Annotated in this window: 41 protein-coding genes, 1 tRNA gene and 1 riboswitch; of the genes, 13 read left to right on the top strand and 29 right to left on the bottom strand. The window is 61.8% G+C overall.

Features of this window, described 5'->3' with window-relative positions; genetic code table 11:
• The 5 genes from H6B31_RS09645 to H6B31_RS09625 form a co-directional block, all read right to left on the bottom strand.
• Window positions 1–402: thiamine phosphate synthase (locus H6B31_RS09645; RefSeq protein WP_204898318.1), on the bottom strand; the 402-nt coding region annotated here is incomplete at its 3' end.
• A complete protein-coding gene (gene thiM / locus H6B31_RS09640) occupies window positions 389–1,210 on the bottom strand; it encodes a hydroxyethylthiazole kinase (protein ID WP_204898317.1) in 822 nt (273 codons plus the stop codon). The genes H6B31_RS09645 and thiM, both read right to left, overlap by 14 nt.
• Before the next feature lie 71 nt (window positions 1,211–1,281).
• Window positions 1,282–1,387, bottom strand: a riboswitch (TPP riboswitch).
• A 1,117-nt stretch (window positions 1,388–2,504) separates the two neighbouring features.
• Entirely contained in the window at window positions 2,505–5,213 is a 2,709-nt protein-coding gene (pheT, locus tag H6B31_RS09635; protein ID WP_204898316.1) for a phenylalanine--tRNA ligase subunit beta, read from the bottom strand.
• Window positions 5,214–5,336: 123 nt separating this feature from the next.
• Window positions 5,337–6,362, bottom strand: a complete 1,026-nt coding sequence (gene pheS, locus H6B31_RS09630; RefSeq protein ID WP_204898315.1) for a phenylalanine--tRNA ligase subunit alpha — start codon at window positions 6,360–6,362, stop codon at window positions 5,337–5,339.
• A 47-nt stretch (window positions 6,363–6,409) separates the two neighbouring features.
• The gene (locus tag H6B31_RS09625) at window positions 6,410–6,730 is read right to left on the bottom strand and encodes a putative heavy metal-binding protein (RefSeq protein ID WP_204898314.1); all 321 of its coding nucleotides are present in this window, start codon (window positions 6,728–6,730) and stop codon (window positions 6,410–6,412) included.
• Window positions 6,731–7,410: 680 nt separating this feature from the next.
• On the opposite strand from H6B31_RS09625, the gene H6B31_RS09620 reads away from it, so the two are divergent.
• Both H6B31_RS09620 and H6B31_RS09615 read left to right on the top strand, forming a co-directional pair.
• Window positions 7,411–8,139 carry an ABC transporter ATP-binding protein gene (locus H6B31_RS09620; RefSeq protein WP_204898313.1) on the top strand — a complete coding sequence of 243 codons (729 nt, stop codon included), beginning with the start codon at window positions 7,411–7,413 and terminating at the stop codon, window positions 8,137–8,139.
• Between the two features lie 144 nt (window positions 8,140–8,283).
• Entirely contained in the window at window positions 8,284–9,201 is a 918-nt protein-coding gene (locus H6B31_RS09615; protein WP_204898312.1) for a SufB/SufD family protein, read from the top strand.
• A 231-nt stretch (window positions 9,202–9,432) separates the two neighbouring features.
• Here H6B31_RS09615 and H6B31_RS09610 read toward each other — a convergent pair whose 3' ends face one another.
• A complete protein-coding gene (locus tag H6B31_RS09610; RefSeq protein WP_204898311.1) occupies window positions 9,433–10,119 on the bottom strand; it encodes a hypothetical protein in 687 nt (228 codons plus the stop codon).
• A gap of 122 nt (window positions 10,120–10,241) precedes the next feature.
• Between H6B31_RS09610 and H6B31_RS09605 the strand changes: the two genes are divergently transcribed.
• Complete coding sequence (locus tag H6B31_RS09605) at window positions 10,242–10,487, top strand: helix-turn-helix domain-containing protein (RefSeq protein WP_243418965.1); 246 nt, start codon at window positions 10,242–10,244, stop codon at window positions 10,485–10,487.
• 668 nt (window positions 10,488–11,155) lie between these two features.
• Here the strand turns inward: H6B31_RS09605 and H6B31_RS09600 are convergent.
• Window positions 11,156–12,664 (bottom strand): YifB family Mg chelatase-like AAA ATPase, encoded by a 1,509-nt coding sequence (locus H6B31_RS09600; protein WP_204898310.1) that lies wholly within the window; start codon window positions 12,662–12,664, stop codon window positions 11,156–11,158.
• A 453-nt stretch (window positions 12,665–13,117) separates the two neighbouring features.
• Between H6B31_RS09600 and nifJ the strand changes: the two genes are divergently transcribed.
• The gene (nifJ, locus tag H6B31_RS09595; RefSeq protein WP_204898309.1) at window positions 13,118–16,753 is read left to right on the top strand and encodes a pyruvate:ferredoxin (flavodoxin) oxidoreductase; all 3,636 of its coding nucleotides are present in this window, start codon (window positions 13,118–13,120) and stop codon (window positions 16,751–16,753) included.
• A gap of 108 nt (window positions 16,754–16,861) precedes the next feature.
• Here the strand turns inward: nifJ and H6B31_RS09590 are convergent, their stop codons facing one another.
• From H6B31_RS09590 to H6B31_RS09565, 6 genes are all read right to left on the bottom strand, one after another.
• Entirely contained in the window at window positions 16,862–17,362 is a 501-nt protein-coding gene (locus H6B31_RS09590) for a hypothetical protein (protein WP_204898308.1), read from the bottom strand.
• Window positions 17,363–17,392: 30 nt separating this feature from the next.
• Window positions 17,393–19,390 carry a YgiQ family radical SAM protein gene (locus H6B31_RS09585; protein WP_204898307.1) on the bottom strand — a complete coding sequence of 666 codons (1,998 nt, stop codon included), beginning with the start codon at window positions 19,388–19,390 and terminating at the stop codon, window positions 17,393–17,395.
• Between the two features lie 91 nt (window positions 19,391–19,481).
• Window positions 19,482–20,060, bottom strand: a complete 579-nt coding sequence (locus H6B31_RS09580; RefSeq protein ID WP_204898306.1) for a rhomboid family intramembrane serine protease — start codon at window positions 20,058–20,060, stop codon at window positions 19,482–19,484.
• Between the two features lie 4 nt (window positions 20,061–20,064).
• Window positions 20,065–21,237 (bottom strand): phosphoglycerate dehydrogenase, encoded by a 1,173-nt coding sequence (locus H6B31_RS09575; protein ID WP_087289963.1) that lies wholly within the window; start codon window positions 21,235–21,237, stop codon window positions 20,065–20,067.
• A gap of 1,017 nt (window positions 21,238–22,254) precedes the next feature.
• A complete protein-coding gene (gene serC, locus H6B31_RS09570; RefSeq protein ID WP_204898305.1) occupies window positions 22,255–23,340 on the bottom strand; it encodes a 3-phosphoserine/phosphohydroxythreonine transaminase in 1,086 nt (361 codons plus the stop codon).
• Between the two features lie 142 nt (window positions 23,341–23,482).
• Window positions 23,483–24,958 (bottom strand): MerR family transcriptional regulator, encoded by a 1,476-nt coding sequence (locus H6B31_RS09565; protein WP_204898304.1) that lies wholly within the window; start codon window positions 24,956–24,958, stop codon window positions 23,483–23,485.
• Window positions 24,959–25,197: 239 nt separating this feature from the next.
• Here H6B31_RS09565 and H6B31_RS09560 point away from each other — a divergent pair, with 239 nt between their 5' ends.
• The 5 genes from H6B31_RS09560 to H6B31_RS09540 all read left to right on the top strand — a co-directional run bounded on the left by H6B31_RS09560 (window position 25,198) and on the right by H6B31_RS09540 (window position 27,511).
• Entirely contained in the window at window positions 25,198–25,578 is a 381-nt protein-coding gene (locus H6B31_RS09560) for a GntR family transcriptional regulator (protein ID WP_204898303.1), read from the top strand.
• Entirely contained in the window at window positions 25,575–26,435 is an 861-nt protein-coding gene (locus H6B31_RS09555; RefSeq protein ID WP_204898302.1) for an ABC transporter ATP-binding protein, read from the top strand. Before H6B31_RS09560 ends, H6B31_RS09555 begins: the two co-directional genes overlap by 4 nt.
• Complete coding sequence (locus H6B31_RS09550) at window positions 26,432–27,088, top strand: ABC-2 transporter permease (RefSeq protein WP_204898301.1); 657 nt, start codon at window positions 26,432–26,434, stop codon at window positions 27,086–27,088. The genes H6B31_RS09555 and H6B31_RS09550 overlap by 4 nt, the downstream gene beginning before the upstream one ends.
• Complete coding sequence (locus H6B31_RS09545) at window positions 27,085–27,243, top strand: hypothetical protein (RefSeq protein ID WP_204898300.1); 159 nt, start codon at window positions 27,085–27,087, stop codon at window positions 27,241–27,243. Before H6B31_RS09550 ends, H6B31_RS09545 begins: the two co-directional genes overlap by 4 nt.
• A gap of 82 nt (window positions 27,244–27,325) precedes the next feature.
• A complete protein-coding gene (locus tag H6B31_RS09540) occupies window positions 27,326–27,511 on the top strand; it encodes a hypothetical protein (RefSeq protein ID WP_087289949.1) in 186 nt (61 codons plus the stop codon).
• Between the two features lie 76 nt (window positions 27,512–27,587).
• On the opposite strand, the gene H6B31_RS09535 is transcribed toward H6B31_RS09540, so the two are convergent.
• The 6 genes from H6B31_RS09535 to H6B31_RS09510 form a co-directional block, all read right to left on the bottom strand.
• Window positions 27,588–27,848 (bottom strand): pro-sigmaK processing inhibitor BofA family protein, encoded by a 261-nt coding sequence (locus tag H6B31_RS09535; protein WP_204898299.1) that lies wholly within the window; start codon window positions 27,846–27,848, stop codon window positions 27,588–27,590.
• The gene (locus H6B31_RS09530; protein WP_087289945.1) at window positions 27,845–28,081 is read right to left on the bottom strand and encodes a DUF2508 family protein; all 237 of its coding nucleotides are present in this window, start codon (window positions 28,079–28,081) and stop codon (window positions 27,845–27,847) included. The genes H6B31_RS09535 and H6B31_RS09530 overlap by 4 nt, the downstream gene beginning before the upstream one ends.
• A gap of 557 nt (window positions 28,082–28,638) precedes the next feature.
• Window positions 28,639–29,493 carry a PdaC/RsiV family protein gene (locus tag H6B31_RS09525; RefSeq protein WP_204898298.1) on the bottom strand — a complete coding sequence of 285 codons (855 nt, stop codon included), beginning with the start codon at window positions 29,491–29,493 and terminating at the stop codon, window positions 28,639–28,641.
• A complete protein-coding gene (locus tag H6B31_RS09520; protein WP_204898297.1) occupies window positions 29,490–29,981 on the bottom strand; it encodes a sigma-70 family RNA polymerase sigma factor in 492 nt (163 codons plus the stop codon). Before H6B31_RS09520 ends, H6B31_RS09525 begins: the two co-directional genes overlap by 4 nt.
• Before the next feature lie 542 nt (window positions 29,982–30,523).
• Window positions 30,524–30,610 (bottom strand) — tRNA-Leu (locus tag H6B31_RS09515).
• A gap of 118 nt (window positions 30,611–30,728) precedes the next feature.
• Window positions 30,729–31,775 (bottom strand): NADH:flavin oxidoreductase, encoded by a 1,047-nt coding sequence (locus H6B31_RS09510; protein WP_204898296.1) that lies wholly within the window; start codon window positions 31,773–31,775, stop codon window positions 30,729–30,731.
• Between the two features lie 157 nt (window positions 31,776–31,932).
• Between H6B31_RS09510 and rsmA the strand changes: the two genes are divergently transcribed.
• Both rsmA and pckA read left to right on the top strand, forming a co-directional pair.
• Entirely contained in the window at window positions 31,933–32,793 is an 861-nt protein-coding gene (rsmA, locus tag H6B31_RS09505; protein ID WP_204898295.1) for a 16S rRNA (adenine(1518)-N(6)/adenine(1519)-N(6))-dimethyltransferase RsmA, read from the top strand.
• Between the two features lie 204 nt (window positions 32,794–32,997).
• Window positions 32,998–34,605: a phosphoenolpyruvate carboxykinase (ATP) gene (pckA, locus tag H6B31_RS09500; protein ID WP_204898294.1), complete on the top strand. Its 1,608-nt coding sequence runs from the start codon at window positions 32,998–33,000 to the stop codon at window positions 34,603–34,605.
• Window positions 34,606–34,710: 105 nt separating this feature from the next.
• On the opposite strand, the gene hslO is transcribed toward pckA, so the two are convergent.
• The 3 genes from hslO to H6B31_RS09485 are packed head-to-tail and all read right to left on the bottom strand — an operon-like array spanning window position 34,711 to window position 36,701.
• Window positions 34,711–35,589, bottom strand: a complete 879-nt coding sequence (gene hslO / locus H6B31_RS09495) for an Hsp33 family molecular chaperone HslO (RefSeq protein ID WP_204898293.1) — start codon at window positions 35,587–35,589, stop codon at window positions 34,711–34,713.
• 49 nt (window positions 35,590–35,638) lie between these two features.
• Window positions 35,639–36,409 (bottom strand): class I SAM-dependent DNA methyltransferase, encoded by a 771-nt coding sequence (locus H6B31_RS09490; RefSeq protein WP_204898292.1) that lies wholly within the window; start codon window positions 36,407–36,409, stop codon window positions 35,639–35,641.
• The gene (locus H6B31_RS09485) at window positions 36,396–36,701 is read right to left on the bottom strand and encodes a YerC/YecD family TrpR-related protein (protein WP_204898291.1); all 306 of its coding nucleotides are present in this window, start codon (window positions 36,699–36,701) and stop codon (window positions 36,396–36,398) included. Before H6B31_RS09485 ends, H6B31_RS09490 begins: the two co-directional genes overlap by 14 nt.
• 792 nt (window positions 36,702–37,493) lie before the next feature.
• Between H6B31_RS09485 and H6B31_RS09480 the strand changes: the two genes are divergently transcribed.
• The gene (locus tag H6B31_RS09480) at window positions 37,494–38,168 is read left to right on the top strand and encodes a polysaccharide deacetylase family protein (RefSeq protein WP_204898290.1); all 675 of its coding nucleotides are present in this window, start codon (window positions 37,494–37,496) and stop codon (window positions 38,166–38,168) included.
• A 36-nt stretch (window positions 38,169–38,204) separates the two neighbouring features.
• Here H6B31_RS09480 and H6B31_RS09475 read toward each other — a convergent pair whose 3' ends face one another.
• From H6B31_RS09475 to rpmG, 7 genes are all read right to left on the bottom strand, one after another.
• Entirely contained in the window at window positions 38,205–38,660 is a 456-nt protein-coding gene (locus H6B31_RS09475; protein ID WP_204898289.1) for a 2-thiouracil desulfurase family protein, read from the bottom strand.
• 57 nt (window positions 38,661–38,717) lie between these two features.
• Window positions 38,718–38,969: an IreB family regulatory phosphoprotein gene (locus H6B31_RS09470; protein ID WP_087287571.1), complete on the bottom strand. Its 252-nt coding sequence runs from the start codon at window positions 38,967–38,969 to the stop codon at window positions 38,718–38,720.
• A 369-nt stretch (window positions 38,970–39,338) separates the two neighbouring features.
• Window positions 39,339–40,031, bottom strand: a complete 693-nt coding sequence (rplA, locus tag H6B31_RS09465; RefSeq protein WP_087287568.1) for a 50S ribosomal protein L1 — start codon at window positions 40,029–40,031, stop codon at window positions 39,339–39,341.
• A 14-nt stretch (window positions 40,032–40,045) separates the two neighbouring features.
• The gene (gene rplK, locus H6B31_RS09460; RefSeq protein WP_087287566.1) at window positions 40,046–40,471 is read right to left on the bottom strand and encodes a 50S ribosomal protein L11; all 426 of its coding nucleotides are present in this window, start codon (window positions 40,469–40,471) and stop codon (window positions 40,046–40,048) included.
• Window positions 40,472–40,597: 126 nt separating this feature from the next.
• On the bottom strand, window positions 40,598–41,122 hold the full coding sequence (gene nusG, locus H6B31_RS09455; RefSeq protein ID WP_204898288.1) for a transcription termination/antitermination protein NusG: 525 nt from the start codon (window positions 41,120–41,122) through the stop codon (window positions 40,598–40,600).
• Window positions 41,123–41,137: 15 nt separating this feature from the next.
• Window positions 41,138–41,428, bottom strand: a complete 291-nt coding sequence (gene secE / locus H6B31_RS09450) for a preprotein translocase subunit SecE (protein WP_087287560.1) — start codon at window positions 41,426–41,428, stop codon at window positions 41,138–41,140.
• Between the two features lie 39 nt (window positions 41,429–41,467).
• A complete protein-coding gene (gene rpmG / locus H6B31_RS09445) occupies window positions 41,468–41,635 on the bottom strand; it encodes a 50S ribosomal protein L33 (RefSeq protein WP_008980220.1) in 168 nt (55 codons plus the stop codon).
• A gap of 406 nt (window positions 41,636–42,041) precedes the next feature.
• On the opposite strand from rpmG, the gene H6B31_RS09440 reads away from it, so the two are divergent.
• A complete protein-coding gene (locus tag H6B31_RS09440; protein WP_204898287.1) occupies window positions 42,042–42,641 on the top strand; it encodes a hypothetical protein in 600 nt (199 codons plus the stop codon).
• Window positions 42,642–43,471 lie beyond the last annotated feature (830 nt).

Here is a 43,471-nt window from a genome sequence, read left to right as displayed (position 1 = left end):
AGATGTGTATAAGAGACAGTAGTCAGCCCCCGCCGCCTGGGCGCGGAGAGCCTGCTCCACCGTCTGGGCGGACACCCCTAAGATCTTGTCCGGGCCGATCTTCTCCCGCACCTGACCGGCCTCCATGTCGTGCTGACCCACGTGGACCCCGTCGGCGTTCACCGCCACGGCCAGCTCCACATCGTCGTTGATGAGGAAGGGGACGCCGTACCGGCGGCACAGGGCCTGGAGTTCCAGGGCCTCCGCCTGGAAGGTGTCCTCGTCCAGGTGCTTCTCCCGCAGCTGGATCATGGTGGCGCCCCCCTTCAGGGACTCCTCTACCTGCCAGGCCAGGGTCTTGTCCCCCAGCCAGGCCCGGTCGGTGACCGCATACAGGAGCAGGTCCCTCTTATCGCACCTCATACTTGGCCCCCTTGTCCAGCGCCGCCCCGTCCATATGGAAGATGGCGTCGATGATCCGGCTGCGGTAGGTGGAGTTGCCGTCGGCGGGCTGCATATTGCTCCAGCCGATCTCACCGGCCAGGCCCATAGAGGCCACGGCGGCGGCCGCCGCCTCCAGGGGGCGGTCCGGGTTGGCAACTACGTAAGCGGCGGTGAGGCCGGAGAGCTGGCAGCCGGTGCCGGTGATCTTCCCCATCTCTGGGCGGCCGTTGCGGATGACGTAGCAGGTCTTCTCATCGGCTACCAGGTCGATAGCTCCGGTGATGGCCACCACGGCGTTCAGACGGGCGGCCATGGACTTGGCGAAGGCCACCGACGCGTCCAGGGTGTCCTCGGTCACCGCGTCGGCCACATCCGCGTCCACCCCCTTGGTGGTGCCGGAGCCGGCGGCCAGGGTCTTGATCTCCGAGATGTTGCCCCGGACCACGGTGAACTTGACCTCCTCCAGCAGCTTGAGGGCGGTCTGGGTGCGCAGAGCGCTGGCTCCCGCTCCTACCGGGTCCAGCACCACCGGGTGGCCCAGCTCATTGGCCTTTTTCCCAGCGGCAAACATGGAGGGGATGGTGTTCTGGTTCAGGGTGCCGATGTTGATGTTCAGCCCCCCGCAGATGGAGGTGATGTCCTCCACGTCCTGGATGTCGTCGGACATGATGGGACTGCCTCCGCAGGCCAGCAGTACGTTGGCCACGTCGTTGACAGTGACATAGTTGGTGATGTTGTGGACCAGGGGAGTGGTCTCCCGCACGCGGTCCAGACAGGTTCCGAGCATAGTTAGGTTCCTCCTTGCAATAAAAATACCGCGGGCCTGCCGTCACGAGGAAAGACAGTCCCGCGGTATGAAAAACCGGTTCTATGATCTCCCTACGTTGGCATTACCCAAATCAGGTCACAGGTCGAAGCGCACAGCTTCCTCTCAGCCCGTTTGCGAGCTCCCTTTTTGTTGATGGCCGCAGCCTGCGGTCAGGTGCATTATAGCGCAAGATTAGTTAAATTGCAAGAACTCTTTCTTCCCTGTAGGGGCGCACACTGGGCCGCCCGCCGTGTCTCTGTTCATTGGGGGGAGATTTCACCGCCTGTTTTTCTCTGGCCTTCCCCCTGGGGGGAAGGTGGCCCGAAGGGCCGGATGAGGGGGCAGTCCAAGGAACAAGCATCGTTAGAAAAACTCTGTAGGGCGGGGGCCTGCCCCGCCGCCTCTGTCCATTCCTTTCCGGGAATGCGGAGAGGATTTCGCCGCTGCTGCGGCGAGTTACTTTGCCCATGGCGGCAAAGTAACCAAAACGCCACCGGGGACGGCTCAGGATGGACACTGCGTGTCCATATTCGCCTTTCCCCGGACCCCGTTTACGAGGGTTACCCCTTTGGGTGGGCAATACCCTTCCGGCGCGCAAAATTTGAGTGGCTTTCCGCGATTCCCGCCGGTCCACTGGGCCCTGGGTTTGCAAAAATTTCCACTGGTGCGGTTCAGCTTCCGCGCCTGGGTTTCCGAACTAATGTGGCTGGGTGAGTATCGCCGTAGGGGCGGCTATCAGCCGCCCGCAACCCCTCCCGCCGGGCCGCTGGGGCCCTGAGTCTGTAAAAACTGCCGCTGGTGCGGTTCCACACCTGCACTTGGGTCGGCCGAGCAGGTGGCGGCTGGTGCTGGGCTGTAGGGCGCGGCCTCCTGGACGCGCCGCGTATATCTGCGGGCCGGCCGGTGTCCGGCCCCTACGATAAAAACGGACGGTTTCCGGATTCGCCGTAGGGGCGGGTCCTAGACCCGCCCGTCCTGGGTTTTAAATATGCCCTCGTTAAACCGTAGAGGCGGCACACTGGGCCGCCCGCCCAATCAGTCTCGTCCGCCACGGTTTCGCCGTGTCCCCTACCACTTTGTCTTTTTCCCCTGACAGGGGAAATCGTCCTTCTCCGAAGGGAAAAGGATTGCGGGCGGTCTATATGACCGCCCGCAGAGCTGTTCTATGGGATTGAGATACGGATGTTTCATGGAGCACCGTAACGCAGGGGAAGAGGCGAAACGCAGTTTCGCACAAAGTTCTTTTGCCTACTTTTCTTTCAAGAAAAGTAGGTCAGCGCAGCACTGCGCCGCAGTCCTGTTCCAGGGTCTCCAGGATAGACTTCACGTCGGCGTCCGCCTCTTCGGCAGTGAGGCTGCGGTCGTCGGCGCGGAGGGTGAGGCTGAAGGCCACCGACTTCTTGCCCTCGGGGATGTTGGCGCCCCGGTAGATGTCGAAGAGCTCCACCTCTTTCAGCAGGCCTCGGGCCCCCTTGCGGATGGCCGCCTCCAGCTGTCCCACGGTGACCGCCTCATCGCACACCACGGCGATGTCACGGGTGACGGCGGGGAACTTGGGCAGGGGCACGTACTGGGGATCGGCCCCCTTGTTGGCGTACAGGGCGGGGAAGGACAGCTCGGCGCAGTAGAGCTCGGCGTCCACGTCGTAGTTCTGAGCCACCAGGGGGTGGATCTGGCCCAGCACGCCCACCTCCTGGCCGTTCACCAGCACCCGGGCGCAGCGGCCGGGGTGGTAGGAGGGGTTGTCCTTCACGGCCTCGAAGGTTACGTTCTCCGCCCGGATGGAGGAGAGCAGGTCCTCCACAGCGCCCTTCAGGATGAAGAAGTCCATGCCGTCCCCGTAGGCGCCCATGGAGAGCACCTTGGGCTCGTCGGCCATGCCGTCCTCACGCTCGAAGTACACCCGGCCCAGCTCGTAGAGCCGCACCGCCTGGTTGCGGTAGTTGTAGTTGCGGGACAGGATCTCCAGCATGGAAGGGAGCACCGTGGTGCGCATGATGGAGGTGTCCTCGCCCAGGGGGTTCATGATCTTCATGGACTTCCGGCGGGGGTCGTCCTTGGCCCAGCGGATCTTGTCGTAGTAGGTGGGGGAGATGAAGGAGTAGGTGATGATCTCGTCATAGCCCAGGGACCGGCAGGTCTGGCCCAGGGTGCGCTCCACCTCCTGCTCGGGAGAGTAGCCGCCCCGGGTGGTCTGCCCCCGCATGAGGGTGACGGGGATGTTGTTGTAGCCGTAGAACCGGGCTACCTCCTCGGCCAGGTCGGCGATGCCCTCCACATCAGCCCGCCAAGAGGGGATGACCACGTGGGCGGGGCCGTCGGGGCAGTCCTGGTTTTCAGTGAAGATACCCACACGGGCCAGGTACTTGTACTGCGCCACAGCGGGGATATCGGTTCCCAAGAGGGCGTTTACCCGGTCCGGGTTCATGGTGATGGTGCGGGGCTGGGGTACATAGTTGAGGATGTCGATGACCCCGTCCAGTACCTCGCCGGCCCCCAGCAGCTCTACCAGCTCACAGGCCCGGTTGACGGCGGGGAGGGTGTTCAGGGGGTCCAGGCCCTTCTCGTACTTGGCGCTGGCCTCGGTGCGCATGCCCAGAGCCAGGGCGGTGCGGCGGATGGTGGTGCCGTCGAAGTTGGCGGACTCGAACACCACGTCGGTGGTGTCGGCGACGATCTCGCTGTTCAGGCCGCCCATGATGCCGGCCAGGCCTACTGCCCGGTCCTCGTCGGCGATGACCAGCATGTTGGAGTTGAGCTTGCGCACATTGCCGTCCAGAGTGGTGAGCTCCTCGCCCTCCTCGGCCCGGCGGACAATGATATGTCCGCCCTGCACATAGCGGTAGTCAAAGGCGTGCATGGGCTGGCCGTACTCCAACATGACATAGTTGGTGATGTCCACGATGTTGTTGATGGGCCGCACCCCCATGGCGCGCAGCCGCTCCCGCATCCACTTGGGGGAGGGGCCGATCTTCACGTTGCGCACCATCCGGGCGGTGTACCGGGGACACAGGTCGCTGGCGGGGGTCTCCACATCCAGCAGCTCCACCAGACTGCCCGCGCCGCCGCCCTTTACTTCGGGCTCGTGGAGGGTGAGAGGGACGTCGTAAGTGGCCGCCGCCTCCCGGGCCAGACCGATGACGGACAGACAGTCGGGGCGGTTGGGAGTGATCTCAAACTCCACCACGTGGTCGTCGGCGCCGATGACGCTCTTGATGTCGTCGCCGGGTTTCACGCCCTCCTCCTGGAGGACGAAGATGCCGTCGGGAATGCAGTGGGGGAACTCGGCCTGCTGGGCGTGGAGGTCCTCCAGGGTGCAGATGATATTGGACTTGGTGTTGTAAGCCACCAGATCCCCGGCATGGATGTTGGAGCAGACGCTCTCCATCTGAGTGGTGGAGCCGCCCAAATCCAGGATCACCTGATAGCGGCCGCAGTCCACAGTCCCGCACTCGGTCACCTGGGCGCACACCACGGGGCCGAACACCTTATCCCCGGCCTTGATGTCGGCGGGGATGGAGGGCTTCTCCGGGTCCAGAGGCTTATAGTCGTTCAGCAGGGCGGCGGGGGCGATGACCGCGTAGGGAAAATCCCGCTCGTCCAGGTTCAGCTCCTTCAGGGAGCACAGCATGCCGTTGGACACCTCACCCCGGAGCTTGCCCTTCTCGATCTTCTTGCCCCCGGGGAGGGTGGACTTGTGCAGGGCCACGGGGACCAGATCCCCCTCGTGGATGTTCCAGGCGCCGGTGACGATTTGGACAGGCTCATCCTTGCCCACGTCCAGCTGGCAGATCCACATGTGGTCGGAATTGGGGTGGCGGACCATGGAGACGATCCTGCCCGCTACCACGTTGGAGATCTCCTCCCCCAGGTCGTGGGTGAGCTCCACCTTGGAGCCGGACAGGGTCATGGCCTCGGCAAATTCTTTGTCATTGGCGTCCACAGAGACGAACTCCTGGAGCCATTTGCGAGATAAGTTCATATATGAAAACTCCCTTACATCAGGTTTTGTAGGGGCCGCTGTCCCCAGCGGCCCGCTGGATACAGCAGGCGGACACCGCCGGGCCGATGAGGGCATCGGCCCCTACGGTTCTGAGGCGCAGCCTCAGAACTGCTCCAGGAACCGCACGTCGTTCTCGAAGATGAGGCGCAGGTCGGCGATCTTGAACCGGCGCATGGCGGTGCGCTCCAGGCCGATGCCGAAGGCCCAGCCGGACCAGACCTCCGGGTCGATGCCCGACATCTTCAGCACCTTGGGGTGGATCATGCCGGCGCCCAGCATCTCGATCCAGCCCTCGCCCTTACAGGTGGGGCAGCCCACGCCGCCGCACTTGTGGCACTGGACGTCCATCTCGCAGGAGGGCTCGGTAAAGGGGAAGTGGTGGGGGCGGAACCGTGTCTTGGTGCCCTTGCCGTAGAGCTGCTCCACCACCGTGTTCAGGGTGCCCTTCAGGTCGGCCATGGTCACGTTCTTGTCGATGACCATGCCCTCCACCTGGTGGAACATGGGGGAGTGGGTGGCGTCCACCTCGTCCTTGCGGTACACCCGGCCGGGGGCGATGATGCGGATGGGCAGCTCCATGGTCTCCATGGCCCGCACCTGCATGGGGGAGGTCTGGCTGCGGAGCATCACCCGGCTGTCCTTGTCAAAGTAGAAGGTGTCCGACCAGTCCCGGGAGGGGTGGCCCTCCCCGGCGTTGAGCTTGTCGAAGTTGTACTCGGCCAGCTCCACCTCGGGGCCGTCCAGCACGGTGAAGCCCATGCCGATGAAGATATCCTTCAGCTCGTCCAGGGCCAGGTACATGGGGTGCTTGTGGCCCAGCTTGGGGGCTTTTCCAGGGATGGTCACGTCCACCGCCTCAGCCTCCAGGCGCGCCTCCAGGGCCTTGGCCTCCAGACGCTTGCCCTGTTCCTCAATGGCGCTCTCCAGGGCGGCGCGCACCTCGTTGGCCAGCTGGCCCATGGCGGGGCGCTCCTCAGGGGAGAGCTTGCCCATCATCTTCAAAACGGCGGTGAGCTCGCCCTTCTTGCCCAGGTACTGCACCCGGAGCCCGTCCAGCTCGGCGGCGGACTGGGCGTTCTCCATGGCCGAGAGGGCCTCGGCCCGGATTTTTGCTAACTGTTCTTTCATATCGTCTGCTCCTTTATTGGGTATAGGATTTTGAAACTGTTTTGTTCTTATTTCAGCGTGACGGCGGTGCCGCTGACCGTGACCATCAGCATCCCGTTGTCCGACCCCAGAACCTCATAGTCCATCTTGACGCCCACTACGGCATCGGCCCCCAGCCGGGCGGCCCGCTCCTCCAATTCCCGCAGGGCGGTCTCCCGGGCATCCACCAGTTCCTCCTCATAGCTGTTGGACCGCCCGCCAAAGAAATTGGTCAGCCCTGCGGCAAAATCCCGAATAAAATTGACGCCTGAAATCATTTCTCCAAAGACAACCCCCAGATAATCTTGAATCTGGCGGCCCTCTATGCTGTTTGTTGTTGTGATGATCATATCCATATCTTCTCCTTACCGTTAAAATTATGAAAAAAGCCCTCCGTCCCAACGATTTCTGGGACGAAAGGCCAGCCTTCCGCGGTACCACCCGCATTCGTATATTACCATACGCACTTGTCTCCGGATAACGGCGGAACACCCGTCCCCCTCTCAGGGGCCGCTCCTGGGCGAACCAAGCGGCACAGCTTAGGACGGCTTTCAGCCGGCGGCCGCCCCTCTCTGCAATCTGCAAACCCGCTATTTTCCCAATCTGCGCATTTATGCTGCCCATATTTATATCATACTCCGGCAGAAAATGCAAGTCTGAAATCCCGGCGGAAGGAGTGGTCGCTGGAGTTCACCGGTTTCAGAGGCAGAATCGGGCCGTGGAAGCCCGGGAGGGGAAACTGATCTGGGAGGAGGACCAGACCTCCGCTTTGACATTGATGGCGGACTTATAAAATTTAGCTGGGTGAGGTGGAAATGCACAGGTGCTTTTGGATAGGTGTGCTGAAAGAAAATTAAATTCCCACTAAAATAATAGGAAAATAATGATAGACAAAATCCGCCTCATATGGTACAATAGGGACGCTCTGGAGGACAGAGTGTCCCTGTTTTGGTTTGGGACAGGCTGATCCCGGGGAAACTGAACGAGTCAAGCGGCCTTCGGGCCGGGTGCCAATAGAGGAGGAACCAGTATGCTGGAGCTACAGCACATCAGCTATGAGGTAGAGCAGGACGGCGAGGACAAGGGCATCCTGCGGGACATCAACCTGAAAATCGGCGAGCGGTTTGTGGCCATTACCGGCCCCAACGGGGGCGGCAAGTCCACCCTGGCCAAGATCATCGCCGGCATCTATACCCCCACCACCGGGCGCATCCTGCTGGATGGGGAGGACATCACCGGGCTGGACATCACCCAGCGGGCCCACAAGGGCATCAGCTTCGCCTTCCAGCAGCCGGTGCGCTTCAAGGGCCTGACGGTGCGGGACCTGATCACCCTGGCCAGCGGCAAGGACATCGGCGTGTCCGAGGCCTGCGACTACCTCTCTGAGGTGGGCCTGTGCGCCAAGGACTACATCGACCGGGAGGTGGACGCCTCCCTGTCCGGCGGCGAGCTCAAGCGCATTGAGATCGCCATGATTATGGCCCGGGGAACAAAACTGTCCGTCTTTGACGAGCCGGAGGCGGGCATCGACCTGTGGTCCTTCTCCAACCTGATCCAGGTGTTCGAGCACCTCCACGAGAAGATCAACGGCTCCATCCTCATCATCTCCCACCAGGAGCGCATCCTGAACATCGCCGACCGGATCATCGTCCTGGCCGACGGCCGGGTGCAGAGCGACGGGGCGCGCAAGGACATCCTCCCCGGCCTGCTGGGGGAGACCGGCGGGGTGTGCAGCGCCCTGAGCGACAAGGTGAGATAAGCGGCAAGATAATTAGGAATTAGAAATTAGGAATGAGGAATTGATATGCCGCCTGCGGCGGCCAATTCCAATCGTCCGGCGGAGCCGGACACCATAATTCCTAATTCCTAACTCCTCATTCCTAATTCAGAAGGAGATAGAACCATGGATGCCATTCAAAAGAGCCTGCTGGAGCAGGTAGCAGAACTGCATGACGTGCCCGAAGGGGCCTACAATATCCGGGCCAACGGCAAGGCGGCCGCCCGAAACACCACCGCCCACATCGACATCGTGTCCAAGACGGACAAGGACGGCATTGACATCATCATCAAGCCCGGGACCAAAAACGAAAGCGTCCACATCCCCGTGGTTTTGAGCGAGAGCGGCCTCACCGAGACCGTGTACAACGACTTTTTCATCGGCGACGACTGCGACGTGACCATCGTGGCCGGGTGCGGCATCCACAACTGCGGGGTGCAGAACTCGGAGCACTCGGGCATCCACACCTTCCACGTGGGCAAGCGAGCCAAGGTGCGCTATGTGGAGCGGCACTACGGCGAGGGCGACGGCCGGGGCGAGAACATTATGAACCCCACCACCGTGGTGGAGATGGACGAGGACAGCTACATGGAGATGGAGACCACCCAGATCAAGGGGGTGGACTCCACCGTCCGCACCACCAACGCCAAGCTGGGGGACCGGGCCACCCTTATTATTAAGGAGAAGGTGATGACCCACGGTAAACAGCTGGCCAAGTCCGACTTCACCGTGGATCTGGACGGAGAGGACTGCCACACCAACGTGATCTCCCGCTCCGTGGCCCGGGAGGACTCCAAGCAGGTGTTCCTGGCCCGCATCAACGGCAACAACCGCTGCTACGGCCACTCCGAGTGCGACGCCATCATCATGGACCACGGTGTGGTGGCCGCCATCCCGGAGGTCACCGCCAACTGTGTGGACGCCAGCCTGGTCCACGAGGCGGCCATCGGCAAGATCGCCGGGGAGCAGCTCACCAAGCTGATGACCCTGGGGCTCACCGAGAAGGAGGCCGAGGAGCAGATCGTAAAGGGATTCCTGAAATAAATTTGTGCGCATATCAAACAGCGGCTGACATCTGAAACCAGGTGTCAGCCGCTGTTTTTCCGCTTACTTTAGGCCGTGTTTGAAAAATGTCAATATGCCCCAACGGCGGTTCTTTTTCCGCCATACTGCGTTGATTTTCCTTGCAATACACAAAGTATTGCCGCGTCAAATCGCCTTGTCTGGCGAAAAAATCCCTCGCCGTCGGGCACATTTCCAATTTTCAAACAAGGCCTAGGAGTTTTCTATAAACTGGGCGTCTCTCATCTCCAGAAGGACCTTTTCACCCAGGTATTCCATCACGCCGCCTTCCAGCGGGTTGGTGCTGAGGGTGTACAGAGGTCCCTGGACAGACACTGTGTCTCCCTCGGCCAGGGTGGACAGGTCCTCTCCGCTCAGATTGATTTTACAGAGGGGATTCTCTATGCCATCCACGGAACCTTGAACCCGGGCGATGCAGTATGCGGGCAGAGGGGCGCTAGCGGAGGCGTAGACCAGGGACAGAACCGAGGCGGACAGGGGGAAAGCGGAGCCTGTCACCTCTGCGGAGTCAAGGATAATCCAGCCCTGGTCGATGCTCTCAATGGAGCCATCGACCTGGATTCGCATTCCAGTTTCCAGATCCAGCAGGGCCTCCTGGTCCAGGGGGGCCGTCACGAAGTAGTCGGAGGAGTCCAGAAACTCCAGGGTACAGCCATCCTGGGACAGCTCAGACACAAAGGCAGAGATGGCAAAGCGATTTCCCACATACGTCTCGCTGGCCCGGACCTGGTTCGCCTGAACCTCCGAGAGAAAATCGGGATAGGAAAACGTCTCCGCCGGGCCACTGGTGCTTTCGCTTTCAGAGGCACCCCCACCGCCGCAGGCCGCCAGGGAGAGAGACAGGGCGAGGATGATCGAGATGGCATTGATGCGCTTCATAGCAGTTCCCTCCATTCAGTTCTTTCAAATTATTTTAAAGGTAACACATAAGTATTCAAATGTCAACATATGTGTTCAGAAAAGAAAAAGTTTTAGGGTACCCTGTTAACAGGGGTGATTCCATGAGCGAGATGCGGCTGGACCCAAAGATCGTGGGGGAAGTCATTGCAAAATACCGAATCAAAAAGGGCCTCACCCAGGAGGTACTGAGCGGCCTCTCCGACATTGGGCGGACCCATCTGAGCGCCATTGAGCGGGGAGAGCGGAAGCCCACCCTGGAGACGCTCTACCGAATCAGTCTGGCGCTGGACGTAAAAATGAGCGTTCTGGTGATGGAAATCGAAAAAGAATTGAATCAGCAGCAATAAAGCGGCAATCCGGAAAGAAAATCTTTGCGAATTGCCGCTTTTTTGTTGAAAATACTTGGGGAAGAAAAATAATGCGGTTCTTCGGCGCGGGCCGATAAGGACATCGGCCCCTGCGCGCATCGTTCCAGTTCCTGGAAGTGGAACACCTTGGGGATCTCGTCGATGATGGGAACGGGCGGCCCGGTGTGCCGCCCCTACGGCGGATATAGAAGCTGTTCCTTCTTTTCGTAGGGGCCGGACACTGGCTGGCCCGCTGAGGGGGTGCCATTTCGGAGCCCACCCTCATCCGCCTCGCTTTGCTCGGCACCTTCCCCCTCCAAGGGGGAAGGCTCGGGCGGCTGATAGCCGTCCCTACAGTGTATCCAGCACCAGTACCGTTGGTTCGGTCAAGCCAGGCGCGGAAGTTGAACCGCACCAACGGCAATTTTTGCAGCTCCAGGGCCCAGTGGCCCGGCGGAAATTTAGACTGTCACTCAGATTTTGCGCGCCGGAACTATTCTGTCTGTCCCAAGGGATACCCCCCGTAAAATGGGGGGCTGGGGGTAAGCGGTCCTATGGGCACGAAGTGCCCGTCGGCCGCGTCCCCCAGCGATCCTTTGGGTACTTTCCCATCGCTGGGAAAGTACCTCGCCGCCCGCAGGCGGCGAAATCCCCCCACAAAAAGGAAATCACCTTCTCAAATACTCCGGCGGCCGGTACTGGAGAGCCTCGGCCAGATGCTGAGGCTGGATGTCCTCCGAGCCGTCCAGGTCGGCGATGGTCCGGGCCACCCGGCGGATGCGGTCGTAGCTGCGGGCGGTGAGGCCCATGCGGGTGAAGGCCCCCTTGAGGATGGCCTGGCAGTCCTGATCCAGGGTGCAGCAGCGCTCCAGGCTCTCGGTCTCAATCTGGGCGTTGCACCGGCCGCCCTCCCGCTGTGTCTGGACGGCCCGGGCCTGGTCCACCCGTTCCTTGACGGCGGCGGAGGGCTCGGAGGGCTCCCGGCGGGAGAGCTCCTCAAACTCCAGGGCGGACACCTCCACAAACAGGTCGATGCGGTCCAGCAGGGGGCCGGACAGGCGGGAGAGGTACTTCTGCACGTCGGCCTCGGAGCACCGGCACCGGCCGGAGGGGTGGCCGTACCAGCCGCACCGGCAGGGGTTCATGGCGCACACCAGCATAAACCGGCTGGGGTAGGTCACCGACCCGGCAGCCCGGGAGATCTGCACCTGTCCATCCTCCAGGGGCTGGCGGAGGACCTCCAGCACGTCCTTCTGAAACTCGGGCAGCTCGTCCAGAAAGAGGACCCCGTTGTGGGCCAGGGAGATCTCCCCGGGACGGGGGCTGGCTCCGCCGCCCGACATGCCCACGGCGGAGATGCTGTGGTGGGGGGAGCGGAAGGGACGGCGGGTGATAAGGGGGCGCTCCGGGTCGGTGAGACCCAGCACCGAGTGGATCTGGGTCACCTCCAGGGCTTCCTCCCTGGTCATGTCCGGGAGGATGGAGGGCAGGCGCTTGGCCAGCATGGACTTGCCGGAGCCCGGCGGACCCACCATTAAAATATTGTGTCCCCCGGCGGCGGCAATCTCCAGAGCCCGCTTCACCGGCTCCTGGCCTTTCACCTGGGAGAAGTCGGGGCCGGGCAGGGGAACCACGGTCCCGTCCCAGGCGGGGGCGGGGGAGATGGGGGCCTCACCGGTGAGATGGCGCACCAGCTGCTGCACGTTGTTGACCGGATAGACCTCCAGCCCGCCGGCCAGAGTGGCCTCGGCGGCGTTCTGTTCCGGGACAAACAATTTATGCAGACCGGCGGCCTTGGCGGCCAGGGCCATGGACAGCATGCCGGCGCAGGGGCGCAGGCGGCCGGACAGGGACAACTCCCCCACAAAGGCGCAGTCCCGGTCCCGGAGGGCAAGCTGTCCTCCGGCGGCCAGCAGGCCCACCAGAATAGGCAGGTCGTACAGGGTGCCGATCTTCTTCACATGGGCGGGGGCCAGGTTGACGGTGATGCGGCTCACCGGAAAGGAGAAGCCGCAGTTTTTAATGGCGGAGCGCACCCGCTCCCGGGCCTCGTTCACCGCCGCGTCGGGGAGGCCCACCACCGTGAAAGCGGGCAGGCCGCTGGACAGATCGCACTCCACCGACACCGGGTAGCCGGTGATGCCGTGGAGCCCGAGAGAATGTACCGGATAGACCATTTGAATCGTCCTCCTAAAAGGAAGCGGAAAGAGTCCGGAGCCGCCGGGGGATATACCTGAACTTTTATGAAATCCCCGTGAAGAGAGCCCGGTCCCGCTGAAATTCCTGGAATGTGGGAGCTGCTTTTCCGTTTCATTGTAACCTTGTGCAAGAAACATTGCAATAGTATCGGGTATTTTTGTAAGGAGAACAAAGAAAAAGCGTAGAGAGTCAATTTACAAACCGCAAAAAAAGTGTTAAACTAACCATTGTTGATAAAACTGCCGGTCCAGTCTGCCCGGGACGGCGCTGTCCTCTTTCATTATAAGTAAATTCTTATGGGGATTATAACTAATTCAGACATGGGAATTTCCATGAAGAGACAGTAAAATAGGGCAGAGAGTTGTGGGGAGGACAGGCGTTTCAGCCTGAAATCCCTATCAAACTGAAAAAGGAAGAAAGTAGGGAACTCTATGGCAAGAAAGTTCAAAACCATGGACGGCAACAATGCTGCGGCATATGTCAGCTACGCCTTTACCGAGGTAGCCGGCATCTACCCCATCACCCCGTCCAGCCCCATGGCCGACTATGTGGACCAGTGGGCGGCCCAGGGCCAGAAGAACATCTTCGGCACCACCGTGAAGGTCATCGAGATGCAGTCTGAGGCCGGCGCCGCCGGTACCGTCCACGGCTCTCTGGCCGCGGGCGCTCTGACCACCACCTACACCGCCTCCCAGGGCCTGCTGCTGATGATCCCCAACATGTACAAGATCGCCGGCGAGCTGCTGCCCGGTGTCTTCCACGTGTCCGCCCGTACCGTGGCCGCCCAGTCTCTGAACATCTTCGGCGACCACTCCGACGTGATGGCCTGCCGCCAGACCGGCTTTGCCATGCTGGCCGAGGGCAACGTGCAGGAGGTCATGGACCTGGCTCCTGTGGCCCACCTGTCCGCCATCAAGGGCCGCGTCCCCTTCATCAACTTCTTTGACGGCTTCCGCACCTCCCACGAGATCCAGAAGGTCGCCATCTGGGACTACAAGGATCTGGCTGAGATGGTGGATATGGACGCCGTGGAGGCCTTCCGCAAGCGCGCGCTGAACCCCGAGCACCCCACCATGCGCGGCTCCCACGAGAACGGCGACATCTTCTTCCAGCACCGCGAGGCTGCCAACAAGTACTACGACGCGCTCCCCGAGATCGTGGAGGAGTACATGGGCAAGATCAACGCCAAGCTGGGCACCGACTATCAGCTGTTCAACTACTACGGCGCTCCCGACGCTGACCGGGTCATCATCGCCATGGGTTCCATCTGCGACGTGGCCGAGGAGGTCATTGACTATCTGAACGCCAAGGGAGAGAAGGTCGGCCTCATCAAGGTCCGCCTGTACCGCCCCTTCCGGGCCGACAAGCTCATCGCTGCCATCCCCGCCACCGCCAAGAAGATCGCGGTGCTGGACCGCACCAAGGAGCCCGGCGCTCAGGGCGATCCTCTCTATATGGATGTCATCACCGCTCTGGCCGGCGCCGGCATCACCGACAAGACCGTGGTGGGCGGCCGCTACGGCCTGGGCTCCAAGGATACGCCTCCCAAGAGCGTGTTCGCCGTGTATGAGAACCTCTCTCAGGACGCCCCCAAGAACCACTTCACCATCGGCATTGTGGACGACGTGACCAACACCTCCCTGGCGGAGAAGGACGACGCCCCCAACACCGCGGCCGAGGGCACCATCGAGGTCAAGTTCTGGGGCCTGGGCGGCGACGGCACCGTGGGCGCCAACAAGAACTCCATCAAGATCATCGGCGACCACACCGACAAGTACGTGCAGGCCTACTTCCAGTACGACTCCAAGAAGACCGGCGGCGTGACCATCAGCCACCTGCGCTTCGGCGACAAGCCCATCAAGAGCCCCTACTATATCAACAAGGCTGACTTCGTGGCCTGCCACGTGCCCAGCTATATCACCAAGAGCTTCCCCATCGTCCGGGACGTGAAGCCCGGCGGTACCTTCCTGATCAACTGCCAGTGGTCCTTCGAGGAGCTGGAGCACCACCTGGATGCCGCTTCCAAGCGCTACATCGCCAAGAACAACATCCAGCTCTACACCATCAACGCCATTGACCTGGCCATTGAGATCGGCATGGGCAAGCGCACCAACACCATCCTCCAGTCCGCCTTCTTCTCCCTGGCCAAGATCATGCCTGAGGCCGAGGCCATCCAGTACATGAAGGATGCGGCCACCCACTCCTACCTGAAGAAGGGCCAGGATATTGTGGACATGAACCACAAGGCCATTGACCTGGGCGCTACCGCCTACAAGAAGGTGGAGGTCCCCGCCTCCTGGGCTACCGCCGAGGACGGCAAGAAGGAGAGCGTGCTCACCGGCCCCGAGAAGCTGGTGAAGATGGTGGAGTCCATCCTGGACCCCGTGGACCGCATGGACGGCGACAGCCTGCCCGTGTCCGCCTTCGTGGACCACGTGGACGGCACCTTCGAGCTGGGCGCCTCCGCCTATGAGAAGCGCGGCGTGGCCGTGACCGTGCCCACCTGGGATTCCAGCAAGTGTATCCAGTGCAACCAGTGCTCCTTCGTCTGCCCCCACGCCACCATCCGTCCCTATGCTCTGACCGAGGAGGAGGCCAAGAACGCCCCCGAGGCGGCCAAGATCGTGGACGTGAAGGCCGGCAAGGGCAAGGGCGTGTACAAGTTCGCCATGGCTGTCAGCCCCCTGGACTGCATGGGCTGCGGCGTGTGCGCCAAGATCTGTCCCGCCGGCGCCCTGACCATGGTGCCTCAGGAGCAGGAGGCCGCCCAGCAGGACGTGTTCAACTACATGGTGGCCAATGTCACCACCAAGTCCGACGTGGCCGACATGACCGTGAAGGGCAGCCAGTTCAAGAAGCCTCTGCTGGAGTTCTCCGGCTCCTGCGCCGGCTGTGCCGAGACCGCTTACGCCCGTCTCATCACCCAGCTGTTCGGCGACCGGATGTATATCTCCAACGCCACCGGCTGTTCCTCCATCTGGGGCGGCCCGGCTGCTACTTCCCCCTACACCACCACCGCCGAGGGCAAGGGTCCCGCTTGGGCCAACTCCCTGTTTGAGGACAACGCCGAGCACGGCCTGGGCATGTATCTGGGCCAGAACGCCATCCGCAACCGGCTGGCCGACAAGACCCGCGCCCTGATCAATGTGGACTGGTGCACCGCCGAGATCAAGGAGGCCGGCCAGAAGTGGCTGGATACCATGAACGACGGCGCCGCCAACGGCGAGGCCACCAAGGCCTATGTGGCCGCTCTGGAGGCCGGTATCTGCACCGTGGACGAGCTCATCGCCAGCGGCGATCCCAAGTTCCAGGCCCACGGCCAGGAGCTGAAGGCTGCCGGCAAGCAGTTCTGCGACTGCGACGCCTGCAAGCTGGTGGCTGAGATCCTCCAGGAGAAGGAGTATCTGGCCAAGAAGTCCGTGTGGATCTTCGGCGGCGACGGCTGGGCCTACGACATCGGCTTCGGCGGCGTGGACCACGTGCTGGCCTCCGGTGAGGACGTGAACGTGTTCGTGTTCGACACCGAGGTGTACTCCAACACCGGCGGACAGGCCTCCAAGGCCTCCAACATCGGCCAGGTGGCTCAGTTCGCCGCCTCCGGTAAGGTCACTCCCAAGAAGAGCCTGGCGGAGATCGCCATGACCTACGGCTATGTGTACGTGGCTCAGGTAGCCATGGGCGCCAACATGAACCAGACTCTGAAGGCCATTGCCGAGGCAGAGGCCTATCACGGTCCCTCCCTCATCATCGGCTACGCCCCCTGTGAGATGCACTCCATCAAGGGCGGCATGACCAACTGCCAGAGCGAGATGAAGAAGGCCGTGGAGTGCGGCTACTGGAACCTGTTCCGGTTCAACCCCGCTCTGAAGGCCGAGGGCAAGAACCCCTTCACTCTGGACTCCAAGGCCCCCGCTGGCGGCTATCAGGAGTTCCTGATGAACGAGGCCCGCTACTCCAGCCTGACCCGCTCCTTCCCCGAGCGCGCCAAGGAGCTCTTCGCCGAGAACGAAGAGGCCGCCAAGGCCCGCTACGAGCATCTGACTCGTCTGGTGGAGCTGTACAAGTAATTAGAACGCATAAGGGCCCCGGGCATCTGCCCGGGGCCCGTTCTTTCTATAAAAAATTCCTGGAGCCAACTGGTTCCAGGAATTTTCTGTCTGTCACAAAATAAAATATTACCGCTCCCAGGGGGGCTTGGAGTTTTTTCGTCTGGTCCAGCTGGGGCGTGGCTCCGGCTGGACGTGTTCCTGCTCCCGAGGCTCGGCGTCGGGATTTGCCTTCCGCTCCTCCAGCAGATGCCGGGCAGCGGCTTGGGCCACCTCGTCATACCCGGAGAACAGGGAGCCGCCGGAGGCGATCTTCTCCAGCTTCTGGCTGCTGTATGCTGCGAAATCCAGTAGGAAAGCCTGGAAACGGGCCTGAAAATTGGCCTGCTGCCGCTGCTGTTCCCGCTCCACTTCAGCGCGCTGTTCTTCCCACCAGGCCTTCCGCTCTGAGATCCAAATGGCATTGGCGCAGAAGCGCAGGCAGCGGCACCGGTCGCAGACATACAGCTCGCCGGGGATACACTTCTCCTCCACGTCCTTATCCACCAGAAACTGAATGTTGCCCGTACGAAGGAACTCAGGCCCCAGGTACTGGAACATTCCGCCGCAGCTGCATTTGATTTCCTCCATGATGCCTCTGTCCTTTCCAAAACGATTGTGTTATCCCCGCTTCCGGCCCTTTGTGCCCTTCTTGGGAGCGGCGGGCTTGGCCCAGCCCGCCTTCCGCTTAGCGGGACCGGAGCGCCTGGAGGGTTCGGACTTCTCTGAGCGGGACGGCCGGCCGCCCATCGACTTTCGAGGCGCGGAGCGGTCCGGACGCCCTCCTCCCTCGCCGCCGTGGGGAGCGCCCCCCTTGTCCGGGCGGATGAGGCACCGCTTGCCGTAGCCGATCAGGTCCTCACGGTCCGTCTTGTGGAGGGCCTCCAGCACCAGCTTCCGGTTCTGGGGCTTGCGCCACTGCATGAGGGCCCGCTGGAGGGCCTTGTCGTGGGGCGTCTTGGGGACGAACACCGGCTTCATGGTCCGGGGGTCCAGGCCGGTGTACCACATGCAGGTGGCCAGGGTGCCCGGAGTGGGGTAGAAGTCCTGGACCTGCTCGGGCATGTGGCCCTGCTTGTTCAGCCACTCGGCCAGCTGCACCGCGTCCTCCAGGGTGCACCCCGGGTGGGAGGAGATCAGGTAGGGTACCAGATACTGGTCCTTGCCGTACCGGCGGTTGAGCTTGAAATACTTCTCCCGGAATTTCTCGTACACCTCAATGTGGGGCTTGCCCATGTAGTCCAGAGTGTGGGCCACGCAGTGCTCCGGGGCCACCTTCAGCTGGCCGGAGATGTGGTACTGGACCAAGTCGGTGAAAAACTCCCCGCTGGGGTCCTTCATCAGGTAGTCAAAGCGGATGCCCGAGCGGATAAAGACCTTCTTTACCTTGGGCAGCTCCCGCAGCTTCCGCAGGAGCATCATATAGTCGGTGTGGTCGGCGTTCAGGTTGGGGCAGGCCTCCGGGGCCAGACAGGCCCGGTTTTTACACAGACCGTGCTTGAGCTGCTTCTCACAGGAGGGGTGCCGGAAGGTGGCGGAGGGGCCGCCCACGTCGTGGATGTACCCCTTGAAGCCCGGGTGCTGGGTGAGGAGCTTCGCCTCCCGGAGGACGCTCTCGTGGCTGCGGGCGGAGATGACCCGCCCCTGGTGGAATGCCAGGGAGCAGAAGTTGCAGGCCCCGAAGCAGCCCCGGTTGTGGGTGATGGAGAAGCGCACCTCCTCAATGGCGGGCACGCCCCCCATGTCGTCGTACATGGGGTGGGGCTCCCGCACATAGGGGAGCTCGGCCACCCGGTCCATCTCCTGGGTGGTGAGGGGCATGGCCGGGGGATTGGCCAGCAGCAGGTCCCGGCCGTGGCGCTGGAGGATGGCCTTGCCCACGAAGGGGTCATGCTCGTTATATTCGATCATGTTGGCCCGGGCGTAGTCCTCCTTGCTGGAGGACACCTGCTCGAAGGAGGGGACCTCCACCTTGGGGTAGGCGCACACCCCCGGGTCCCGGATGGACACGCAGGTGCCCCGCACGTCGGTGATCTCCTCCACCGGGGTGCCGGAGGCCAGGCGGGAGACGATCTCCACCGAGGCCTTCTCCCCCATGCCGTAGGTGAGGATGTCCGCCTGGGCGTCAAAGAGGATGGACCGGCGCACCTTGTCCTCCCAGTAGTCGTAATGGGCAAACCGCCGCAGGGAGGCCTCCAGGCCGCCGATGATGACGGGAATGTCCCCGAACACCTCCCGCACCCGGTTGGCGTACACCACGGTGGCGTGGTCGGGGCGCAGGCCTGCCTTTCGGCCAGGGGAGTAGGCGTCGTCGTGGCGGCGCTTTTTGGCGGCGGTGTAGTGGGCCACCATGGAGTCTAGGTTGCCCGCGGAGATCATTACCGCCAGGCGCGGACGGCCCAGGGCGATGAAGGACTCCGGGGTGCGCCAGTCGGGCTGGGCCAGGATGGCCACCCGGTAGCCCTCCGCCTCCAGCACCCGGCCGATGATGGTGGGGCCGAAGGAGGGGTGGTCCACATAGGCGTCCCCGGTGATGATCAAAATGTCATAGGAATCCCAGCCCCGGCGGGCCATGTCCTCCCGGGAGACGGGGAGGAAAAGATCGCGGTCAAAGCTCATGGAGGACCTCCTGAGTGAAGTTTTGATGGCGCATGTCAGCATGCGCGGAGACAAAACGGCGTGTGCGCCGGACGCACGCGCCGTTTTGGGATTATCGAGAAAAGGGCTGGGACCGGCTCATGGCGAACCCCAGGGCGGCCCCGCACAGCCCGCCCACGATGTGGGTGAGCTGGGAGACACTGTCCTGTGCGGCCACCGCGTCCACTACCTCGCCCCCAAGGTAGAGGATCACCACCAGGATCAGGGTCAGGGGAATGGCCCCCTCCCGCATGCCCGCCAGGGAGGACAGGACGATCATCATAAAGACGATGCCGCTGGCCCCCAGCAGGGCGGCGCCGGGGAACAGGAGAACCTGGACCAGACCGGACACCAGGGCGGTGATGGCGATGCATACCAACAGCCGGCGGCTGCCGTATTTCTCTTCCAGGGGCGGGCCCACCACCAGAAGCAGCATGATGTTGCTGATGAAATGGCCATATCCCGCGTGGCCCAGCACATGGCCGAACAGTCGCACATAGGTGAGGGGATCGGTGAGGGGGGAGCGGTAGACGCAGAACAGCAGCCAGGTGGAGCGCTCCCCTGTGGCCATCCCCAGCAGCAGAGCCGCCAGGGAGAGCAGGCTGAAGGTGAGCACCACCGGCGCGTTATACTGGATGCGCAGCCGGCCCATTTTATCAGTGGTTGAGCACCCGCACCCGGATCATGCCGGGGATGGCCCGCAGCTCATCGGCCACTGTGTCCTTGATGCGGCTGTTCAGATCTACCATGGTGTAGGCGTAATCCTTCCGGGACTTGTTGGTCATATTCTCCACGTTGACCCCCTCGTCCGCCAGAATGGAGGTGATGCGGGTGAGCATGGCGGGAATGTTCTTGTGGATCAGACACACCCGGGAGATGCCGCTCCACTCCTGGGACACATTGGGCAGGTTGACGGAGTTTTTGATGTTGCCGTTGATCAGGTAGTCCTTCAGCTGGTCGGCGGCCATGCGGGCGCAGTTTTCCTCGCTCTCCGGCGTGGAGGCGCCCAGGTGGGGGAAGGCGATGACGTTCTTCACCGGGGCGATCTTGTCGTCAGGAAAGTCGGTGATGTACCGGGCCACCCGGCCGGACTCCAGAGCCTCGATCATGTCGTCGTCGTTCACCAGACCGCCCCGGGCCAGGTTCAGCACCCGCACCTGGCCCTTCATCTTGGAGATGGCCTCGGCGTTGATGAAGTCCTTGGTGTCGTTGTTGTAGGGGATGTGGATGGTGATATAGTCGGACACCCGGTACAGGTCGTCCACATTTTTCACCACGTGGACGTGGCGGTCCAGCCGCAGGGCGGCGTCCACCGACAGGAAGGGGTCATAGCCGTACACGTCCATCCCCAGGTCCAGGGCGATGTTGCACACCAGGGCCCCGATGGCCCCCAGGCCGATGACGCCCAGGGTCTTGCGGTAGATCTCCGGCCCCACGAAGGCGGACTTGCCCTTCTCCACCGCCTGGGCGATGTCCACGCCGGGGGTGTGGACCTGCTCCTGGACCCACTCCACGCCGCCGATGATATCCCGGGAGGCGATGAGCATGGCGGCCACCACCAGTTCCTTCACCGCGTTGGAGTTAGCACCGGGGGTGTTGAACACCACGATGCCGCTCTCACTGCACCGGTCGATGGGGATGTTGTTGGTGCCCGCGCCCGCCCGGGCGATGGCACGCAGGGCGTCGGGGAACTCATAGTCGTGCATGGGGGCGGAGCGGACCAGAATGCCGTCCTCGTTCTCCACGTCACTGCCCACCTGGAACCTGGTTTGGTCCAAGAGGTTCAGGCCGGCATTGGAAATTTTATTCAGCGTTTTAATACGATACATGGTTGAAAACCTCGAATCCTTCTCACTTGTTGGGTTGTTTTTCTTTTTTAGGAAGATTCTGCTACGGCGGGAGAAAGGCAGGATTCCGCCCTGCGGGGCGGGTTACTTTCTGCACGGGCAGAAAGTAACCAAAGAACCGCCAAGGGGTGGGCGCAATCGGCAGGACCGGCTGCGCCGCCCCTGCCTCCATGCCGCCCACCCCCTGGACCCCCGTTTTACGGGGGCCGCCAATTAAGAGGGAGTTTCGGTCAACGCAAAGGCGCGGGTAGTTCAGTCGATCGGTTATTGTTCTATTCCCGCTACCGCTGAGGGTCCGGTAACCTTTGGGTAATGCTTCTACTAGTTGAAAGCGCGCCTTTGCTGCGGTGGGGCTCAAGTTGTGCGGTGGAGAACGGCGGGCGGGTGAGGGCACCCGCCCCTACGGCTAATATAGAAGCTGTCTCTTCTTTCGTAGGGGCGGGTCCCAGACCAGCCCGCGATCAGGAACCAGCTATCACCTGCTCGGCAGAGCCAGGCGCAGTCCTTGAACCGCAACAGCAGCAATTTTTGCAAACCCAGGGCCCAGTGGCCCGGCGGGAATTTAGACCCGCCACTCAGATTTTGCGCGCCGGAAATGCTGCAAAATTCAGCAGGTACGCGTCCCCCGTAATGGGGGACCGGGGGTAAGCCGCCATTGGCGAACAAAGTTCGCCTCTGCGGCGTCCCCCGGCGATCCTTTGGGTACTTTCCCATCGCTGGGAAAGTACCTCGCCGCCCGCAGGCGGCGAAACCCCTGCGTCCCATAATATTACTCGTTGTTCTTGTCAAACTCCTTGATAAAATCACACAGCTTCTCCACGCCTCTCCCACAAAACGCAAGCGTTTTGTGGGGACCCTATCTTTTTAAAATCCTCGGGCGAAGTGAATTCGCCCTCCGGCAAGGTTTTTGCCTTTGGCAAAAACGCTTGGACGCGCCAAAGGCGCGGGCCGCTTGCGCGGCTGGAAGGCGTGGGAAACGTGACTGCACCACTGGGCGGCTTAGTTGTTCTGATCGAACTCCTTAATAAAGTCGCACAGCTTCTCCACGCCTTCCACGGGCATGGCGTTATAGATGGAGGCTCGCATGCCGCCCACCTTCCGGTGGCCCTTCAGGTTGACGAAGCCCGCCGCAGTGGCCTCGGAGACAAACTTGGCGTCCAGCTCCTCATTGCCGGTGCGGAAGGTGACGTTCATCCCGGACCGGGAGCCCTTCTCCGCGTGGCACTTGAAGAGCTTGGAATTGTCCAGGGTATCGTACAGCATGGAGGAGCGCAGGTCACGCAGTTTCTCCATGCCGGCCACGCCGCCCTGTTCCTCCACCCAGTCCAGGGTGAGGCCCAGCATGTAGATGCACCAGCAGGGGGGCGTATTGTACATGGAGTCCTTCTCAATCATGGTCTGATAGTTCATCATCAGCGGGGTGTAGGGCAGCTCGTGGCCGGCCAGGTCCTTGCGGATGATGACCACCGTCAGACCGGCGGGGGACATATTCTTCTGAGCTCCGGCGTAGACGATGCCGTACTTGGACACGTCCACCGGGCGGGAGAGAATGTCCGAGGACATGTCGCACACCAGGGGCACATTCCCGGTCTCGGGCACATACTGCCACTCGGTGCCGTAGATGGTGTTGTTGGCGCAGTAGTAGAAGTAGCTGGCCTCCGGGTCCAGTTTCAGCTGGTCCTGGGCGGGAATGTAGCTGTGGTCCCGGTCGCTGGTGTCGGCGGCGATGTTCACGGTGCCGTATTTCTTGGCCTCTTTGGCGGCAATGGAGGCGAAGTTGCCGGTGACGGCGTAATCCGCCTTTCCGGTGCGGCTCATCAGGTTCAGGGGGATCATGGAGAACTGGCCGGAGGCCCCGGTCTGGAGGAACAGAATCTGGTACTCGTCGGGCACATTCATCAGCCGGCGCAGCTTCTCCTGGGTCTCCGCAAAGATCTGCATGAAAATCTTTGACCGGTGACTCATCTCCATCACGGACATACCGGAGCCTCGGTAGTTGGTGATTTCAGACCCGGCGCGCTCCAGGGCGGAGAGAGGGAGCATGGACGGGCCGGCGGAGAAGTTGTAAACACGCTGGTCGCTCATTTGGGAGAACCCCTTTCATTTCATAGATTAAAAATACTGTCCCGACCCGGAAAAGAAAAGGGTGGGACAGTATTTTATTATAGTTTAGCGCCCCAGAAGTGTCAATCCTTCCGGGGGAGGGAGGCAAAAATATTTCGTCCCATCAGGCCAGAGAGACGGAAAATTCCGCCGTCACCTGGTACTCTTCTGCGCCTTCCTCGGGAATCAGGCCCCAATTGTTCACATAGTACCCCAGGACCTCCGGCTGGTATAAGATCTTGGCGCCCTGGTCCGTCCACTCCAGGGGCTGGTCCGGCTGCTCCTCGATCTGCCCCATCAGATCCAACAGCTCCTCCCGGGACAGGCCGCAGCGGCCGTAGAGAAAGGACCACAGGATCTTGGCGGTCGTCCGGCCGGGCAGGGTGGTGGACAGACCTTCTCCCGAGGGCTCATAGCGGTAGGAGTAGGACACCGCCGTGAGCGCCCCGCCCTCCTCCTGAAACTCCAGCTGGAGTGGAGCGTCCTCATACAGGGAGACAACCGCCGCACCGGGCATGTCCTCCGGCTCCACAAAGGTCCCCTCCGCCGTCAGCTGCGCCACCTGTACGTCCGGCCCCTCCAGATTTTGGCTGAATTGGTTGTAGTTCTCCACAAACTGCTCCACCGTCAAAGCACGATCCTGGTGTATCGGAGCCAACACCCAGTTTTGGATTCCAACGGACAGTGCAAAGCTCGTTAAAACCAGCCCCACGGCGCCCAGCGCCTTCAAGCGGCTCTTGGAGATGTTCCAGTAACTCTGGCCGGGGCGGCTGCCGTCGGTGTAGACCTCGTCCGTCCCCCTGCGCCAGAATTGGAGGCGGCCGTGGTAGTCCTGCCAGCAGTAGACGATCATCAGTCCGCTGCTCACCAGAGGGATCAGATTTCCCCCGATCCCCACCAGAACCAGGGCCGTCCTGCGCAGTCCCTCCCAATAGCTGAAACAGCTCCCATCGCTCCGGGTCAGCCGCAGGCCAAGGAGAAATTTTCCCGGGGTGGCCCCCCACAGGTGGAGGCACAGGGGCTCCAGCAGCAGGAGCAGGGTCAGCGCCCCCAGCTGGTCCAGAATCTCGTATCCCCCGGTGCGGTTCAGTATACTGATCCGGCCCAACAGGGCCAGCGCGCTGAAATACAGGAAGGTGCACAGTATGAGATCTAAGGTCCGGGCCCAAAATCTCCGCCAGGGAAAGATGGTCTGGGGCGGCGGGTCCTCCCTCCAGGTGAGGGAGGGCCGCTCCGGCTGACGCATGCGGTCCAGGTAGGCGGGGGCGTCCAGGGTGTCGTACCGGACATGGTCCTCCCGCATGGCCCGGCAGATCCCTGCGGCCTGGCCAAGTTCCGTCTGTTGGGAGGTCAGGGCGGCCAGCCGGCCCTCCAGAGCGGGTTCCAGATCCAGCTCTCCCGCCTGGAGGGCCCGAATCACCTCCAGGGAGAACCCCACCTGCCGCAGCAGCTTGATTTTCAGCAGAGTGCCCACGTCCTCCTGACGGTAGTCCCGGTAGCCGTTCTCTCCCCGGGCGGGATGAATGAGCCCCTCGCTCTCGTAGTAACGGATGTTGGCTCGTGGCAGCCCGGTGCGCTCCTCCACCTCTTTGACGGTCATAGAGGCCGACCTCCCTTCCTGTTCTGCCCCCATTGTAAGGGGTAAAGAGGGTTGACAGTCAAGGAAAATCATAGATTTTTCAAAAAAGTTTTTCTCCCCCCTTGACAACTGTGTATATTCTATATATACTGTGCATATAGTATATATACACTATGACAAGGAAAGGCAGACCGAGGCGGAGCGCGCCGGACCTATGCGCAGGGCCGACAGCCGGCCGCCCGGTTTACATGGTGCGCCAAATGGATATTATTCTCAGCAATTCCAGCGGAAAACCCATCTATGAGCAGATCACCGACCAGGTGAAGGAGCAGATCATGACCGGAGCCCTGGCGGCGGGGGACGCCCTGCCGTCCATGCGCTTGCTGGCCAAGGAGCTGCGCATCTCGGTGATCACCACCAAGCGGGCCTACGAGGAGCTGGAGCGGGAGGGGTTTCTTGAGAACGTCCCCGGCAAAGGCTGCTTTGTGGCCCCCCAGAACCGGGAGCTGCTGCGGGAAGCCCAGCTGCGCCGGGTGGAGGACATCCTCACCCAGGCGGTGGACGAGGCCCGGAAAGGCGGTATCCCCTTAGAGGAATTACAGGAACTTCTCAACCTACTGTATCAAGGTGACGAATCATGAAAAACTGTTTGGAAATCAAGGATCTGTGCAAGTCCTACGGGGACTTTGCCCTGGACCATGTGAATCTGACCATCCCCGGGGGGACCATCATGGGTCTCATTGGGGAGAACGGGGCGGGCAAGACCACCACCATCAAGTGTATTTTGAACCTGATCCGCCGGGACAGCGGAACCATCACCATTCTGGGCAAGGACAATGTGGCCGACGAGCGCGCCGCCAAGCTGGAGGTGGGAGTGGTGCTGGACGAGTGCTTCTTCCACGACTCCCTGCGTCCCAAGGATTTGAAGCGCATCCTGGGCCCCGTCTATCCCACATGGGACGACAACCTCTATGCGGACTACCTGAAAAAATTCAAGCTCCCGGAGGAGAAGCTCATCAAGGAGTTCTCCCGGGGCATGAAGATGAAGTTATCTCTGGCCGCCGCCCTGGCCCACCAGCCCAGGCTGCTGATCTTGGACGAGGCCACCGCCGGACTGGACCCGGTGGTGCGGGACGAGATTCTGGATGAATTCCTGAGCTTCATCTGCGACGAGGACCACGCCATCCTCATTTCCAGCCATATCACCAGCGACCTGGAGAAGGCGGCGGACTACATCACCTACATCCACGAGGGGAAGATCGTCCTGTCCGAGGCCAAGGACGACATTCTGGACCGCTACGGCCGGGTGGGCTGCTCCGCCGCCGACCTGCGCGCCATCGACCCGTCCGACCTGCTGCGGGTGCGGAAGGGCTCCTTCGGGTGCGAGGCCCTGGTGCCCGACCGGGGGGCGTTCCATAAGAAATATCCCAGGCTCATGATAGACAAAGTGACCTTAGAAGATATCATGCTGTTTGTAGGAAAGGGGGAAGAGGCATGAGCGGCCTTCTTTGGAAAGATATTCTGGTAAGTCGGAAGAATCTGAAATTTTATGTCATTTTTCTGCTGGCTTATTTTGCCCTGGCAGTGCTGGGCATCTTTGATGTCACCTTCGTGACCTCTTTTTCCACCGTCATTTTGATGATGGTTCCAGTATCCACCTTCTCCTTTGACGAGGCGGCCAAGTGGGACCGCTTTGCCCGGTCCTTCCCCCTGGAACCCCGGACTGTCGTGGGGGCGCGGTACCTGTTTACCATGCTGATCCTGGCAGTGGTGGCGGTCTTCAGTGCTGTGTGTGCCCTGCTGCTGGCCGGTCTGGGAATTGGGGATGCGTCTCTGGTGGAAAATATCGCTTCCATCCTGGGCTCTATGGGGGCGGGGCTGTTTATCGTGGATGTCATGCTCCCCCTGTGCTATAAGCTGGGGCCGGAGCGGGCCCGGCCCTACCTGTTCGCCGTCATTTTAATCCCCTTTGTTGCCGTCTTTCTGCTGCTGGGGTTTGGTCCTGACCTGGGCCTGAGCCTGGAATTCCTGAACCAGATACCGGAAACCAGCGCGCTGGGGGTAATTGCCCTGCTCCCCCTGGCGGGACTGGCGTGCTTGGGGCTCTCCTTCCTGATCTCCTGCCGCATTGTGGACCGAAAGGAGTTTTGACCATGAGGCTCCAGGGCCTGCTCCGGTGGGCGGGGCGGGGACTGGCGGCATGCTCCGCCCTGCTCCCCTTTACCGGCCTCATCCCGCCGGGCGGGACCGCCGCCTGGGCCCTGCTGGCCCTGTCCGTCCCTCTCCTGGTGGCGGGGGAGGTGTGAGCCGGTTCGCCCCTGGGCTCTTGCGCAAGAGGCCGCCTCTGTGCTATAATAAAAACAGGAAAACGGAGAGGGGGTCCATGTTATGACCGCGCAATACGCCATTCACGAGCTCAAGCAGGTCCGGCAGTACTGCTCCGCCCGGGCCATCCCCGCCATCGACTACGCCATTCAGGTCCTCCAGGGCCTGGCCGAGCGGGAGCGCATGGTGGAGGAGGAGAAGGCCAAAGGCCCCCAGGGGCCCGCTCAGACAGACGGCTTCCCGGATTGACGGAATCATACATCATGGATACAGAAAAGGCCGGCGCTTGCAAAAGCGCCGGCCTTTCCGCGCCGGGAGAGGGGAGTTACCGCAGCGCCCACTGGAGCATCAGCAGCAGGCCGAAGCCGGGGACCCCCAGCACCCCCAGCACCAGGGCGTTCACCAGATTGACCCCCAGGTTGACTCCGATGTAGTGCCCCACCGAGCTGAACAGGGCCAGGACGGCCAGCCCCACCGAGGAGCGCACCGCCAGCCGGAGCAGGCAGCCCAGGGGCCTGTGAAACAGGGCCAGGGCGGCCAGAAGCAGCAGGGCCAGCGCTCCCCAGGGGGAGAACTCGCCGGTCATGGGGCGCACTCCAGCTCCTTGACCCGGCGGAGCAGGTAGTCGTACCGGGACTGGAGGGCCTTGATCTCAAAGACGTAGGACTCGATCAGATCGCTGTCGCTGACGGTGTTGAAGCCGCCGTAGGCCTGTTGGATGAGGGTGCGGGTGCTGGCCAGAGAGGCGATCAGCTCCCGGCGTTCCGCCTCCCGGGCGGCCTTTTCCCGGCGGCGGGCGGAGGAGAGACGGAGAGACATGGCGGATGCTCCTTTCCGGGGTGTGATCTCAGTAGTAAGGATATGTATAGTTTGGACAAATATTCCAAGCCTAAACCCGCATGGAGCGAAACTTTGGGGACATACTAGACTCGGACAGCCGAGGCGGGGAGTTTTCTCCCCTCCCTAAGCCGGTGCTGGACCGTCTCTCCTTTGGCGAAAGGCGAGAGAGCAGGCATCTGGTCCCAAAGACCGGAGGAAACCTGTCCCGGGGGAACGCCCTGGGAAAGAAGGCTCTCTTAAGCCGGTGCCGGAGAGAAATCAGAGGAATTTACTCTGAGTTGGTACGGAAGATATCATTCGGATGGAAGCCCAGCCGGATTCCCGGCGAAGCTTGAACGAAAGAACCCCAGCGAAAGGCGGAGAGGGGGATGGCCCGACGGGGCTCTGCCCCGAGGCGTCTATCCCCGCATGCTGTCCCATACCAGGGCCCCTCCTGGGGGCCTGTGACCCTGCCGAATCTCCGGCAGTACGCGCAGCAGGCGCGAAAAGGCCGCCCATTTGGGCGGCCTTTTTCATTGGTTTGATTGTTCCGCGGATTATGTCTGGGTATCCTCCACCGGGATCTCCACGATGCCGGCGGCGCCGGCGGCGATGGTGTACTCCTGGAACATCAGGACGGGGATACCGTCGGAGCGGATATAAAACCGGGTGCTCTCATCCACCGTGGTGAAGCCTCCCGCCTCGGAATCAAAGAAGAGGGTGTAGCCGTGCTCGTCCGTGTGGGCGGCGATATAGCTCTGGACCGCCTGGTTGCATCGTTCCACCCAGGCGTCCCCCAGCAGGTCCCGGAGGGTGATATCCCGGTTTTCGGCTAAATCCAGGTTATAGCAGTACCGCTCCTGGGCGGCGGTGACCCACCCTTCGCCGAAATCCACGGTAAAGGAGACGGCGTTTTCCGACTGGGATTTGATCTCATAGTCGACGATTACGTCCATCTCCCGCTCATCCCACTGCTGCTGGGTGCCGCCGGTGGCGAAGAAGACCTCCCGGTAGTCCTCCCAGTCCTGCTGGGCCTGAGCGGTGAGGGCGTCCACCCGCTCCTGGATCTCCTGGTTGACCCGCTGGGCCAGCTCACTGTCGGAGATGACTCCGGGAACGCTCACATGGTAGTCGATCCCGTCTTCGGTCTGATCATATGCCCGGACGGTGAGCACTTGAAACAGGGGGCCCAACACAGGGAGGTCCGCGGCGGCGGCGGCCACCGGGGGAGAGACGTTCAATACGCCCACCGCCACCACCAGACAGGCGGCCGCCGTCCCCAGAGAGCGGCGGCAGATCCGAAGGACGCGGCGGCGGCGGCCCTGCCGCATGCCCTGCTGAATCCGGTCGTTCAGTTCCTGTGGGATAGGGGTGGCGTCGTACTCCGCTTTCAGTTTCTCAAACTCCTTCATAGGTCGTACACTCCTTCCAACGAGACACGCAGCTTTTTCAGACCGGTGTACAGCCGGGTTTTGACCGTGCTCAGGGGCGCGCCGGTGACGGCGCTGATCTCCTTCAGGGAGAGCTCCTCGTAAAAGCGCAGGCGGATGACGGTGGCCACTTCGGGAGGGAGGGCGTCCACCCGGGCGGCCAGGCTGTCGTCGGCGGGGAGGGGGTCCTCATAGCCCCCCTCCTTCAGGTCCTCCAGGGGAACGTAGGTCACCCGTCCGCGCTGGCGGAGCAGGTCTGTGCATGCGTTGACCAGGATGCGGCAGAACCAGGTATGCAGGGCCGATGGGTCCCGCAGGCTGTCCTGCCGCTCCCAGGCCCGGCACACCGCCGTCTGCACTGCGTCCAGCGCTTCCTCCCGGTTTTTCAGGTAGCTGTAGGCCAGCCGGTAGAACCCGGCCTGCTCCCGGGTGAAATAGTCGGTGAGCAGCGCCTCGCGCTTTTTCGCCACTTGCAACGGTCCTTTCTGCGGTGTCCTGATGAATAGACGGATGGGGAAGAGAAAAAGTTTGCGGAGTTTTCCAAAACATGTGGATGGGGTGGTTGAAGTTCATATTTCAGGTTTAAAACGGCGAGCCTAGAAGTGCCCGGCGGCCCTTCTGGGCCGCGGCGCGGGTGCGCCGTACAAGCGTTTTTGCCGCAGGCAAAAACCTTGGCGGAGGGGCGGCTTCGCCGCCCTGAGCATTCCAATACCGAAGGGTGGAGGCCGCCTCCGGCGGCCGGAACCCGAAATGAAAGGGAATGACCTTTCATTTTGGAAGGGACGGTTAAAATCGATATTTTGGATTAACGGGACCGTTGTAGGAGAATCTCCCAACGGCCCTTCTGGGCCGCGGCGCGAGTGCGCCGTACAAGCGTTTTTGCCGGAGGCAAAAACCTTGGCGGAAGGGCGGCTCCGCCGCCCTGAGCATTCAAATACCGAAGGGTGGAGGTCGCCTTCGGCGGCCGGAACCCAAAATAAAAGGCAACTGCGAAAGCAGTTGCCTTTTATTTTGGTGCCGGTGACCGGACTCGAACCGGTACGCTGTCGCCAGCGGTGGATTTTGAGTCCACTACGTCTACCAATTCCATCACACCGGCAGACCGCCCTTTTTCAGGATAGCTTTTATATTATAGCGAAAGACCGGAAATTTTGCAAGCATAATTTTTGGGCCGTCTGCCGGAGACAATCCGGCTCCGGCGGACGGCCCGGCCCCGGTCACATGGAACACCCAAACACCTTCTCCAGCTGAGGGATGGGGTCCTTGTGCTGAACGCAGCGCACCGGGCGGCGGCGGTAGATCTGATAGCACCCGTTGCAGGCCAGACAGGCGCTCTTGGTCTGTGCCCCCCGCTTCATGCGGGCGATAAAATCCGGCTGGCAGATGAGGGCGCGGCTGAAGGAGACAAAGGAGAAGCCCTGCTCCAGCACCGCCTCCGCCGTCTCCAGGTCGAAGATGCCGCCCACCAGGCTGAGGGGGACCTGGATTCCATCCATAGCCCGAAGGGCCTCCTGGAGATAGAAGGGGGACTTCTCTCCGGCCCGGGCGGCAAAGTCCACGCCACTGAGCTCCACCCCGTCCACGTCGGCCTCCTGATAGAGCTCCAGCAGACGGCGCAGGTCGCCGCAGCCGTTGCAGTCCGCCTTCACCAGCAGGGCCATCTCCGGCCCGCACGCCTCCCGGGCCGCCTGGAGGATGCGGCCCACAAGGCGAAAGCGGTTCTCCAGGCTGCCGCCGTACTGGTCCGTACGGAGATTTTCTGCGGGGTTGAGGAAATTGGACAGCAGGTACCCGTGGGCGGTGTGGATCTGGACCGCGTCAAAGCCAGCTTCCCGGCATAGCTGTCCCCCCAGGCGGAACTGCTCCACCAGCCGGTCCAGCTCCTCGGGGGAGAAGTCCTCCGGAGCCTTGGCCGGCCGGCCGTTGACCGCCTCCATGGCCTTCTTCCCGCTGTGGCTGAGCTGGGCGGCGATGCGCCCGCCGGCCCGGTGGACCTCCTCCGCCGCCTGGGCCAGCAGGGTCCGGTCGGTCTGGCTGTCCAGCACCGGCTGGCCCTCGTCCGCCCGCTGGGTGCGGTCCACACACAGGTGGCCGGTGATGACCAGTCCCACTTCGTTCCGGGCCAGCTCCGCCAGGGTCTCCGCCCACGCCTGGGTCAGCTGGCCGTCCGGTTGGGACAGGTGCTCGTTGGTGGCCGAGCGGATGGTCCGGTTGCGCAGCTCCACGGGGCCCAGCCGCCCCGGCTGCCACAGAAGTCCTTTCATGGCGTCTGCCTCCTCTGTTCTCTGCTCCGCGCACTGCGCGGCCGCTTGTGTGCAGAAAATTGTATCACAGCCCGCCCGCATGGGCAAGAAATTCTCTTGACGGACTCCGGTTTTTCTTCTATATTGGAGGAAACGTGAACCGAAATGAGGATGAGCTATGGATTTATGCAGCATCAACGAGATCAAGGCCCTGCTGGCCCGCCACGGCTTCCGCTTCTCCAAGAGTATGGGGCAGAATTTCCTGATCCAGTCCTGGGTGCCTCAGGACATCGCGGCGGCCTCGGGAGCAGGGGAGGGGACCGGTGTGCTGGAGGTGGGACCGGGCATCGGCCCCCTTACCCGGGAACTGGCCAAACGGGCAGACAAGGTGGCGTCGGTGGAGCTGGACCGCTCTCTGCTGCCCATTCTGGAGGAGACGCTGGCCGACTGTCCCAATGCGGAGGTGTGTCCGGGCGATATTTTGAAGACGGACATTCCGGCTCTGGTGGGGGAGAAGTTCTCGGGACTCACCCCTCTGGCCTGCGCCAACCTGCCTTATAACATTACCACCCCAGCCATCACCGCCCTCATTGAGGCTGGGTGCTTCAAGACCATTACCGTGATGATCCAACGGGAGGTGGCCCGGCGGATCTGCGCCGCCCCGGGGACGGCGGACTATGGGGCGTTTTCGGTGTTCTGCCAGTACCACACCCAGCCGGAGCTCCTCTTTGACGTGCCGCCGGAGTGCTTCCTGCCCGCCCCCGAGGTCACTTCCTCCGTGCTGCGCATGGTTCCCTGCCCGCCGCCTCCGGAGGTGGATGACGAGGCCCACTTCTTCCGGGTGGTCCGGGCTGCCTTCGCCCAGCGGAGAAAGACACTGGTGAACAGTTTAAGCGCGTCCTTAGGGGGTCCGCTCTCCAAGGAAGAAATCTCCAATGCGGTCTCCAGCTGCGGCTTGCCGGAGAATATCCGGGGCGAGCGGCTGTCAATTTCCGACTTCGCCGCCCTTTCCAAAGCGCTGCGCCGGGCCGAGGGCTGAAATCCTCTGTTTTTCCCGGAATTCAGCTGACAAAACCGCTGTCAAATATGTAAAATGCAATAAAAGCTATAACTAAATTGCAATTCTGAATGCGATTGACTTTAGTCCGGCTAACGTGTATTATTATAAATGTTTTGGGACACGCTCCGCTGCCCGGGCGGATGCCCGGCGGCTGGAAGATCATTCAGAAAAGAGGTCATTCAAATGGCAACCATTGATCTGAGCAAGTATGGTATTACTGGTACCACGGAGATTATCCGCAATCCCTCCTATGAGTTCCTGTTTGAGGAGGAGACCAAGGCCGGCCTGGAGGGCTATGACAAGGGACAGGTCACCGACCTGGGTGCCGTCAACGTCATGACCGGCATCTACACCGGCCGTTCCCCCAAGGACAAGTTTATCGTAATGGACGATACCTCCCGGGATACCGTGTGGTGGACCTCTGACGAGTTCAAAAACGACAACAAGCCCGCCTCTCAGGAGGCTTGGGACGCCTGCAAGAAGCTGGCGCAGGAGCAGCTGTCCAACAAGCGCCTGTTCGTGATGGACGTGTTCTGCGGCGCCAACCATGACTCCCGTATGGCCATCCGCTTCATCATGGAGGTGGCATGGCAGGCCCACTTCGTCAAGAATATGTTCATCCAGCCCACCGCCGAGGAGCTGGAGAACTTCGAGCCCGACTTCATCTCCTACAACGCCGCCAAGGCCAAGGTGGAGAACTATAAGGAGCTGGGCCTGAATTCCGAGACCGCCGCCATCTTCAACCTCACCTCCCGGGAGCAGGTCATCCTGAACACCTGGTACGGCGGCGAGATGAAGAAGGGCATGTTCTCCATGATGAACTACTACCTGCCCCTGAAGGGCATGGCCTCCATGCACTGCTCCGCCAACACCGACATGAACGGCGAGAACACTGCTCTGTTCTTCGGCCTGTCCGGCACCGGCAAGACCACCCTGTCCACCGACCCCAAGCGTCTGCTTATCGGCGACGACGAGCACGGCTGGGACGACAACGGTGTGTTCAACTTCGAGGGCGGCTGCTACGCCAAGGTCATCAACCTGGACAAGGACGCCGAGCCCGACATCTACAACGCCATCAAGCGCAACGCCCTGCTGGAGAACGTGACCGTGGACGAGAACGGCCACTGCGACTTCGCGGACGACTCCGTCACCGAGAACACCCGCGTCTCCTACCCCATCGACCACATCGAGAAGATCGTGCGCCCCGTGTCCGCCGGCCCCGATGCCAAGAACGTGATCTTCCTGTCCGCCGACGCCTTCGGCGTGCTGCCCCCCGTGTCTATCCTGACCCCGGAGCAGACCCAGTATTACTTCCTGTCCGGCTTCACCTCCAAGTTGGCCGGCACCGAGCGGGGCATCACCGAGCCCACTCCCACCTTCTCCGCCTGCTTCGGCCAGGCCTTCCTGGAGCTGCACCCCACCAAGTACGGTGAGGAGCTGGTGAAGAAGATGCAGAAGTCCGGCGCCAAGGCCTACCTGGTGAACACCGGCTGGAACGGCACCGGCAAGCGCATCTCCATCAAGGATACCCGCGGCATCATCGACGCCATCCTGGACGGCTCTATCCTGACCGCCCCCACCAAGACCATCCCCTACTTCAACTTTGAGGTGCCCACCGCTCTGCCCGGCGTGGACCCCGCCATCCTGGACCCCCGGGATACTTACGCGGACGCCGCTGAGTGGGATACCAAGGCCAAGGACCTGGCGGCCCGCTTCGTGAAGAATTTCGCCAAGTACACCACCAACGACGCCGGCAAGGCGCTGGTGGCCGCCGGCCCCAAGGTGGACTGATGGTTCCGCCGTTTTTCGCAGAATAAGCTGAAAAATTCGCCTCCGGAGAGACCGGAGGCGAATTTTTATCATGTGAAAGAAATTGCATGGGAACGTCAGAAACGGTTACATATTGGCCAAAATCTCCTCCAGATCCTCCTTGGAGTAGCGGTAGATCTTGTCGCAGAACTGGCAGGTGAGCTCCGCCTGGCCCTGCTCCTGGATGAGGGAGGAGAGCTCCTCACGGCCCATGCTGATCAGGGCCCGGGTGACCCGGTCCCGGGAGCAGTAGCAGCGGTACTCCACCGGGTGGGTCTCCAGGATCTCCAGGTCAAAGTCGGACAGCACCGCCCGGAGCAGGCCGGCCCCGTCCAGACCGCCCTCCAGGGCGTGGCTCACCGAGCCCACCCGCTGCACGCCGGCCTCGATCTTGGTGATGATGTCCTCGCCCGCCCCGGGGAGGAGCTGGATCAGGTAGCCGCCCGCGGAGGTCACGCTCTGATCGGTGCCCACCAGCACCCCCAGGGCGCAGGCGGTGGGGATCTGCTCGCTCTCCACGAAGTAGGCGGCGATGTCGTCGGCGATCTCTCCGGACAGCAGGTCGATGGTGCCCACATAGGGCTCCTTCATCCCCAGGTCCTTGATGACGGTGAGGCTGCCCGTCTCACCCACGGCCCGGCCCACGTCCAGCTTGCCGGGGGCCTTCTCCATGAGCTCCACGTGGGGATTCTGCACATAGCCCCGCACGTTGCCCGCCTCATCGGACACGGCCAGGATGGTGCCCAGGGGGCCGCCGCCTTTGATCTGCAGGGTGAGGGAGGAGCCGTCGATCTTCATGGCGTCCCCCATCAGGGAGGCGGCCATGAGGGTCCGCCCCAGTGCGGCAGTGGCCACAGGCAGAAGGGTATGGATATTCCGGGCCCGTTCCACCAGGTCACGGCCGGTGATGGCGGCGGCCTTGACCAGGCCGTCCGCCGTAATGGCTCTTACGATTTCGTCGCGCATGTCATATTCTCCTTGTACATCTGTGATGGGAAAGAAAAGGAGGAGGACCTCAGACCTGGGTGGTCATGCGGGGGTCCTTCCGGGCGGTAAAAAAGATCCGGTCCTCGCCGGGCTTGGGGGGACGCATTTTTCGGTTGCCGTACTGACGGATGTCCTGGAACCCCGCCTCCCGGAGGTACTCCACCAGCTCCCCCGGCTCATACGACCGCTCCTGGTGGAGCTCCTCGCCCCGCTCCCACAGGCCGGTCTCCTGGTCCAGACGGAACAGATCCATGAAGTAGGAGCAGATCCGGCTCCGCTTGGAGTACTCCGCCCGCCAGACACAGTAGGTGTCCTCCGTCTCGTCCAGAAAGACCTGGCCGTCCAGTCCCTGGAGCTTGCTGGGAGTGTTGATGTCAAACAAAAACAGCCCACCCGGCATAAGAAACAGGTAGACCCGCTGGAAGGCCTTCCGCAGCTGTTTAGGGTCGGTGACATAGTTGACGCTGTCCAGACAGCATACGCAGGCGTCAATGGTGCCGTACAGATCCAGCTTGTCCATGGACTGACACAAAAAGATCGGGGGAACTTCCCCCGCGTCCCGGTTCTTCTCGGCCGCCTCGGAGAGCATCTCCGGGGAGCGGTCCACCCCGATCATCTCATAGCCCCGCTGGGCCAGTTCCCGGGTGAGGGAGCCGGTGCCGCAGGCCAGATCCAGCACGGTTTTGCCGGGAAGCCCGCGCTTGCGGAAGTGGGCCTCGATGTAGTCCACCCAGGCGGAGTAGCCCACGTCGTAGGTCAGTTCGTCGTAGCACCCGGCCAGAAACTCATAGCTCCCCATGGTTCTCCTCCTTCAGACGGGGGATCACCGTGCGGTAGCCGTCCGCCCCATAGTGGAGGCAGCGGTTCACCCGGCTGATGGTGGCGCTGGAGGCCCCGGTGCGCTCCAAAATCTCACTGTAAATGAGCCCCTGGTCCAGCAGCATGGCCACTTCCATGCGCTGTTCCATGGCTTTCAGCTCAGACACCGTGCACAGGTCCTGTAAAAACTGGCGGCACTCCTCCAGGGTGTGGACCTGCAGCAGGGCCTGATACAGCAGGTCGCTGGAGGGCTTGTCATAAAATTTGGACATAGGACGCTCCTTTCCCGCGGCAAGTGGGATGTTTTTTATATTGTAACACACTAGCTTGTGAAAGTAAACAGGAAATGCAGGGAGTTTCCGAAAGCCTTCCCCCTGGGAGAAGGTGGCCCACAGGGTCCGGATGAGGGGGCAATCCTCCCCAAAGCCTTCCCCTTGGGGGGAAGGTGGCTGGCCGTTAGGCCAGACGGATGAGGGGACGATGAGGGAGAGGCTTTTTTGTACGTAGGGCACGCCGTCTTTCCTGAACGGGGAGATTTCGCCGCCCCGGCGGCGAGTGACTTTCTGGACGGCCAGAAAGTCACCAAAGAACCGCTAGGGGGCGGGCGCAATCGGCGGTTCGGCAAGGCCTCCCGCCTCCATGACGCCCGTCCCCTAGAACCCCTATTACGGGGGACGCGTACCTGTTAAGAATTGCAACATTTCCGGCGCGCAAAATCTGAGTGGCTTTCTGCATGTTATTCCGGGCCACTGGGCCCTGAGTTTACAAAAATTGCCCCGCTGGTGCGGTTTAACTTCTGCGCCTGACTTGGCCGAGCCAACGGTGCTGGTGCTGGATACGCCGTAGGGGCGGCACACCGGGCCGCCCGCTTCCTGTGGTCGGCGGGAGCCCCAAGGGGCGCCTCTGCGGAGAGATGGAACCATATGCGTGGGGGCCGATGTCCTCATCGGCCCGCCTCTAGGTAAATTACAGGAGGGGCGCCCAACCCTGATTTGCCTCAGACTCCTTTGGGAACCCTCCCCGGTCAAAAAACATAGGATGGACGGAAAAAAGGAGGGGATAACATGACAGAGAAGCGCGGGAAGGAGCCCCTGCCTCAGGTTCAGTGGAAGGAGGAGAAGCGGGTCCTGACCCTGGAGAAGATCCCGGTGCTGGAGCTGGACCTGTCCCTTCCCCAGCTGACAGGGGGCGGCAGGGGAGAGGAGCGGATCAGCCGCTACTACCAGCGGCTGGCGGGGGCCTGGCGGAGCCGCTGGGGCCGGGAGACCTATTGGAACGCCTGTCTGGATCTGGTCCGATGCCGGGAGGCATCCCGGCCATTCCGTCCCTGGGCTGCCCGGCTCTCTGGGGAGGTCCTCTTTCAGGATGAGGGCACCCTCTCCATCCGCATGGACGCCTGGGAGGTGCGGGGGGACGGCCGGCCCCTCCAGGTGCGCACCGGGGATCTGTGGAAGCTGCCCGAGGGGGTCCCTCTGCCGGTGCGGAGCTATTTTCCGGGGGACCGGCGGTGGTGGCTCCATCTGACCCGCAAGCTTCGGGAGCAGGGGGAGGCTAGGCGGGCGGCGGGGGACTGCTTTCTGGACCCGGACTTCGGAGTGCGGCTCCGGCGCTGGCTGTCCCCCTACCGGTGCTGCCGCACCCCGGAGGGATTGGAGTTTTACATCCCACAGTGTACCCTGGCCCCGTCGGCGGAGGGAGTGGTCACCTTTTCTCTGTCAGTTCCGCCGGGGGCAAAGTAAAAAGGTCCGCCGGGCGGGAGCCAGGCGGACGGTTTGTCATCCCTCGGCAGACAGTTGGCCTATCAGCTCATCCAGGAGGGACTCACCATAGACGGCGATTCCCTGCTCCTCCAGCAGCTGGGCGGCCACCCCGGAGCCGGGGATCAAGGTGTGGGAAAAGGTCCCGTCGTAGATCTGCCCACGGCCGCAGGAGGGGGATCGCTCCTTGAGCACCGCCATGGTGCAGCCGTGTGCCCGGGCAAGCTCCAGGACCCGCTCCGCCCCGGCGCGGTACTCCGCCGTCACATCGACGCCCTCCCGGGTGACCACCCGGCCGTCCGGCTGGCGCTCCGCCGGAGGGCGGGGGGTGGGCAGCCCGCCCAGCACCTCCGGGCAGACGGGGACCAGGGAGTGACCCTGGGCGCGGAGCCGCTCCAGAGCCGGTTCCAGCTTTCCAGTCCCGTCGTAGCGGCAAGGGGTGCCCAGAAGGCAGGCGCTGACTAGGATGTTCACGGGGGATTCCTCCAATCAAAAAACGGCCCGCTGGATCGCTCCGGCGGGCCGTTTGGGTCAGTGGGTCAGATAGTATTTCACCAAAGTCTGCAGCAGCTCGTCCCGGTCCACCTTGCGAATGAGGGCGCGGGCGTTGTTGTGGTTGGTGATATACGTGGGGTCTTCGGAGAGGATGTAGCCGACGATCTGATTGACTGGGTTATAGCCCTTTTCCTGCAGCGCCTGGTACACAGAGGCCAGGATCGCCTTGATCTCCAAATCCCGCTGGTCGCCCAACCGGAATTTTCGGGTGAAGTCCATCTCATCCATCGAAAACACCTCCTAGAAATGGGTATGGAACATTTGTGCTTAGTTTACTCCAAAAAGCGGGCGCTGTAAAGGGCAGAAGGTGAAATTTTAATAAAAATTTAGAAATGTCCGCCCATTCGCCCCGGAAACAAGAAAAGGAAAGGCGTGGCCCCGGAGGGACCGCGCCGCAGACTGTCAAAAAAATGATTAGCCAAAGGGTTCGGAGGGAAAGATACTGTGAAAGAAAACCGTCAGGGTTTTCTTTCACGTTCAATCAAACCACTTTTCAGAACGTTTTAACGTTCTGAAAAGTGATGTCAGCTTGTCGAAAAAGTTTTTCGACAAGCTGAGGCGCGGCCCCAGAGGGGCCGCGCCTGGGATATGTTAGGATTACACCAGCTTGGCGCCGTTGACCTTGACGCCGGGGCCCATGGTGGAAGCCACCACGCAGCTCTTGATATACTGGCCCTTGGCGGCGGCGGGCTTGGCCTTCACGATGGCGCCCATGAGGGCGTTGAAGTTCTCAGCCAGCTTCTCGGGGCCGAAGGAGACCTTGCCGATGGGGCAGTGAATGATGTTGGTCTTGTCCAGACGGTACTCCACCTTACCGGCCTTGATCTCGTTGACGGCCTTGGTCACGTCCATGGTGACGGTGCCGGCCTTGGGGGAGGGCATCAGGCCCTTGGGGCCCAGAACCTTACCCAGACGGCCCACAACGCCCATCATGTCGGGAGTGGCCACGACCACGTCGAAGTCGAACCAGTTCTCCTTCTGGATCTTCTCCACCAGGTCCATCTCGCCCACGTAGTCGGCGCCGGCGGCACGGGCCTCGTCAGCCTTGGCGGCCTTGGCGAAGACCAGCACGCGCTGGGTCTTGCCGGTGCCGTGGGGCAGCACGATGGCGCCGCGGACCTGCTGGTCAGCGTGACGGGAGTCGACGCCCAGCTTCACGTGGAGCTCGACGGTCTCGTCGAACTTGGCGGTGGCGGTCTTTACCACCAGATCCATGGCCTCGTTGGTATCGTACAGAGTATTCTTCTCGATCTTCTTGGCGCTCTCCTGATATTTCTTGCCTCTAAACATTGTTTACACCCTCCTTACTCGCCCACGACGACGCCCATGGAGCGGGCAGTACCGGCGATCATGCTCATGGCGGCCTCGATGCTGGCGGCGTTCAGGTCGGGCATCTTGGTCTCCGCGATCTTGCGCACATCCTCCTTGCTGATGGTGGCCACCTTGGTCTTGTTGGGCACACCGGAGCCGGACTCGATGTTGCAGGCCTTCTTGATCAGCACCGCAGCGGGGGGAGTCTTGGTCACGAAGGTGAAGGAGCGGTCGGCGTACACAGTGATGATGACGGGGATGATCATGCCCACGTCGTTCTTGGTGCGCTCATTGAACTCCTTGGTAAAAGCGGCGATGTTCACGCCGTGCTGGCCCAGGGCGGGGCCGACCGGGGGGGCGGGAGTCGCCTTGCCGGCGGGGATCTGAAGTTTTACATATCCAGTTACTTTCTGTGCCACGAAAGAGCACCTCCATTGAAAAAATGTGGTTGAATAGGACGCTCTGCGTCCGGTTTGGCGGGACGGACGGCGCCGTCCCTCCCACGTCATGCGGCTTGACGCCGCGGGGGAGCCAGCCGGGGTCTCTTACCCGCCGATGGGCTCCACCTGGTCCAACTCCAGCTCTACGGGGGTCTCCCGTCCGAACATGGAGACGACCACCCGGACCTTGCCCCGGTCCAGGTCGACCTCTTCCACGGTGCCCAGGAAGGACTCCAGGGCGCCGTCGGTGATCTTCACACTGTCGCCGGCCTGATAGCCGACCACGATTTCACGCTTCTCCACGCCCAGAGCGGCTACGTCCTCCTCGGACAAGGGGATGGCGTTGTTCCCCTCGCCCAGGAAACCGGTGACGCCCCGGATGTTCCGGATCACGTGCCAGGTCTCGTCGTTCATCACCATCTTGACCAGCACATAGCCGGGGAACACCTTGCGCTCCACTTCCTTGGGACCGTTGTCGGTGATCTCGGTGACCGTCTCCATGGGGATGCTGATCTCATGGATCACATCCTGCAGGTGGCGGTTTTCCACGTACTTCTCGATGGTGGCCTTCACCGTGTTCTCATAGCCGGAGTAGGTGTGGACCACATACCAATTCAGATTGTCAGCCATGCCGCTCACCTGACTTTAGGAAAACAGGTGGAACAGCGCCCGAATCAGAGCGCCAGCCACCGCGTCAAACAGCCAGATGAAGATGCCCACGAAGACCACACAGGCAATAACGATCAGGGTGTTGTTGAGGGTCTGCTTTCTGGTGGGCCAGACGACCTTCTTCAACTCCACCTTCAGCTCGTGGAACCAGCGGCCGATGCGGGCAAAGACGCCGGGCTTCTTCTCGGACTTCTTGTCCTTTTTGGCCTTGTCGGCCTTGCTGGAAGCAGGCTGGGTGTTCTGCTCCACTTTTTCGTTCTCAGCCATTCTGACTACCCTTCTTTCCTTTCAGCCGTTCCAGTGGGATCACTTCGTCTCATTGTGGACGGTGTGCTTTCTGCAGAAGGGGCAGTACTTGTTCAGCTCCAGACGGTCAGGGGTATTCTTCTTGTTCTTCATGGTGTTGTAGTTTCTCTGCTTGCACTCAGAGCACCGCAGGGTGATCTTAATGCGCGCGCCGGCTTTGCTTGCCATAGGTTCGGCACCTCCTTATTGTTTTGCGGGGCGGCCCCCGCTTTCACAGCCGCGGCAACGAAAAAACGCCGGACGCGGCCTGCGGCCGAATCCAGCGTCGCACAAGCGCAGAGGGGAACCTCTGCGCGAAGAGACGGTACGGTGGGGTCCGGCCATTGCCTCCCTGTGTTCCGGTCAGCCGGAGGAGGGGGTCGGAACGCATGACACCGTAAAAATGCGCACGACAAGAAAGCCCCTTTCACAGGTAATTGATACTCTACCACGTTTCCCCCGGCCTGTCAAGCACTTTTTTGTCCGGGACAAAATTTTTGAAAACCGGAAACCAAAGGCGGGAAATCTGTGTTATAAAGGGTGAGACGCGTTTCAGAGCAGAAGGGAGGCGGCGGACATTCAGGAGCAGGAGATCATGCAGAAACTGCGCCGGGGGGACCCGGCGGGGCTGGAGGCCCTGATGGACCGGTACACCCCTTACCTGTCGGCCATCGCGGCCCGGGTCCTGCCGGGGCGGCCCCAGGACTGGGAGGAGCTGACGGCCGACGTATTTCTGGCCGCCTGTCTGGCCCTGGCCGGGTGGACCTATGGAGAGCGGATTTATCAATTTTTCTCTGAAGGATGGGTGTCCATCGGTGGTGCAGACGATGGCCCTACGATAGCGATGTCAAATGGCCTGGACGAGAACGGCGAGCCCACCATTATCTCTCTGGAGAATGGCCGGTTGTGGTTTGTGGCCGACGGTCAGCGGGTAGACGTGACCAGCCAAGTGAATGAAAATACTCCTTACGTTTGGACGCAGTGGGAAAAGAATGGGGGGCTTCACTACATCATCGTGGGAGGAACCCCGGAAGACTACGGCTGGTTTGAGGGAGTCCAATTTCCCGATGGCAGCGGCGGCGGGAGCGGAATACTCCACAGCCGGACCGACCTGCCCAACGAGCCGATGGACCCTACCTGGTATACCGCAGGCAAGGCACAGGTCCAGGAGTTGTGGAGGGAACAAAACCAATAAAGCATGGCAGGGCGCGGGGGACCACGCCCTGTTTTTACATACGGGCGGCCCGGTGTGCCGCCCCTACGGTTTTACAAGAACATATTTGAATCCCTGAACGGGCGGGTCTTGGACCCGCCCCTACGACGTATTCGGAAGCCATCCATTTTTATGGTAGGGGCCGGTCCCAGACCGGCCCGCGTCTCAAGAGCGCACCCTCATCCGCCCCAGTGCGCGCACTGAGGCACCTTCCCCCTGAAAGGGGGAAGGCTTGCGGGCGGCCGATAGCCGCCCCTACAAAGAAAACCGAAACCTGATTCCGCATCCATCTCGGGCGACCGTAAGGGTCGCCCCTACGGTTCTACAAGAACATATTTGATTCCTGGACGGGTGGGTCTTGGCCCCGCCCCTACGACGTATTCGGAAGCCATCCATTTTTATTGTAGGGGCCGGTCCCAGACCGGCCCGCGGCAAGAAACCAGCTATCACCTGCTCGGCAAAGCCAGGCGCAGAAGTGGAACCGCACCAACAACAATTTTGGGAATGCCAGGGCCCAGTGGCCCGGCAGTGATAGGCACCAGCCACTCAGATTTTGCGCGCCGGAAATTTTGCAAAACCTGACAGGTACGCGTCCCCCCGTAATGGGGGCCGGGGGCCGACTCCCCCTGTCAGGGGGAGATGTCGCGAAGCGACAGAGGGGATAGGGTGGCGGTCCTATGGGCACGAAGTGCCCGTCGGCGGCGTCCCCCGGCGATCCTTTGGTTACTTTCCCATCGGGCGGATTGTCAAGTGAAGTGCAACGGTTTGTGAAAAAAGAGTTCAAGAGGAGATTTCCAGCCTAGGCATTTGCG

It is taken from the genome of Pseudoflavonifractor capillosus, assembly GCF_016899775.1.
Taxonomy (GTDB): domain Bacteria; phylum Bacillota; class Clostridia; order Oscillospirales; family Oscillospiraceae; genus Lawsonibacter.
The sequence above is the reverse complement of the archived record's forward strand: the minus strand, read 5'-3'. Positions and strand labels throughout refer to the sequence as shown.

Excerpts from the sequence above, each read along its gene's own strand:
- pheT (WP_204898316.1), bottom strand. The coding sequence starts at position 5,213 with ATGAACTTATCTCGCAAATGGCTCCAGGAGTTCGTCTCTGTGGACGCC.
- H6B31_RS09590 (WP_204898308.1), bottom strand. The coding sequence starts at position 17,362 with ATGGAGGAAATCAAATGCAGCTGCGGCGGAATGTTCCAGTACCTGGGG.
- thiM (WP_204898317.1), bottom strand. The coding sequence starts at position 1,210 with ATGCTCGGAACCTGTCTGGACCGCGTGCGGGAGACCACTCCCCTGGTC.
- H6B31_RS09620 (WP_204898313.1), top strand. The coding sequence starts at position 7,411 with ATGCTGGAGCTACAGCACATCAGCTATGAGGTAGAGCAGGACGGCGAG.
- serC (WP_204898305.1), bottom strand. The coding sequence starts at position 23,340 with ATGAGCGACCAGCGTGTTTACAACTTCTCCGCCGGCCCGTCCATGCTC.
- H6B31_RS09585 (WP_204898307.1), bottom strand. The coding sequence starts at position 19,390 with ATGAGCTTTGACCGCGATCTTTTCCTCCCCGTCTCCCGGGAGGACATG.
- hslO (WP_204898293.1), bottom strand. The coding sequence starts at position 35,589 with ATGCGCGACGAAATCGTAAGAGCCATTACGGCGGACGGCCTGGTCAAG.
- H6B31_RS09540 (WP_087289949.1), top strand. The coding sequence starts at position 27,326 with ATGACCGCGCAATACGCCATTCACGAGCTCAAGCAGGTCCGGCAGTAC.
- H6B31_RS09610 (WP_204898311.1), bottom strand. The coding sequence starts at position 10,119 with ATGAAGCGCATCAATGCCATCTCGATCATCCTCGCCCTGTCTCTCTCC.
- nusG (WP_204898288.1), bottom strand. The coding sequence starts at position 41,122 with ATGGCTGACAATCTGAATTGGTATGTGGTCCACACCTACTCCGGCTAT.
- H6B31_RS09510 (WP_204898296.1), bottom strand. The coding sequence starts at position 31,775 with ATGAAAGGACTTCTGTGGCAGCCGGGGCGGCTGGGCCCCGTGGAGCTG.
- H6B31_RS09600 (WP_204898310.1), bottom strand. The coding sequence starts at position 12,664 with ATGGTCTATCCGGTACATTCTCTCGGGCTCCACGGCATCACCGGCTAC.
- H6B31_RS09615 (WP_204898312.1), top strand. The coding sequence starts at position 8,284 with ATGGATGCCATTCAAAAGAGCCTGCTGGAGCAGGTAGCAGAACTGCAT.
- H6B31_RS09550 (WP_204898301.1), top strand. The coding sequence starts at position 26,432 with ATGAGCGGCCTTCTTTGGAAAGATATTCTGGTAAGTCGGAAGAATCTG.
- H6B31_RS09565 (WP_204898304.1), bottom strand. The coding sequence starts at position 24,958 with ATGACCGTCAAAGAGGTGGAGGAGCGCACCGGGCTGCCACGAGCCAAC.
- H6B31_RS09580 (WP_204898306.1), bottom strand. The coding sequence starts at position 20,060 with ATGGGCCGGCTGCGCATCCAGTATAACGCGCCGGTGGTGCTCACCTTC.
- H6B31_RS09525 (WP_204898298.1), bottom strand. The coding sequence starts at position 29,493 with ATGAAGGAGTTTGAGAAACTGAAAGCGGAGTACGACGCCACCCCTATC.
- H6B31_RS09605 (WP_243418965.1), top strand. The coding sequence starts at position 10,242 with ATGAGCGAGATGCGGCTGGACCCAAAGATCGTGGGGGAAGTCATTGCA.
- rpmG (WP_008980220.1), bottom strand. The coding sequence starts at position 41,635 with ATGGCAAGCAAAGCCGGCGCGCGCATTAAGATCACCCTGCGGTGCTCT.
- rplA (WP_087287568.1), bottom strand. The coding sequence starts at position 40,031 with ATGTTTAGAGGCAAGAAATATCAGGAGAGCGCCAAGAAGATCGAGAAG.
- H6B31_RS09480 (WP_204898290.1), top strand. The coding sequence starts at position 37,494 with ATGACAGAGAAGCGCGGGAAGGAGCCCCTGCCTCAGGTTCAGTGGAAG.
- H6B31_RS09625 (WP_204898314.1), bottom strand. The coding sequence starts at position 6,730 with ATGATCATCACAACAACAAACAGCATAGAGGGCCGCCAGATTCAAGAT.
- pheS (WP_204898315.1), bottom strand. The coding sequence starts at position 6,362 with ATGAAAGAACAGTTAGCAAAAATCCGGGCCGAGGCCCTCTCGGCCATG.
- H6B31_RS09560 (WP_204898303.1), top strand. The coding sequence starts at position 25,198 with ATGGATATTATTCTCAGCAATTCCAGCGGAAAACCCATCTATGAGCAG.
- H6B31_RS09485 (WP_204898291.1), bottom strand. The coding sequence starts at position 36,701 with ATGTCCAAATTTTATGACAAGCCCTCCAGCGACCTGCTGTATCAGGCC.
- H6B31_RS09470 (WP_087287571.1), bottom strand. The coding sequence starts at position 38,969 with ATGGATGAGATGGACTTCACCCGAAAATTCCGGTTGGGCGACCAGCGG.
- H6B31_RS09490 (WP_204898292.1), bottom strand. The coding sequence starts at position 36,409 with ATGGGGAGCTATGAGTTTCTGGCCGGGTGCTACGACGAACTGACCTAC.
- H6B31_RS09530 (WP_087289945.1), bottom strand. The coding sequence starts at position 28,081 with ATGTCTCTCCGTCTCTCCTCCGCCCGCCGCCGGGAAAAGGCCGCCCGG.
- H6B31_RS09575 (WP_087289963.1), bottom strand. The coding sequence starts at position 21,237 with ATGTATCGTATTAAAACGCTGAATAAAATTTCCAATGCCGGCCTGAAC.
- H6B31_RS09440 (WP_204898287.1), top strand. The coding sequence starts at position 42,042 with ATGCAGAAACTGCGCCGGGGGGACCCGGCGGGGCTGGAGGCCCTGATG.
- H6B31_RS09555 (WP_204898302.1), top strand. The coding sequence starts at position 25,575 with ATGAAAAACTGTTTGGAAATCAAGGATCTGTGCAAGTCCTACGGGGAC.
- secE (WP_087287560.1), bottom strand. The coding sequence starts at position 41,428 with ATGGCTGAGAACGAAAAAGTGGAGCAGAACACCCAGCCTGCTTCCAGC.
- pckA (WP_204898294.1), top strand. The coding sequence starts at position 32,998 with ATGGCAACCATTGATCTGAGCAAGTATGGTATTACTGGTACCACGGAG.
- nifJ (WP_204898309.1), top strand. The coding sequence starts at position 13,118 with ATGGCAAGAAAGTTCAAAACCATGGACGGCAACAATGCTGCGGCATAT.
- rsmA (WP_204898295.1), top strand. The coding sequence starts at position 31,933 with ATGGATTTATGCAGCATCAACGAGATCAAGGCCCTGCTGGCCCGCCAC.
- H6B31_RS09535 (WP_204898299.1), bottom strand. The coding sequence starts at position 27,848 with ATGACCGGCGAGTTCTCCCCCTGGGGAGCGCTGGCCCTGCTGCTTCTG.